The 55,668-nt window shown below is 65.8% G+C and carries 51 protein-coding genes and 1 tRNA gene (1 of these 52 running past the window's edge); 28 read left to right on the top strand and 24 right to left on the bottom strand.

Annotated features, from left to right (window positions below; translation table 11 throughout):
- Positions 1-111: 111 nt before the first annotated feature.
- From metX to tatC, 3 genes are all read right to left on the bottom strand, one after another.
- Complete coding sequence (gene metX / locus HWX69_RS04090; protein ID WP_178915829.1) at positions 112-1,320, bottom strand: homoserine O-acetyltransferase MetX; 1,209 nt, start codon at positions 1,318-1,320, stop codon at positions 112-114.
- On the bottom strand, positions 1,317-2,636 hold the full coding sequence (locus tag HWX69_RS04085) for an O-acetylhomoserine aminocarboxypropyltransferase/cysteine synthase family protein (RefSeq protein ID WP_178915828.1): 1,320 nt from the start codon (positions 2,634-2,636) through the stop codon (positions 1,317-1,319). The genes metX and HWX69_RS04085 overlap by 4 nt, the downstream gene beginning before the upstream one ends.
- A gap of 111 nt (positions 2,637-2,747) precedes the next feature.
- The gene (gene tatC, locus HWX69_RS04080) at positions 2,748-3,521 is read right to left on the bottom strand and encodes a twin-arginine translocase subunit TatC (protein WP_156709560.1); all 774 of its coding nucleotides are present in this window, start codon (positions 3,519-3,521) and stop codon (positions 2,748-2,750) included.
- Between the two features lie 96 nt (positions 3,522-3,617).
- Between tatC and HWX69_RS04075 the strand changes: the two genes are divergently transcribed.
- Genes HWX69_RS04075 through HWX69_RS04060 form a run of 4 tightly spaced genes read left to right on the top strand, consistent with a single transcriptional unit; the run spans position 3,618 to position 7,008 of the window.
- Positions 3,618-5,828 carry a twin-arginine translocase subunit TatC gene (locus HWX69_RS04075; RefSeq protein WP_178915827.1) on the top strand — a complete coding sequence of 737 codons (2,211 nt, stop codon included), beginning with the start codon at positions 3,618-3,620 and terminating at the stop codon, positions 5,826-5,828.
- A gap of 54 nt (positions 5,829-5,882) precedes the next feature.
- Positions 5,883-6,059 carry a CopG family transcriptional regulator gene (locus HWX69_RS04070; RefSeq protein ID WP_178915826.1) on the top strand — a complete coding sequence of 59 codons (177 nt, stop codon included), beginning with the start codon at positions 5,883-5,885 and terminating at the stop codon, positions 6,057-6,059.
- Positions 6,052-6,768, top strand: a complete 717-nt coding sequence (locus HWX69_RS04065; protein WP_178915825.1) for a queuosine precursor transporter — start codon at positions 6,052-6,054, stop codon at positions 6,766-6,768. Before HWX69_RS04070 ends, HWX69_RS04065 begins: the two co-directional genes overlap by 8 nt.
- Before the next feature lie 42 nt (positions 6,769-6,810).
- On the top strand, positions 6,811-7,008 hold the full coding sequence (locus HWX69_RS04060; RefSeq protein ID WP_178915824.1) for a hypothetical protein: 198 nt from the start codon (positions 6,811-6,813) through the stop codon (positions 7,006-7,008).
- On the opposite strand, the gene HWX69_RS04055 is transcribed toward HWX69_RS04060, so the two are convergent.
- Entirely contained in the window at positions 7,005-7,763 is a 759-nt protein-coding gene (locus tag HWX69_RS04055; protein WP_178915823.1) for a 23S rRNA (uridine(2552)-2'-O)-methyltransferase, read from the bottom strand. The genes HWX69_RS04060 and HWX69_RS04055 overlap by 4 nt on opposite strands.
- Positions 7,764-8,075: 312 nt before the next feature.
- Between HWX69_RS04055 and lpdA the strand changes: the two genes are divergently transcribed.
- Positions 8,076-9,500: a dihydrolipoyl dehydrogenase gene (gene lpdA, locus HWX69_RS04050; RefSeq protein WP_178915822.1), complete on the top strand. Its 1,425-nt coding sequence runs from the start codon at positions 8,076-8,078 to the stop codon at positions 9,498-9,500.
- Here lpdA and HWX69_RS04045 read toward each other — a convergent pair.
- Entirely contained in the window at positions 9,497-10,363 is an 867-nt protein-coding gene (locus HWX69_RS04045; RefSeq protein ID WP_178915821.1) for a hypothetical protein, read from the bottom strand. The two genes, lpdA and HWX69_RS04045, sit on opposite strands and share 4 nt — an antisense overlap.
- Positions 10,364-10,441: 78 nt before the next feature.
- Positions 10,442-10,990, bottom strand: coding sequence for a cupin domain-containing protein (locus HWX69_RS04040; RefSeq protein WP_178915820.1), 549 nt, complete (start codon positions 10,988-10,990; stop codon positions 10,442-10,444).
- A 106-nt stretch (positions 10,991-11,096) separates the two neighbouring features.
- On the opposite strand from HWX69_RS04040, the gene pheA reads away from it, so the two are divergent.
- Positions 11,097-11,900, top strand: coding sequence for a prephenate dehydratase (pheA, locus tag HWX69_RS04035; protein ID WP_178915819.1), 804 nt, complete (start codon positions 11,097-11,099; stop codon positions 11,898-11,900).
- A gap of 129 nt (positions 11,901-12,029) precedes the next feature.
- The gene (locus tag HWX69_RS04030) at positions 12,030-12,737 is read left to right on the top strand and encodes a DUF2270 domain-containing protein (RefSeq protein ID WP_178916599.1); all 708 of its coding nucleotides are present in this window, start codon (positions 12,030-12,032) and stop codon (positions 12,735-12,737) included.
- A 203-nt stretch (positions 12,738-12,940) separates the two neighbouring features.
- Here the strand turns inward: HWX69_RS04030 and thsB are convergent, their stop codons facing one another.
- The 6 genes from thsB to HWX69_RS04000 all read right to left on the bottom strand — a co-directional run bounded on the left by thsB (position 12,941) and on the right by HWX69_RS04000 (position 19,557).
- The gene (thsB, locus tag HWX69_RS04025) at positions 12,941-14,617 is read right to left on the bottom strand and encodes a thermosome subunit beta (RefSeq protein ID WP_178915818.1); all 1,677 of its coding nucleotides are present in this window, start codon (positions 14,615-14,617) and stop codon (positions 12,941-12,943) included.
- A gap of 286 nt (positions 14,618-14,903) precedes the next feature.
- Positions 14,904-14,984: transfer RNA gene (locus tag HWX69_RS04020), tRNA-Ser, on the bottom strand.
- A 56-nt stretch (positions 14,985-15,040) separates the two neighbouring features.
- Positions 15,041-15,265 carry a hypothetical protein gene (locus HWX69_RS04015; RefSeq protein WP_178915817.1) on the bottom strand — a complete coding sequence of 75 codons (225 nt, stop codon included), beginning with the start codon at positions 15,263-15,265 and terminating at the stop codon, positions 15,041-15,043.
- Complete coding sequence (locus HWX69_RS04010) at positions 15,262-15,645, bottom strand: Rid family detoxifying hydrolase (RefSeq protein ID WP_178915816.1); 384 nt, start codon at positions 15,643-15,645, stop codon at positions 15,262-15,264. The genes HWX69_RS04015 and HWX69_RS04010 overlap by 4 nt, the downstream gene beginning before the upstream one ends.
- Before the next feature lie 51 nt (positions 15,646-15,696).
- A complete protein-coding gene (locus HWX69_RS04005; protein WP_348642973.1) occupies positions 15,697-18,063 on the bottom strand; it encodes a DEAD/DEAH box helicase in 2,367 nt (788 codons plus the stop codon).
- Positions 18,064-18,111: 48 nt separating this feature from the next.
- Positions 18,112-19,557: an MATE family efflux transporter gene (locus tag HWX69_RS04000; RefSeq protein WP_178915815.1), complete on the bottom strand. Its 1,446-nt coding sequence runs from the start codon at positions 19,555-19,557 to the stop codon at positions 18,112-18,114.
- A gap of 110 nt (positions 19,558-19,667) precedes the next feature.
- Here HWX69_RS04000 and lipA point away from each other — a divergent pair, with 110 nt between their 5' ends.
- The 6 genes from lipA (at position 19,668) to HWX69_RS03970 (ending at position 25,579) form a co-directional block, all read left to right on the top strand.
- The gene (gene lipA / locus HWX69_RS03995; protein WP_178915814.1) at positions 19,668-20,603 is read left to right on the top strand and encodes a lipoyl synthase; all 936 of its coding nucleotides are present in this window, start codon (positions 19,668-19,670) and stop codon (positions 20,601-20,603) included.
- Positions 20,604-20,794: 191 nt separating this feature from the next.
- On the top strand, positions 20,795-21,904 hold the full coding sequence (gene pdhA / locus HWX69_RS03990) for a pyruvate dehydrogenase (acetyl-transferring) E1 component subunit alpha (RefSeq protein WP_178915813.1): 1,110 nt from the start codon (positions 20,795-20,797) through the stop codon (positions 21,902-21,904).
- Positions 21,901-22,887, top strand: a complete 987-nt coding sequence (locus HWX69_RS03985; RefSeq protein WP_178915812.1) for an alpha-ketoacid dehydrogenase subunit beta — start codon at positions 21,901-21,903, stop codon at positions 22,885-22,887. The genes pdhA and HWX69_RS03985 overlap by 4 nt, the downstream gene beginning before the upstream one ends.
- A 1-nt stretch (position 22,888) precedes the next feature.
- Positions 22,889-24,463 carry a 2-oxo acid dehydrogenase subunit E2 gene (locus HWX69_RS03980; protein WP_178915811.1) on the top strand — a complete coding sequence of 525 codons (1,575 nt, stop codon included), beginning with the start codon at positions 22,889-22,891 and terminating at the stop codon, positions 24,461-24,463.
- A 59-nt stretch (positions 24,464-24,522) separates the two neighbouring features.
- Positions 24,523-25,266, top strand: a complete 744-nt coding sequence (locus HWX69_RS03975) for a DNA polymerase sliding clamp (protein WP_178915810.1) — start codon at positions 24,523-24,525, stop codon at positions 25,264-25,266.
- A 76-nt stretch (positions 25,267-25,342) separates the two neighbouring features.
- Positions 25,343-25,579 carry a hypothetical protein gene (locus tag HWX69_RS03970; RefSeq protein WP_178915809.1) on the top strand — a complete coding sequence of 79 codons (237 nt, stop codon included), beginning with the start codon at positions 25,343-25,345 and terminating at the stop codon, positions 25,577-25,579.
- On the opposite strand, the gene HWX69_RS03965 is transcribed toward HWX69_RS03970, so the two are convergent.
- The 4 genes from HWX69_RS03965 to HWX69_RS03950 all read right to left on the bottom strand — a co-directional run bounded on the left by HWX69_RS03965 (position 25,540) and on the right by HWX69_RS03950 (position 28,086).
- Positions 25,540-26,004 (bottom strand): TIGR00725 family protein, encoded by a 465-nt coding sequence (locus HWX69_RS03965; protein ID WP_178915808.1) that lies wholly within the window; start codon positions 26,002-26,004, stop codon positions 25,540-25,542. The two genes, HWX69_RS03970 and HWX69_RS03965, sit on opposite strands and share 40 nt — an antisense overlap.
- 269 nt (positions 26,005-26,273) lie before the next feature.
- On the bottom strand, positions 26,274-27,014 hold the full coding sequence (locus HWX69_RS03960; RefSeq protein ID WP_178915807.1) for a beta-ketoacyl-ACP reductase: 741 nt from the start codon (positions 27,012-27,014) through the stop codon (positions 26,274-26,276).
- Between the two features lie 98 nt (positions 27,015-27,112).
- Positions 27,113-27,274: a DUF6757 family protein gene (locus tag HWX69_RS03955; RefSeq protein WP_178915806.1), complete on the bottom strand. Its 162-nt coding sequence runs from the start codon at positions 27,272-27,274 to the stop codon at positions 27,113-27,115.
- 41 nt (positions 27,275-27,315) lie between these two features.
- Positions 27,316-28,086: a PHP domain-containing protein gene (locus tag HWX69_RS03950; protein ID WP_178915805.1), complete on the bottom strand. Its 771-nt coding sequence runs from the start codon at positions 28,084-28,086 to the stop codon at positions 27,316-27,318.
- 126 nt (positions 28,087-28,212) lie between these two features.
- On the opposite strand from HWX69_RS03950, the gene HWX69_RS03945 reads away from it, so the two are divergent.
- Positions 28,213-28,500: a DUF5789 family protein gene (locus HWX69_RS03945; RefSeq protein WP_178915804.1), complete on the top strand. Its 288-nt coding sequence runs from the start codon at positions 28,213-28,215 to the stop codon at positions 28,498-28,500.
- Here the strand turns inward: HWX69_RS03945 and HWX69_RS03940 are convergent.
- Both HWX69_RS03940 and HWX69_RS03935 read right to left on the bottom strand, forming a co-directional pair.
- On the bottom strand, positions 28,497-29,861 hold the full coding sequence (locus tag HWX69_RS03940) for a DUF4393 domain-containing protein (protein WP_178915803.1): 1,365 nt from the start codon (positions 29,859-29,861) through the stop codon (positions 28,497-28,499). The two genes, HWX69_RS03945 and HWX69_RS03940, sit on opposite strands and share 4 nt — an antisense overlap.
- Positions 29,858-31,162, bottom strand: a complete 1,305-nt coding sequence (locus tag HWX69_RS03935) for a DUF445 domain-containing protein (protein WP_178915802.1) — start codon at positions 31,160-31,162, stop codon at positions 29,858-29,860. Before HWX69_RS03935 ends, HWX69_RS03940 begins: the two co-directional genes overlap by 4 nt.
- Before the next feature lie 420 nt (positions 31,163-31,582).
- On the opposite strand from HWX69_RS03935, the gene HWX69_RS03930 reads away from it, so the two are divergent.
- Positions 31,583-32,254, top strand: a complete 672-nt coding sequence (locus tag HWX69_RS03930; protein ID WP_178915801.1) for an apolipoprotein A1/A4/E family protein — start codon at positions 31,583-31,585, stop codon at positions 32,252-32,254.
- Positions 32,255-32,340: 86 nt separating this feature from the next.
- Here HWX69_RS03930 and alaS read toward each other — a convergent pair whose 3' ends face one another.
- A complete protein-coding gene (gene alaS / locus HWX69_RS03925) occupies positions 32,341-35,142 on the bottom strand; it encodes an alanine--tRNA ligase (RefSeq protein WP_178915800.1) in 2,802 nt (933 codons plus the stop codon).
- Positions 35,143-35,308: 166 nt separating this feature from the next.
- Between alaS and HWX69_RS03920 the strand changes: the two genes are divergently transcribed.
- Complete coding sequence (locus tag HWX69_RS03920) at positions 35,309-36,772, top strand: HPP family protein (RefSeq protein WP_178915799.1); 1,464 nt, start codon at positions 35,309-35,311, stop codon at positions 36,770-36,772.
- 95 nt (positions 36,773-36,867) lie between these two features.
- The gene (locus tag HWX69_RS03915) at positions 36,868-37,077 is read left to right on the top strand and encodes a dodecin (protein ID WP_156709984.1); all 210 of its coding nucleotides are present in this window, start codon (positions 36,868-36,870) and stop codon (positions 37,075-37,077) included.
- A 178-nt stretch (positions 37,078-37,255) separates the two neighbouring features.
- On the opposite strand, the gene HWX69_RS03910 is transcribed toward HWX69_RS03915, so the two are convergent.
- Entirely contained in the window at positions 37,256-40,318 is a 3,063-nt protein-coding gene (locus HWX69_RS03910) for a replication factor C small subunit (RefSeq protein ID WP_178915798.1), read from the bottom strand.
- Between the two features lie 81 nt (positions 40,319-40,399).
- Between HWX69_RS03910 and HWX69_RS03905 the strand changes: the two genes are divergently transcribed.
- Genes HWX69_RS03905 through HWX69_RS03895 form a run of 3 tightly spaced genes read left to right on the top strand, consistent with a single transcriptional unit; the run spans position 40,400 to position 42,013 of the window.
- Positions 40,400-41,431, top strand: a complete 1,032-nt coding sequence (locus HWX69_RS03905) for a bactofilin family protein (protein WP_178915797.1) — start codon at positions 40,400-40,402, stop codon at positions 41,429-41,431.
- 37 nt (positions 41,432-41,468) lie between these two features.
- Positions 41,469-41,669 (top strand): ubiquitin-like small modifier protein SAMP2, encoded by a 201-nt coding sequence (gene samp2 / locus HWX69_RS03900; RefSeq protein WP_178915796.1) that lies wholly within the window; start codon positions 41,469-41,471, stop codon positions 41,667-41,669.
- Entirely contained in the window at positions 41,666-42,013 is a 348-nt protein-coding gene (locus HWX69_RS03895; protein ID WP_178915795.1) for a GNAT family N-acetyltransferase, read from the top strand. The genes samp2 and HWX69_RS03895 overlap by 4 nt, the downstream gene beginning before the upstream one ends.
- On the opposite strand, the gene HWX69_RS03890 is transcribed toward HWX69_RS03895, so the two are convergent.
- On the bottom strand, positions 42,006-43,391 hold the full coding sequence (locus HWX69_RS03890) for a phosphohexomutase domain-containing protein (protein ID WP_178915794.1): 1,386 nt from the start codon (positions 43,389-43,391) through the stop codon (positions 42,006-42,008). The two genes, HWX69_RS03895 and HWX69_RS03890, sit on opposite strands and share 8 nt — an antisense overlap.
- 109 nt (positions 43,392-43,500) lie before the next feature.
- On the opposite strand from HWX69_RS03890, the gene HWX69_RS03885 reads away from it, so the two are divergent.
- The 7 genes from HWX69_RS03885 to HWX69_RS03855 are packed head-to-tail and all read left to right on the top strand — an operon-like array spanning position 43,501 to position 50,897.
- On the top strand, positions 43,501-44,499 hold the full coding sequence (locus HWX69_RS03885; RefSeq protein WP_178915793.1) for an AAA family ATPase: 999 nt from the start codon (positions 43,501-43,503) through the stop codon (positions 44,497-44,499).
- Positions 44,500-44,501: 2 nt separating this feature from the next.
- The gene (locus HWX69_RS03880; protein ID WP_178915792.1) at positions 44,502-44,978 is read left to right on the top strand and encodes a protein-tyrosine phosphatase family protein; all 477 of its coding nucleotides are present in this window, start codon (positions 44,502-44,504) and stop codon (positions 44,976-44,978) included.
- A 52-nt stretch (positions 44,979-45,030) separates the two neighbouring features.
- A complete protein-coding gene (locus HWX69_RS03875) occupies positions 45,031-46,584 on the top strand; it encodes a tryptophan--tRNA ligase (RefSeq protein WP_178915791.1) in 1,554 nt (517 codons plus the stop codon).
- 54 nt (positions 46,585-46,638) lie between these two features.
- Positions 46,639-48,369 (top strand): excinuclease ABC subunit C, encoded by a 1,731-nt coding sequence (locus HWX69_RS03870; protein ID WP_178915790.1) that lies wholly within the window; start codon positions 46,639-46,641, stop codon positions 48,367-48,369.
- Between the two features lie 58 nt (positions 48,370-48,427).
- Complete coding sequence (locus HWX69_RS03865; protein WP_178915789.1) at positions 48,428-49,090, top strand: ABC-2 transporter permease; 663 nt, start codon at positions 48,428-48,430, stop codon at positions 49,088-49,090.
- 45 nt (positions 49,091-49,135) lie between these two features.
- Positions 49,136-50,290, top strand: coding sequence for a geranylgeranyl reductase family protein (locus HWX69_RS03860; RefSeq protein ID WP_178915788.1), 1,155 nt, complete (start codon positions 49,136-49,138; stop codon positions 50,288-50,290).
- A 25-nt stretch (positions 50,291-50,315) separates the two neighbouring features.
- Positions 50,316-50,897: a DUF6663 family protein gene (locus HWX69_RS03855; RefSeq protein ID WP_178915787.1), complete on the top strand. Its 582-nt coding sequence runs from the start codon at positions 50,316-50,318 to the stop codon at positions 50,895-50,897.
- A gap of 4 nt (positions 50,898-50,901) precedes the next feature.
- Here the strand turns inward: HWX69_RS03855 and HWX69_RS03850 are convergent, their stop codons facing one another.
- Together HWX69_RS03850 and HWX69_RS03845 are read right to left on the bottom strand one after the other, a co-directional pair.
- A complete protein-coding gene (locus HWX69_RS03850; RefSeq protein ID WP_178915786.1) occupies positions 50,902-51,597 on the bottom strand; it encodes a DUF1028 domain-containing protein in 696 nt (231 codons plus the stop codon).
- Between the two features lie 54 nt (positions 51,598-51,651).
- Entirely contained in the window at positions 51,652-53,697 is a 2,046-nt protein-coding gene (locus tag HWX69_RS03845) for a S8 family serine peptidase (RefSeq protein ID WP_178915785.1), read from the bottom strand.
- A gap of 101 nt (positions 53,698-53,798) precedes the next feature.
- Here HWX69_RS03845 and HWX69_RS03840 point away from each other — a divergent pair, with 101 nt between their 5' ends.
- Positions 53,799-54,152, top strand: coding sequence for a cell division protein SepF (locus HWX69_RS03840; protein WP_178915784.1), 354 nt, complete (start codon positions 53,799-53,801; stop codon positions 54,150-54,152).
- Here HWX69_RS03840 and HWX69_RS03835 read toward each other — a convergent pair whose 3' ends face one another.
- Positions 54,153-55,668, bottom strand: partial view of a S15 peptidase family protein gene (locus HWX69_RS03835; protein ID WP_178915783.1) — the 3' portion only. 428 nt of this gene lie beyond the right edge of the window; the window shows 1,516 of its 1,944 coding nt (coding positions 429-1,944); its start codon lies off the right edge, out of view — the gene reads right to left on this strand; the stop codon is at positions 54,153-54,155.

Genomic DNA, 55,668 nt, shown 5'->3' with positions numbered 1-55,668 from the left:
CAACGCTCACCGGTGTCTATGACGGGGCGTTATACGGACTATTGTAGTCTTTTACCGGCGAGCGCCGACCCAGCACTGGCGCTCGCTGGCACTCTGTTACAACACTCCGTATCAGTCGGAGAACAGACTCGTGTGGACCGGGGCGAAGTCGTCGCCAGCGTCGCGGTCTTCGACCGTATCGGAGACGGCTTTCCCGTAGACGCCGTCGGCGAGGAAGTCGTCGAGCGGCGGACCGACGCGGTCCGGTTCGACGAGGAAGGCGTCGTGGCCGTGGTCGGAGTCGATGACGTGGTGGGCAGTGGCGGCGTCGGTCGCACGGAACGCCTCGGCGAGTTCCTCGGATTGCTCGACGGTGAAGTGCCAGTCGCCAGTGAACGAAAGCAGGAGTGCCTCACCGTCGAAGGCCGCCAGCGCGTCGGCGTCGGAGTCATAGCCCGAGGCGAGGTCGTAGTTGTCCATCGCCCGCGAGAGGTACAGATACGAGTTGGCGTCGAAGCGCTCGGCGAACTTCTCGCCCTGATAGTCGAGATACGACTCGACCTCGCGATAGGGAAAGAAGCCGGCGGCGGGGTCGGCCGGGAAGGTGTCACGACCCATGTCCATACCGGCCGACCGGCGGCCGAACTTGTCCTGCATCGAGGACTTCGAGAGGTACATTACGTGGCCGATTTGGCGGGCCAGCGCCAACCCCTCGGTCGGTGGGTCTTGGCCGTAGTAGTCGCCGCCGTTCCAGTTGGGGTCGGTCGTGATGGAGCGGCGGGCGATGGCGTCCAAGGCGAGACACTGAGGGTCCAGTCGTGCGGCGGCGGCGACGACGATGACCCGGTCGGCGTGGTCGGGGTGGCGTTTGGCCCAATCGAGGACGTTCATGCCGCCGACGGAACCGCCGACGACGGCGTGGAGGTTCGGCACGCCGAGTTCGTCCAACAGGAGTCGCTGGGCGCGCGTCCAATCGCCGACGGTGACGGCCGGGAAGTCGGTGCCCCACGGTTCGCCCGTCTCGGGGTTCGTCGACGCCGGTCCCGACGAACCATAACACGACCCGGGGACGTTCGCACAGACGACGTAGTACTCGGTGGTGTCGATGGCCTTCCCCGGGCCGACGATGTCGTCCCACCACGCGTGGGCCTGTCCGGCCGTATCCGAACGCCGGCGGCCGCCGGCGACGTGGGCGCTGCCAGTCAGGGCGTGACACACCAACACGGCGTTGTCGCCGGTGAACTCGCCGTAGGTCTCGTAGGCGATTTCGAGGTCGGGAATCGACTCCCCACACTCGAAGGTGAACTCGCCCAACGACTCGACGCCGCGGTCCTCGCTCATAGTACCGCCTCGAGGTCAGCGATGATATCGTCTACGTCTTCGATGCCGACCGACAGCCGAATGAGGTCGGGGGTGACGCCGCTTTCGCGCTGTTCGGCCTCGGTCAACTGCGCGTGCGTCGTCGAGGCGGGGTGGATGACGAGCGTCCGGGCGTCGCCGATGTTGGCGAGGAACTTCGCCACCTCGGTGTCCTCACAGATTCGCTTGCCGGCCTCGTAGCCGCCCTCGGGGCCGAAGGCGACCATACCGCCGTACCCACCCTCCAGATACTTCGAAGCGAGATCGTGGGTCTCGTGGGAGTCGAGGCCGGGGTAGGTGACCCACGACACCTCGGGGTGGTTCTCGAGATATTCGGCGACGGCCAAGGCGTTCTCGCAGTGTCGCTCCATCCGCAACGGGAGGGTTTCGACGCCCTGCAGCGTCGCCCACGCGTCGAAGGGGGACTGCTGGTCGCCGAGACTGCGGGTCGCGCGGTGTCGGGCGGCCATCGTGAAGGCCCGGTCGCCGAAGCGCTCGGCGAAGTTCACGCCGTCGAAGGCCGGGTTCGGACCGCCGATCTCGGGGTACTTCTCGGGGGACTCCGCGAAGGGAAACGAGCCGTCGTCGACGAGGATTCCGCCGAGCGTCGTTCCCGATCCGTGAATCCACTTGGTCGTGGAGTTCCAGACGATGTCGGCACCGTGTTCCAGCGGCCGACACAGCGCCGGGGTGGCGAAGGTGTTGTCCACGAACAGCGGCACGCCGTTGTCGTGAGCCACCTCGGCGATTTCTTCGAGCGGCGGCGTCACGAGCGACGGATTGCCGACGGTTTCGCAGTGGACGAAGGCGGTGTCCTCGTCGATGGCTTCGTCGTAGGCCTGGGGGTCGAGGGTGTCGACGAATCGGGACTCGATGCCACGGCGGGCGGCGGTGTGAGAGAGATACGCATGCGTGCCGCCGTAAATCGAAGAGGCCGAGACGACGTTGTCACCGGCCTCCGCGAGGACGAGCGTCGCGGCGTCGAAGGCGCCCATTCCGGAGGCCGTCGCGAGGGCGTCGGTGCCGCCCTCCAGCGAGGCCAGGCGCTTTTCGAGTGCGCGGACGGTCGGGTTGGCGATGCGGGAGTAGACGTTGCCGTCGTCCTCTAAGGCGTAGCGGGCGGCCGCGGTGTCGGCGTCGGGAAACTCGAAGGAAGTCGTCTGATATATCGGTGGGGCGGCGGCGCCGGTTTCGGCGTCCGGCCCCTGTCCGACGTGGAGACAGCGCGTTCCGAAACCCAGCGCCCGGCCACCGTCGGGCGGGTCGGACGCCGTGTCCCGTCGCTCGTCGTCGTTCATGTGTGTCGTGCATATATCCCAATGCATCTATAACCAAGAGTTACGGCAACCTTTGCCGGGCAGGGGTGGAGCGGTCGCTGCCGGGTGAGGGAGTTCCGAAAGGGGGCGACCTTAGCGGCCGACCCAGCGCAACACGAGCAGCGTCGACTCGAACAGTCCAATCATCGTCCCGGCGACCATGATGGGCGCCATCCCGGTGGGGTCGGGGCTGAACAGGAAGGCGATGCCGAGGAACGCACCCCAGAAGTACAGGCGCTTCTCGGCGAGCCACGCCCGCGTCGTCAGCCCCATCATGATGGCCAGCATCACGAACAGCGGAATTTGGAACACCGCCGCGAACAGCCCCATCATGAGGACGATGAGACCGAACGTATCGGAGAGGCCGAATGCGACGACGGCGGCGCTCCGGGAGTACGTCAGGAAGTACGTGAAGATGGCCGGGAGGATGAGGAAGTACGCGAACAGCACGCCGATGCCCGCGAGGACGAGACTCGCGGGGACGGAAGCGAGGTAGTAGCGACGCTCGTGTTCGTAGAGGCCGGGGCGCATGAACAGGTACGTCTGGTAGACGAAGACGGGAAGGGCGATAATGAACCCGCCCAGCGTGGCGACTTTCAGCCGCGCGAGGATGAGCGCGAGCGGGTGATACACGCGGGGGCGGGCCACGTCGCCGCCGGGTAACACGGAGTACCACAGGAAGTTGATGATGTAGTCGCCGAAGGGGAACACGACGCCGGAGACGATTGCCATGACGACGAGGACGATGCCGAGGCGGTACACCATCTCCTCGATGTGGTCCGCAAGCGGCATCTCCTCGTCGCTTTCGGGGCCCTCACCGACGAAGCCGTCGTCGACCTCGTAGGACCCGTCGGCCGTCTCACCCATGTACGTCGAACGGTACCGGCCGTTTGTAAGCCTTCTCGTCGGCGCCGGCAGGCCGAACGGAAAAGGTTGATAACTGCGAAAGCCGACCTTCCCGTCGTGTCTAGTGCCGCCGATGACGACGTCAAGCGGACGGTTGCAGAGGGGCGCGCACAGCTCGGTGCCCTGCTGTCGACCGCACAGACCCATCTGCAGAAGGTGTTTATCGTCTTCGTCATCGGCCTCATCGGGACCATCTACGTCCTGCGGGCGTTCGTCTGGAGCATCCTGAAAACCGACCTCAACACGAATCCGGACATCGTCGTCGTCGCCATCACCCCCTTCGAGGTCATCCTCCTGCAGGTGAAAATCGGCCTCGTCGTCGGGATTCTGCTGTCGGTGCCGATGCTCATCTACTACTCCCGCGATTCGCTGAAGCAGCGAGGGCGGTGGCCCGACTCGATTCCGTGGTGGAAATCCGCCGGCTTCATCGCGGTCAGTCTCGCGCTGTTCGCCGGCGGCGTCGCCTACGCCTACAACCTCTTCTTCCCGCTCATGTTCGGCTTCCTGGCGTCGAACGCCGTCGGCGCCGGCTTTCAGCCGACCTACTCCATTTCGATGTGGGCGCAGTTCATCTTCCTGCTGTCGCTGTCGTTCGGACTCGCCGCCCAACTGCCGCTTCTGATGAGTACGCTGTCGTACACCGAAATCGTCCCCTACGAGACGTTCCGGGACAAGTGGAAACACGCCGTCGTCGCCATCTTCATCTTCGGCGCGCTGTTCTCGCCGCCGGACCCCTTCACCCAGATTATGTGGGCCGTCCCGCTCGTGACGCTGTACGGCATCTCGCTGTATCTGGCGAAGATCGTCGTCACGGCGAAACGGTCCACCGAGTCGACCGACTTCCGGTCGGTCGCTCGCGCTCACTGGAACGTGCTGGCGGGGCTGTTCCTCGTCGGCGGCGCCCTCGTCTACGCCTTCTACACCTACGGCGGCGTCGGAAGCGTCAACGGCGTTCTCGACTCACTCGGGTCCAGCTATCGGTTCATCCCCGCGGGCGAGGCCTACGGTCTCCCCGAAGCGACGTACGCCGCCGTCGTCAGCGCCCTCTACGGTGCCCTCACCGCAGTCGTCGGATTCGGCTACTTCGTCTACGAGGGTCTCGACGAGAGCGCCGGCCAGTATGCGGTTCCGGGCGGGTCGCCCGCCGACCCCGCCGACATCGACCTCTCGGAGCTGGACGAGGGCGGCATCCGTGCGGCGCCGGCCGCCGCTTTCGCCCGCCTCGAAGAGGACGAGGCCGTCGCCCTGGCCGGACAGGCCATGGAGGAAGACGACCCCGAGCGCGCACGGGCCATCCTCGACCGCTACGACGACATCAACCCGCCGGAGGCCGACGTGTCCCCGAACGACTTCGAGGACGGCGAAGACGGGGCCGCCGCGGCAACCACTGCTCAGGCGGACGACGACGAGGAAGAGGAGGGAGGCATCCTCGCCCGCCGCGGCGCCGGAATGTTGAGCGCCTTCAGCGAGGACGACATCGACGAGGACGACATCGGCGGCTACGCCTACGACGCCGCCTTCGTCCTCAACAGCGTCACCGCGAAATCGTTCCGACTGGTCGGCCTGTTCATGGTCGTGTTGGCCGGGACGTTCTTCGTGCTGTACCAGGGCGGCATCGGCCGACTCAACGACCAGTTCGTCAGCCGGATGCCCTCGGAATACGCCGCCGAACAGGTATCAATCGTCACGCTCCACCCCGTCGAGGCGCTTATCTTCCAAATCAAGGTGGCGACCATCTTCGGGGCCGCGGCCGTGTTGCCGCTGTTGTTGTACTACGCTTGGCCCTCGCTGAAGGAGCGTGGACTGGCCCGCGGTGACCGCCGCGTCCTGCTCGCGTGGGGCGGCAGCCTCATCGTCGGCATGGTCGTCGGAAGCATCCTCGGCTTCGTCTACGTCGCGCCGTCGGTCATCTCGTGGCTCGCCGCCGACGTCCTCGACGCCGGCATGATTATCGCCTACCGCATCAACAACTACGGCTGGCTCATCTTCTTCCTCACCGTCGGCATCGGCATCCTCGCGATGATTCCCGTCTCGATGGTGCTGTTCTACCGCGGCAACATCGTCGCCTACCGGACGATGCGAACCCGCTGGCGAGAGGTCACTATCGGCGTCCTCGCCGCCGGGGCGCTGCTGTCGCCCCGCGGCGTGTTCACGATGTTCCTCCTCGGCATTCCCATCATATTCGCCTACGGAATCGGATTGGGAATCCTGTGGCTGCTCACGTTGGGCGGTCGCCGCGAGCGACGACGGGTCGAACCGGCCGACTGACGCCACTGACCCGCGTTGGGAACGGCTTAAGTATTCTCACAGTCATCCCCGAGTATGCCCAAGATAAGCGTCGAGATACCAGGGGAACTGCTCGACGACCTCGACGACCACGTCGGCGACGACGGCAAGTACGTCAACCGAAGCGACGCCATCCGGGCGTCCATCCGGAAGAACCTCGACATCCTCGACGAGATAGACGCCCGCCACAACCGACTCGAGGACGATGAGTAACGCCGTCGAATCACGCCGAGCGCTTCCGGCCGGCGCCGTCGCGCTGGCGGCGATGTTCGTCACCGCGCTCGTCACCGCACAGGTGACCGCCTCGAAACTCCTGCTGTTCGAATCCCCGGTCGGACTACCGGTGACGGGAACCAGTCTCGTGTTGCCCGGGGCAGCGCTGGCGTACGCGCTCACCTTCCTCGCGACCGACTGCTACACCGAGTTGTACGGCAAGCGAGCCGGCCAGGTGCTCGTCAACGTCGGCTTCCTGATGAACTTCCTGTTGCTCGCACTCGTCTACAGCACCATCGCCGCACCAGCGGTTCCCGGCCAGCCCATCGACCCCGCGAACTTCGCGGCGGTGCTCGGACAGAGCGGTCCCCTCGTCGTCGCCAGCCTCGCCGCCTACCTCGTCAGTCAGAACTACGACGTCGTCGTCTTCCACAAACTGAAGGAACTCACCGACGGCGAGATGCTGTGGCTCCGCAACATCGCCTCGACGGGGACGAGTCAGGCCATCGACACGGTCATCTTCGTCGGGTTGGGCTTCTACGTCCTCCCGCAACTCGGCTTCGGCGCGACCTACGAAATCGGCTTCGTCCTCTCGCTCATCGTCGGCCAGTACGTCCTGAAGCTCCTCATCGCGCTGGTCGATACGCCGTTCGTCTACCTCATCACCGGCGCGATTCGCCGCTCCGAAGACGGCGTCGCGCCCGCCTAACCCGCAGGAACGTTTTTTACGTCGCGTGCGAACGTACCGTCTATGCTGCCCCTCCAATTCGGCATCCCCGGCGGCCCGGAACTGCTCATCATCTTCCTGATACTGTTCCTTTTCGCAGTCCCAGTGCTACTCGTCGTCCTGTTTCTCGTGAGTCGAAGCGGTAGCAGCGACCGCGTCGAGGAACTCGAAGCCAGAGTCGAGGAACTCGAGAGCGAACTCGAAGAGGAGCGCTCGCGTTAGTCGACCCGTTCGGCGAAGCCGAACCGCGGCTTCACGTCGGTCACCCGCACCTCGACGGTCTCGCCCGCTTCGGTCCCGGAGACGAACAGCGTGTACCCCTCGACCTTCGCGATGCCGTCGCCCTCGCTGCCGACGTCCTCGATGTCGACTTCGAGTTGGTCACCCTCTCGAACCGGCGCAGTGAGTCGGCCTTTCGCAACCATGAACAGCTCCGAGGAGGAGTCCCGGGAGGCCTTCGGGTGAATCGTACGGACGTACTCGAACTCCTCCTCGATGTCGGCCCGCAGGTCGTCGGTATCGGGCCCTTCGAACACCTTCGCGACGAAGTCCCCGCCCGGAGCGAGTAACTCGAGGCTCGTCTCGAAGGCCATCCGCGCGAGATACACCGACCGCGCGTGGTCCAGCGAGTACTCCCCGGTCATGTTCGGCGCCATGTCGGAGACGACGACGTCGGCCTCGCCGACGAGTTCGACGACCTCCTCCCGGGTGTCGTCTTCGGTCATGTCGCCGCGGACGGTCTCGACGCCGTCGATTGGCTTGATGCGCTGGAGGTCGACGCCGACGACGGTCCCCGAGTCGCCGGCCAACTCTGAGGCGACCTGCAGCCACCCGCCCGGCGCCGCACCGAGGTCGACGACGGTGTTGCCCTCGCCGATGAGGCCCGCCTCCTCGTTCAGTTGCTTGAGTTTGTACGCCGCCCGGGAGCGATACCCCTCCTGTTTCGCCCGGTTGTAGTAGTCGTCCTTGCGAGTCATGGTTAGTTGGCCGAAATAGCGGGTCGGAACTGATACGCGCTTCGCTCCGAACTTTTTACGCCTCGGGTGCGCCTCCGGCGCACCGCGTGGCGGCTCCGCCGCCACGGCATCCGGTTGCGGGCCAAAGGCCCGCACCCCGCTCGGCGCAAAAATCCGTGCGAATCGCCAGCGGCGATTCGCTGGATGACGAGAGTCGCCGGCGGTGACTCTCGAACCACTTCGATAAAAAAGACAGCGGAGATATCTGCTACCGCCATCGTTCGGCAATTCCTGCCAGTTTTTAACCCCGGCGAGTGAGTACTCCGATAACAGATGGTCGTAGGAGACATCGCAACCGGAACGGAGGTACTGGTCATCGGCGGCGGGCCGGGCGGCTACGTCGCCGCGATTCGCGCCGGCCAGCTCGGATTGGACGTGACGCTCGTCGAGAAGGACGCCTACGGCGGCACCTGCCTCAATACGGGCTGTATCCCCTCGAAGGCACTCGTCCACGCGACCGATGTCGCCCACGAGGCACGTGGCGCCGAACACATGGGCGTCTACGCCGACCCCGCGGTCGACCTCCAGGGGATGGTCGACTGGAAGGACGGCGTCGTCGACCAACTCACGAGCGGCGTCGAGAAACTGTGCAAGGCAAACGGCGTCAATCTCGTCCCCGGCCGTGCGGAGTTCGTCAGCGACGACACAGTCCGCGTCGCCCACGGCGGTGAGGGGCAGGGCAGCGAATCTATCGAGTTCGAACACGCCATCGTCGCCACCGGGAGCCGCCCCATCCAGTTGCCGGGCTTCGAGTTCGACGACGACCGCATCCTCGACTCCAGCGGCCTGCTGTCGCTGACCGAACTCCCGGATTCCCTGCTCGTCGTCGGCGGCGGATACATCGGCATGGAACTGTCGACAGTGTTGGCGAAACTCGGCTGTGACGTGACCGTCGTCGAGATGCTCGACGACATCCTGCCGGGCTACGAGGACGACGTGACCCGCGTCGTCCGGGAACGCGCCGAGGAGTTAGGAATCGAGTTCCACTTCGGCGAGGCCGCCCAGGAGTGGGAGGAGGTCCAATCCGACGCCTTCGTCACGACCGAAGACGAGGACGGCGAAACCCACGAATACACCGCCGAGAAGGTGCTCGTCGCCGTCGGTCGTCAGCCCGTCACCGACACCGTCGGCCTTGACGCCATCGGCCTCGAAACCGCCGAGGACGGCACCATCGAGACGGACGACCAGGCCCGCAGCAGCGTCGAGAATGTCTTCGCCGTCGGCGACGTGGCCGGCGAGCCGATGTTGGCCCACAAGGCGTACAAGGAGGGCCACGTCGCCGCCGAGGTCATCGCCGGCGAACCCGCGGCCCTGGATTATCAGGCCGTCCCGGCAGCCGTCTTCACCGACCCCGAAATCGGTACCGTCGGGATGACCGAAGCCGACGCCGCCGACGCCGGCTTCGACCCCGTCGTCGGCCAGATGCCGCTTCGAGCCTCCGGGCGTGCACTCACTCTCGACGAGAGCGAGGGCTTCGTCCGCATCGTCGCCGACGCCGAAACCGAGTTCGTCCTCGGCGCCCAAATCGTCGCCCCCGAAGCCTCGGAACTCATCGCCGAGGTCGGCCTCGCCATCGAGATGGGCGCCCAACTCGAAGACGTTGCTGCGACCATCCACACGCACCCGACGCTGTCGGAAGCAGTCGCCGAGGCCGCCGCCAACGCCCGCGGCGAAGCGACACACACGTTGAACCGCTAGACACGGTCGCCGAATAGGCCCCCTTCGACCGAAAACCCCCGTCCAGTCTCACCGTCACCGTCCCCACCCTCCGGTTCGTCGTACTCGCCGCGACGGGCGCGAAGCCACCACTCCAAGAGACCGACACCCGCGAGAATCGCCGACAGCGTCGGCCACACGGCGAGTAACAACACGACGACCAGTTCCGCCCCCGCCGCGACGGCCGGCTGGACGAACGCGAGGTCGACGAGCAGGTAGGCCACAAGCCCGACGAGTGGGCTGACGAGCCCGAACCGACGGTTGAGCGCGACCGGAAGCCCGACGAGGACGAGCGCGACGCCGAAGACGTACCACAGCGTGAGCGCGAGGTCGACGGCAGGCGGAAGCGTCGGCGGCGCACCCGTGTCGAGTCGCCACAGCGGCAGCACCGCCCGGAAGGCGAACACGCCGAAATAAACCGTGGCGGCCATCACGCCGACCGAAAGCGCCCGAAGCGTCGCAAGCGAGGGCGGGGCACGGAACCGTTCCAGTCGAAGCCGAACGAGGGATTCGACGAGAGCGGTGACGACCACCAGCGGCCCCGCTATCAGGACGGCGACGAGCACCTGACCGCCGTGCCACTCGAGGGTGGCGGGGAGGGCGGCGAAGACGACGACCGACACGAGCGGTAGGGAGACCCGGTGGCGGACCGCGAGCACAGCCACGGCGGTGCCGAGGACGAACGGAACGACGAGGAGCGTCGCGAAGACGAGCGCCTCCCCGTAGGGGAGTCCCGCGGAGGTGGGAACCCTGACGAGGTCGGTCGTGACACCGTAGGCGAGGGCGATCGCGGCCGCGAGGGCGCCGGTCGTGAGGGCGCCGACGAAGCGCCTGTCGCGGAGCATAGCCGTCATCTCGGGGGGCAGAGACTTAAATGTCGAAACACCAGTCGGTAGTAGTCCCGACCGGACACCGCCCGATAGCTACCGCTCCCGCATCCGCACACCACATGACAGACAGACGCTGACGGGCCGGCCGTCGCCGTCGAGTTCTGCACGGAGTTCGCCACCGCAGTCAGGGCACGCCGCCTCCCGGTCGTGGCCGCAGCCAGGACAGACGAGACGCTCGTCGCCGCCGGTGAAGTCCAGCGCCGCGACTTCGGCGTCGCATTCGGGACAGCCGACGGGAACCCGGAGGTCGGTCTGACCCCGGGGTGCCCCCAGAGCGAGGACCGTCGCCGGGTCGCCGTGGGGGTTCGTGACGGACTGGAACTCGCCGGGCGCGACGCGGACGACTTCGCCCTCGTCGACGACGACGGTGCCGTCCAACGTCTCGAGGGTGACCGCGCCGTCGAGGACGAGGAAGACCTCCTCCTGGTTCTGGTGGGCGTGGAGACCGCTGATTCGGTCGCCGGGAGCGATCACGTAGTGGTTGATCGTCACGGCATCGGCGTCCAGCACGTCGCTGAGGCCGCGGCGTTCGACGCCTCCGACGCGGTTCGGATCGACGGATTCGATTTCGGTACTGCGCACATCCATGCCACTGCATGCGGGGAGTTAACCGTTATCCGAAGGGAACGACACTCGCGGTGATGGGCGTCCAGTGGGCTTTTGCCACCCGGCCTACTACGGATTGGCAATGAAAGCCCTCACGCTCGGCCCCGAAGGGACGTACTCACATCGCGCGACGCAGGCGGTCGCCGACGACATCGACTTCGTGGAATCGGTGACCGGCATCGTCGAGGGCGTCGCCAGCGGCGAGTACGAACGCGGCGTCATCCCCATCGAGAACAGCATCGAGGGGTCGGTCACCGAGTCGCTGGACGCACTCGCCGACCGCAACGTCGCCGTCGTCCGCGAGATCGTCACGCCCATTCAACACGCCCTGTTGGCACAGGCCGGGGAGTTCGACATCGTCGCGAGCCACCCCCAGGCGCTGGCGCAGTGTCGGGAGTACCTCAACGAGGAGTATCCGAGCGCGAAAACCGAGGCCGTCGCATCGACCGCACGGGGTGTCGAACGAGCACGGGAGGACGCCTCCGTCGCCGCCATCGGCCACCCCGCCACCGCCGGCGACGACCTGCAGGTGTTGGCCCGCGACATTCAGGACAGCACCTCCAACGCCACTCGATTCGTCGTCCTCGCCCCGGAGACCGAGCGTAACGACGCCGGCGGCAAGAGCTCCGTCATCGTGTACCCGAACACGAACCACCCGGGGCTCCTCCTGGAGATGCTCGAACCGTTCGCCGACCGCGATATCAACCTCTCGCGCGTCGAGTCCCGCCCCAGCGGCGAGCGCCTCGGCGACTACATGTTCCACTTCGACTTCGCCGCCGGCCTCTACGAGGAGCGGGCACAGGAGGCCATCGAAGAGCTCCGCGACATCGCATCGAACGGCTGGGTTCGCGTGCTCGGCTCCTACGACACCGAACACGTGTTATAAGACCGGTTTCCGAACCCGACCCGTTCGGTTCGGCCGGTCGGCCAGTTTCTCGTGACCGACGAAGGAGGGAGCGCGAGCGTTCAACGATCCGTTGCGCACGTTTACTTGCTCGTTGTCCGTATGTGTAGCATGTCGAATATTCCGGGAGACTTCGATCCAGAATCACCCGAAGAACGCGAGATCGCTGGCGAGGCGGCAACTGACCGGTCCGATTTTCTCTCACTCATGGGCCACGCCTACCGTGGTGAGATGGGCCGGACTACGTCGTGGCGCACACGAATCGACAGGACGACCAATTGGGCGGTCGTATTGACAGCGACGTTACTCACGTGGGCGTTTTCGTCGGAATCACGGCCCCACTACATCCTCCTCATCGGAATCGTCATGCTAACGGTGTTCTTGGGAATCGAGGCCCGTCGCTATCGCGTGTACGACATCTGGCGCTCTCGGATTCGGATGCTGGAAGAGAACGTGTTCGCGAACGCGCTCGACCCGGACGGCGTAGAGCTATCGAACTGGCGCGAACTTCTCAGCGACGATTTCCGAGCGCCGGCGGTGAAAATACCGGTAATCGAGGCCGTTTCGCGCCGCCTCCGACGCGTGTACTTCGCGCTCATCTCGGTTCTGGTCGCCGCCTGGGTCGTCCGGCTGACCGTGTTCGCAACGACGCCGACCGGACTTATCGAGACCGCTACCGTTGGGGTTGTGCCGGGTGAAGTCGTTCTCGGCAGTATTGCAGTGTACTACGTCTGTGGAATAGTACTGACGCTCTGGCCGAACAGACGGAAAGCGAAGGGTGAGTTGCAGTCACGGCCTGCGAACGAAGAGTGGAAATGATGCTCGTTGGCTGACTGGCGAATCGTTCAACAGCTAAACCGACTCTACGTCATCAAGCAAAAAACGAGCATCCGCGAGCGAAGCGAGCGGTTCACCGTGCGCCGCAGGCGCACGGGACCGAGGGCCGACCGGAGGGAGGCCCGATGTATCTTTTTCATGAACGTTTTTGCCGGGTCGGCGTAGCCGACCCGTGCAAAAAGGTTCTACATCATGCCGCCCATGCCGCCGCCCATACCGCCCATGCCGCCGGGGGCGCCGCCCGGGCCGCCTTCTTCCTCTTCACCTTCCGTGGAGAGGTCGCCGGCGGCGATGATGTCGTCGATCTTGAGCACGAGGTTCGCGGCCTCGGTGGCCGACGACAGTGCCTGCTGTTTCGCGTGGGCCGGTTCGACGACGCCGGCGTCGTAGGTGTCGACCACGTCGCCGGTGAACACGTTGAGCCCGGCGGTTTCGTCACCGCTCTCGTGAGCCGAGCGCAGGTCGACGAGCGTGTCGATGGAGTCGAGGCCGGCGTTTTCGGCCAGCACGCGCGGGACGAGTTCGAGCGCGTCGGCGAAGGCCTCGACGGCGAGCTGTTCGCGGCCGGAGACGCTGTCGGCGTACTCGCGGACGCGACGGGCGACTTCGACCTCGACGGCGCCGCCGCCGGCCAGCACGCGGCCGTCGGAGACGGTCTGAGAGACCACGTCGAGGGCGTCGCCGATACCGCGTTCGAGTTCGTCGACGACGTGTTCGGTCGAGCCACGCAGCAACAGCGTCACGCCGTGGCTCTCGTCGCCGGTGCCTTCGACGTAGAACAGTTCGTCGGCCTCGTCGTAGTTGACGGAGGCGGAGCCGAGGTCCTCGGCGGTGAGCGCGTCGAGGTCCGAGACGATGTTGGCCTCGGTCACCTCACGCAGGAAGCCGAGGTCGGTCTTCTTGACTCGGGAGGTCGCGAGGATGCCCTCCTTCGCGAGGAAGTGTTCGGCGAGGTCGTCGATGCCCTTCTGACAGAAGACGACGTCGGCGCCGGAGTCGGCGATTTTGTCGACCTTCTCTCGGAGCTGTTCCTCCTCCTGGTCGAGGAACTGCTGGAGCTGGTCGGGGCTGTCGAGCTGGACGGACGCGTCGGCGTCGGTCTCCTCGACCTCGATGGGTTCGTTGATGAGGAGCACGTCGGCGTCGTCGAACTGCGTCGGCATGTCGGCGTGGGCCGGGTCCTTGTCGATGACGGCGCCGTTGAGCAGTTCGCTCTCGCCGGCCGAGCGGCCGGTCTGGGTCTCGATGTTGACGTACTCGAGGTCGACGATGGTCTCGCCGTCGTCAGCCTCGACGGTGACCGCCTGAACGGCGTCGACGACGAGTTGGGCGAGAACGTCCTTGTTGAGTTCCGCGCCCTTGCCGGTCATGGAGGTCTCGGCGACCTTCTTGATGAGTTCGGTGTCCTCGGGGTCGACCTGACGGGCCACGTTGTCGATTTCGGCGCGGGCCTGCTCGCTGGCGAGGTGGAAGCCCTTGATGATGGCCGTCGGGTGGATGTCCTGCTCGAGCAGGTCCTCGGCGTTCTTCAGGAGTTCGCCGGCAATGGAGACGGCGGTCGTGGTGCCGTCGCCCGCCTCGTCTTCCTGTGTTTCGGCAACTTCGACAATCATCGAGGCCGTCGGGTTGTCGATGTCCATCTCTTCGAGGATGGTGACGCCGTCGTTCGTGACGGTGATGTCACCCATCGAGGAGACGAGCATCTTGTCCATCCCTTTCGGGCCGAGTGTCGAGCGTACGGCCTCTGCGACCGCACGCGCCGCCGAGATGTTGTGGCTCTGGGCGTCGCGGTCCTTCATCCGCTGGGAATCCTCGCCGAGAATGATCATCGGCTGACCTCCCATTCGCTGCTGTTGGCTCATAGTCGTCCGAATGATTGTCCACGGTTCTATATAAATGTATCTGATACGGACCGATACCGATTGGAGACAGCACTCAACGGTAAACGGGAAGAATCGTCGTACTGCGGCGCTGTGTGAACGATTGTCTCGGCCTACATTCCGACGATGCGAGGAATCGATTCGTGTCGCTACTGGCGGGGTTTATTACAGAGGAGTGGTGGGGCTCGGTTCGACCCGAAACGGTGGGGGTCACGCCGAGACGAATCAGCGGAGCCGCTTTGCTTCTCACGTCGGGTCGTCGCAAAAGCGCCGGGACAGGGATTTGAACCCTGGATCCCTGAGGGAACACGCTTTCCAGGCGTGCGCCTTACCACTCGGCCATCCCGGCTCACCCCAATCTACCGGAGTGGTCCGTTTAAAGCCTTCGCGTTCGGTGGGAGCATGTCACTCCCCATCCCTCTCCGAGCGAACCCGGACCATCGTGCCGAATCGTCCCTCCGCGTAGTAGGCCGTCGACGTAGCTGTCCCGAAGACGACGACCGTGACCGCCGCCAGTGGACCGACGCCGACGAACGCCCCGTCGGCGAGGAGATACCCCTGATGGGCGACGAGAAACGCCAGCGCGCCGACGGCACCCCACAAGAGCGCCGACCGCTTTTCGGGCGTCACTCTCGGGTCGCCACCGCCTCGATTTCGACGGCCATCCCCAGCGGCAACGCGCCGGCTTGTACCGCCGACCGCGCCGGCGGCTCGTCGTCGAAGTAACTCGCGTACGTCTCGTTCATCTCCTCGAAATCCTCGATATCGGCGAGGAACACCGTCGTCTTGAGCACGTCATCGAGGCTCGACCCGGCTTCCTCCAGAACTGCTTCGAGGTTGTCCAGCGCCCGTTCGGTCTGGACCGCGACCGGTTCGTCGTCGAGCGCCTCACCCTCGGGCGTCAGCGCTATCTGTCCGGCGGTGAACACGAGGTCGCCGTCGGTCGTCGCCTGGCTGTAGGCCCCTGCCGCGGGCGGTGCGTCGTCGGTGTGAATCGTCTCTTTGCCCATACCCGTCCTGCGTCGCCGTTGGACATAAAATCGGTTGCCGGGCGACGGCGCTTACTCCACCCGAACCGTTCGGCTGTCCGTGACGGGAACGAGCGGCAGTTCCGAGAAGGCGACCTCGACCTCGTAGGTCAGTTCCTCCGCGTCGCCACCGAAGACACCGACGGGAACGGTCGTCTCGCCCAGATACCGCGTCGTCTCCGACATCTCGACGCCGTTGACCGTCACGCGGACGCCGGCGGGCGCGCCGTCGCCGTCGTTTTCGACCATCAGTTCGGCCATCGTGTTCTCACCGGCGGGTATCGAGTCGGGGACGCCGCTCCACTCGAAGGAGAGGTCGGGGAGCGACTCGGCCTGTTCGAGGACGCGCTCTGCCAGCCCCTCCGAGAGACCGGCGTCGACCAGACCGCTGACGCCCGCTTGGCGTACGTCCGCGGGCGTCTCCAGCCCCTCGCGGGCGAGTTTCTGGGCCCGACCCTTGCCGACGCCCTCGATGGCGGTGAGGCCGACGGCTTCGGCGCTGATGCCGTGTTCGAGGCGAGCCTCGATGCGGCAAACGAGGTTGGCGTCCCGCGGCGCGGCGAACCGCTCACAGAACGCCCGCAGCGCCGCGAGCATCCGCGTCGCGTTCTGTCTGATGACCCACGCGTCGCTTTTGAGTTCGCCGGGCGTCGTCCCCGACATCGCCGACCGGAGGATGGCGAGCACCTTCCGGTTGCCCGCATCGAGGTCGTCGCCCTCGCCGTCGAGGACGGCCTTGAACGCCTCTCGCTCGTCACGGCGCGCGGAGACGCTGTCGAACTCCCCGGCGTCGGCGACCGTCCGCAGGACGGCCGACTCGTCGATAGCGGGCGTCTCGTCCGCGGCAGCCCGTTCACACAGTCGGTGGAACCCCTCGGCAGTGTCGAGTCGCAAGTAGAACTGCGAGGTGAGTTTGCCGAGAGCGGTCGGTTCGATATCGAGTCCCGACTGGTCGACGAAGCCGCCCGAGACGAGTCGCTCCAGCGTCGCCGAGACGCGGTCCCGAAGCGACTCGCCCGCGTCGTACTGTTCCGGGGCGCTCTTCGCGCGGGTGTAGTAGAACGTCGTCTCCAGCCACTCCATTACGTCCTCGATGTCGTCGACGACGCCCAGCGCGATTTCGGCGTTGAGATGCGAGTCGAGTTCCCCCGCCAGCCGCGATTCGATGGGCTTGCCCTCGAGGAGCAGTTGGCGGTACTTCTCGGCGTCGCTCCCGTCGCAGACGACGTAGGCGTAGCCGGCGTCGTCGTAGCCCGGCCGCCCGGCCCGTCCGAGCATCTGGAGGATGTCCAGCGGGCTCATGTCGACTTCACCCTCCAGGGGGTCGTGGAGTTTGGTGTCGCGGATGACGACACACCGCGCCGGGAGGTTCACCCCCCACGCCAGCGTCGAGGTCGAAAACAGCAGTTGAATCTTCCCCTCCTTGAACCACGCCTCGACGCGGTCTTTGTCCTCCTTCGAGAGGCCAGCGTGGTGGAAGCCGACGCCGTCGATGACCGACTGTCTGAGCGTGTCGTTGTTCAGTTCCTCGGCGTCGGTGTGGAAATCGTAGTCGCCGCGGGCGCCGATTTCGACGTCGCGTTCGGCGATTACGTCACGGGCCTTCTCGGCGGCCCGAACCGTATCCTGTCTGGAGGCGACGAAGACGAGCGCCTGTCCCCCGTCTTCGATGTGGGGTTGGGCGAGGTCCAGCGCCCGGTACAGTCGGCGGTACTTGTCGGCGAAGGCGTTGTCGCCGTGGGCGTACGTCTCGACGCTTGCCGACAGCGGCACCGGTCGATAGTCGTCGCCGAACTGGAAGGTGCAGTCGTCGGGCGCATCGAGCCAGTCGGCCACGTCCTCGACGTTCTGCATCGTCGCCGACAGCGCGACGATGCGGGGGCCACAGAGCCGACGCAATCGCGAGATCGTCACTTCCAGCACCGCCCCACGGCGGTCCGAATCCAGCAGATGCACCTCGTCGATGACGACACAGTCCACATCGGTGATGAACGAATAGCGAGGCGAGTCGTGTTTCCGCGTCGCCGAATCGGCCTTCTCCGGCGTCATCACGAGGATGTCGGCGCGCTCGGCGCGGCGCGGGTTCAAATCCCGCTCGCCGGTGACGACGTACACCGAATACCCCAGCGCCTCGAAGCGCTCCCACTCGTCTTCCTTCTCGTTGGTCAGCGCACGCAGCGGCGCGAGAAACAGCGCGGTCCCGTCGTTTCGGAGCGTCCGACAGATGGCCAACTCCGCGAGTGCGGTCTTGCCGCTGGCCGTCGGCGCGCTCACGACGACGTTCTCCCCCGAATCGAGGACCGCGGGCAGCGCCTCCCGCTGCATCCGATTGAACGACTCGAAGGGGAACGCCTCGGCGAACTCGGGGACGATATCCGCGACGCCGGCGGAGGTAGACACTACCGAATGGGAGAGCGCCCCAAGTAAAAACGCATCTCTTCGAGAGCGTCAGTCGCTCCCGGCCGCCCCGTCGGCCGCCTCCGAGGCGGCGTTCGTGAACATCGGCTCCCACTTCCAGATGTAGTACCCACCCAGACCGACCGCCGCGAGGACGTTCGAGGCGGTCACCGCCCAGAAGACGGCGTAGATGCCCCAGTCGAGTCCACCAACCGCGAAGCCACCGATGACGACCGAGGCGGCTGGCAGCGCGGCAGCCGCTGCCGGGATGCGGACCCCCCAGTACTTCAGAAGGTCGACGACGAAACTCGTCCGGGTCCGGGAGGCCCCGTTGAACGCCGCCAACAGCACCGCGGAGGCACCCATCGCGGGGTAGCCGTAGGCGAGGATAGCGAGGTAGTCGACGGTACGGTCGAAGCCGGCGGGACTGAGCGTCGGCACGAAGAGCGTCGCGAGAAAGCCGGGGAACAGCCACTGGAGGAGGCCGACGGCGCCGAGTGTTCCGGCGGCGATGGCGACACCGGTTCGGACCGTTCCGTGGGCCCGGTCGGGTCGGTCGTCGCCGACGTTCTGTCCGACCATCGACTGGGTCGCGCCGCCGAACCCCGAGGCGGGAACGAACGCCACCGTCGCCACTCTCGCACCGACCGTGTAGGCGGCCAGTCCCGCGGCACCGCCGACCGTCGCGACGACGCCGACGATAGCGACGCGAGCCGACTGACCGGCGAGTCGTTGGCCGGAAACGGGCGCGCCGATGTCGACCAGTTCCCGGATGTCTGCCACCGAAAAGCGGGCGTCAGCCACGGAAAGCGAGAGACTGTCGCGGCGGCCGGCCACAAGCGCGAGCGCAGCGAGGAGGCCGACCGTATAGCCGATGCCGGTCGCGAGCGCCGCACCCTCGACGCCCAGCGCGGGAATCCATCGGTAGCCGAGAATCAAAAGCGGGTCGAGGACGACGTTCGTCCCGACCATCACGAGATTGATGTACAGCGTCGCCCGGGTGTCACCCCAGCCGACGAAGCCGCGCTCGATAGCGTCGCTGGTGGCCGCCAGCGGGAAGAACGCCGCGAACACGAGGAGGTACGCGACCGACAGCGGCGCGACGACCGGGCCGGCACCGAGCAGACGGACGAGCGACGCTCCGAAGACGAAGACGACGCCGAGCAACGCGCCACCGAGGGCGAACGACAGGACGGCGCCGTTGAATACGAGACGGCGGGCGCCCGTCTCGTCGGCCGACCCGACGCGCTGGGCGACCAGAATCTGCGTCCCGACGGCGGCCGTCGCGGTGACGCCGAACATGGTCGCGATGAGCGGGAAGTTCAACCCGACGGCGGCGACCGCGTTCTCGCCGACGCGCCCCAGCCAGAACGTATCGATCAACTGGTTGAGGACGTGGACGAGGTTCTGTGCCAAAAGCGGCAGCGCCAGCGCGACCAACGTCGGCGCGATAGGCCCACCGGTAATGTCGTCGCTGGAAACGTCCAGTCCCCCCATCGAACGAGGTATCGGCCCCTCTATACATATCGTTTGCGGGCGAAATTTACGGTCGAACGATGGGCGCCAAACAACCGCACGTTTTTGCCACGGGCACCGAATCTAGGGGTATGAGCAGTCGGCGCCGGAAGCCGGAGTGGCTGAAGACGCGTCCGCCGAGCGGCCAGCGGTTCGCCGAAATCAAGGCGACGCTCCGCGAGCGGAACCTCCACACCGTCTGTGAGGAGGCCAACTGTCCGAACCTCGGGGACTGCTGGAGCGGCCGCAACGGTCCCGGGACGGCGACGTTCATGCTGATGGGCGACCGCTGTTCGCGGGGGTGTAACTTCTGTGACGTGGAGACCGGCGGAATGGAACCGCTCGACCCCGAGGAACCCGCAAACGTCGCCGAGGCGGTCGTCGAAATCGGCCTCGACTACGTCGTTCTCACCTCGGTCGACCGCGACGACCTTGACGACGGCGGCGCCGCCCACTTCGCCGAGACGATTCGGGAGATAAAGCGGCGCGACCCGTCGATTCTCGTCGAAACGCTGATTCCGGACTTCGGGGGCGACCCCGAAGATGTCCGGCGAATCATCGATGCTGAACCCGATGTCATTGCCCACAACGTCGAGACGGTCGAACGGCTCCAGTGGCCCGTCCGTGACCGCCGGGCCGGCTACGAGCAGTCGCTTTCGGTGCTCCAGCAGGTGAGCGACGAGTCCGACATCTACACGAAAACGAGCCTCATGCTCGGCGTCGGCGAGTACGACCACGAGGTGTATCGGACGCTCTCGGATTTGCGGGAACGCGACGTGGACATCGTCACCTTCGGCCAGTATCTCCAGCCCTCTCGGTCGCATCTGGAGGTGTTCGATTACGTCCACCCCGACAAGTTCGACGTCTGGAAGACCGTCGCCGAAGGGGAGTTCGGCTTCCTCTACTGTGCGTCGGGCCCGATGGTCCGGTCGTCGTTCAAGGCCGGCGAGTTCTTCGTCGAGGCGCTGCTCCGGGAGGGCAAGAGCGTCGAGGAGGCCCGCCGGACCGCCACCGAGGCGGCCGATTGACCCGAGCGGCGTCGAACTCGGTGGGCGTCCACCGAACACCGATACAGCATCATTTTTCGTAGAAATCGGCTATTTTCTCCGCGCATATCGTTCGTTCGTCCGGGAATTCTCGATTGTGCAGAACGTGGCAAAATTTACGTAAACACTATGCCGTCGGCCATTGACAGTTCGGCTATGCGACGGAGGGAGTTATGAGTACGCTACAACGCGACCCCGACGACCGGGTTCGGGTCCTCGACGAGGACGGCCGGGTCGTCGACGGCGCGGAGGTACCGGACCTCTCCGACGAGGACCTCGTCGAGATGTATCGACAGATGCGGTTGGCACGGCACTTCGACCAGCGGGCGGTCAGCCTCCAGCGACAGGGTCGGATGGGGACGTACCCACCGCTGTCCGGCCAGGAGGCCGCACAGGTCGGCAGCGCCGCCGCGATGGACGACGACGACTGGATGTTCCCCAGTTACCGCGAACACGGCGCCGCCTACGTCCGAGGCGTCGACCTCGCCCAGACCCTCCGGTACTGGATGGGCGACGAGCGCGGCAACGCCCTCGAAGGGCTGAACATCTTCCCAGTGGCAGTGCCCATCGCCACCCAGATTCTGCACGCGACGGGCGCGGCGTGGGCCTCGAATCTGAAGGACGGCGAGGATCGAAACGCCTTCCTCTGTTACTTCGGCGACGGCGCGACCTCCGAGGGCGACTTCCACGAGGGGCTGAACTTCGCCGGCGTCTTCGACGCCCCCGCCGTCTTCTTCTGTAACAACAATCAGTGGGCCATCTCGGTGCCGCGGGAGCGACAGACCGCAAGCGAGACGCTAGCCCAAAAGGCCGACGCCTACGGCTTCGAGGGCGTCCAGGTCGACGGGATGGACCCGCTCGCGGTGTATCAGGTCACCCGCCAGGCTATCGAGAAGGCGAAAGCAGCGGATCCCGACGGACAGCGGCCGACGCTAATCGAGGCGGTGCAGTACCGCTTCGGCGCTCACACGACCGCCGACGACCCCTCGGTGTATCGCGACGAGGAGGAAGTCGAGAAGTGGAAGGCCAAGGACCCGATTCCACGGCTGGAGTCGTACCTGCGGAACAACGGCGTCCTCGACGACGAGGCCGTCGACGCGGTCACCCAGTCGGTCGAAGACGAGGTGGCCGAGGCCATCACCGAAGCCGAAAGCTTCGAGCGGCCCGAGGCGACCGACATGTTCGACTACGTCTTCGAGGAGCGAACCGAACGGCTCGAGGAACAGCGCGCACACCTCCAGCGGTTGCGCGAACGGCACGGCGACGAGGAACTACTCGAATGAGTTCGACACAGAATTTGACACTGGTACAGGCCGTCCGAGACGGCCTGAAAAGCGAGATGCAACGCGACGACGACGTCCTCGTGATGGGCGAGGACGTGGGCAAGAACGGCGGCGTCTTCCGGGCGACGGAAGGGCTGTACGACGAGTTCGGCGGGGACCGCGTCATCGACACGCCGCTTGCGGAGTCCGGCATCGTCGGGACCGCCATCGGCATGGCCGCATACGGCCTCAAACCGGTTCCAGAAATCCAGTTCTCCGGGTTCATGTACCCGGCGTTCGACCAAATCGTCTCTCACGCCGCCCGACTGCGGACGCGCTCGCGTGGCCGGTTCACCTGCCCGATGGTGGTTCGAGCACCGTACGGTGGTGGCATTCGTGCGCCGGAGCACCACTCCGAATCCAAGGAGGCATTTTACGCCCACGAGGCCGGGCTGAAAGTCGTCATCCCTTCGACGCCGTACGACACGAAGGGACTGCTCGCGGCGTCGATTCGAGACCCCGACCCGGTCATCTTCCTCGAACCCAAACTCATCTACCGGGCGTTCCGCGAGGAAGTGCCCGACGACGATTACACAGTCGAGTTAGGCGAGGCCGCGGTCCGCCGCGAAGGCTCCGACATCTCGCTGTTCACCTGGGGTGCGATGACCCGGCCGTCGATTCAGGCCGCCGAATCCGTCGCCGAGGACGGCATCGACGTGGAGGTCATCGACCTGCGGACGCTGAAGCCGATGGACACCGACGCCATCCTCGAATCCTTCGAGAAGACCGGCCGCGCAGTCGTCGTCCACGAAGCGCCGAAGACCGGCGGCCTCGCCGGCGAAATCACGGCGACGATTCAGGAGGAGGCGCTGCTGTACCAGGAGGCGCCGGTCAACCGCGTCACCGGCTTCGACGTTCCCTACCCGCTGTACGCACTGGAGGATTACTACATGCCCGAGGATACCCGCATCGAGGACGCCATCCGAGAGACCTACGAATTCTGATATGGTACGCGAGTTCAAACTACCCGACGTCGGCGAGGGGCTGACCGAGGCGGAAATCGTCAGCTGGCTCGTCGAGGTCGGGGATACGGTACGAGAGGACCAGCCGGTCGCGGAAGTCGAGACGGACAAGGCCGTCGTCGAGGTGCCGTCACCCGTCAACGGCACCGTTCGGGAGATACTGGCCGAGGAAGGCGAGATGGTGCCCGTCGGCGAGGTCATCATCACCTTCGACGTGGAGGGAGAGCCCGTCGAGGAGCCGGCGGAGACGGAGGCCGGAGACGAGGACGGCGCCGAATCGGACGAACCCGAACCGGCGGTCACCCCCGTCGACGAGGACGGAAGCGAGGCCCCGGCCGAGACGGATGCCGAGCCAAGCGCGAAGGGTGGCCGCGTCTTCGCCGCCCCCTCCGCACGTCGGTTGGCCCGGGAACTCGATGTCGACATCGCTGCGGTCGCCGGCAGCGGTCCGGGCGGCCGCGTCACCGAATCAGACGTTCGGACGGCCGCCGAAGGCGGGGCGGAAGCCGAATCCGAGGCCGAACCCGAACCGGCGACAGCGGCGTCCGACGACGGCGTACAGTCGGCGACCCGCCGGGTGAGCGACGACGGGGCGGAAGCCACCGAACCGGCAACGGCGAGCGCCGAGGCGGCCGACCGCGAGCGCACGCTGGCCGCGCCGGCGACGCGAAAACTCGCCGAGGAGAAAGGCGTCGACCTCGACAGCGTGCCGACCGAGGAGACACGGGACGGCGAGGCGTTCGTCTCGCCCGAGGCCGTCGAAGCCTACGCGGAGGCCCAGCAGGCCGCCCAACAGGCCGACGCCGAGGCGGTGTCGGCGGGTGCCGGAGGCGACGGCGAGACCGTCGCCGCACCCTCCGTCGAGGACGAGCGCATCCCCTACCGGGGTATCCGGCGGACCATCGGCAAACAGATGGAGCGCTCGAAGTTCACGGCGCCGCACGTCACCCACCACGACGAGGTGGACGTGACGCGGCTGGTCGAGACTCGCGGCAACCTCAAGGCCGAAGCCGAGGAACGCGGGACGAAACTGTCGTACATGCCGTTCGTGATGAAGGCCGTCGTCGCCGGGCTCAAGCAACACCCGATGTTGAACGCCCAGCTGGACGAGGACAACGAGGAAATCGTCGTCCGCGGCGACTACAACATCGGCGTCGCCACGGCGACCGAAGCCGGCCTGATGGTCCCGGTCGTGAAGGGCGTCGACCGCAAGGGGATGCTCGATATCGCCGCAGAGATGAACGAACTCGTCGGGAAGGCCCGAGAGCGCTCCATCGCCCGCGAAGAGATGCAGGGCGGGACGTTCTCGATTACGAACTTCGGGGCCATCGGCGGGGAGTACGCCACGCCCATCATCAACTACCCCGAGTCGGCCATCCTCGGATTGGGCGCCATCAAGGACAAGCCGCGCGTAATCGATGGCGAGGTCGTTCCCCGAAAGGTGATGACGCTGTCGCTGTCCATCGACCACCGCGTCATCGACGGCGCCGAGGCGGCCCAGTTCGTCAACACGGTCAAGGAGTACCTCGAGACGCCCGAACTGCTGTTGTTAGAGTAACTTTCACGCTCGCGCGCGAGCAGAGTGTTTTTTAGGGGTCGGGAAGAACGTGGGCGTATATGTTCAAGGCTATCGTGAGCGCGGACACGCTCGGGGATGCGCTCGATTCCGTGAGCGTGCTTGTCGACGAGTGCAAAATCCGCCTCGACGAGGAGGGCCTCACGATTCGTGCGGTGGACCCGGCGAACGTCGGAATGGTCGACCTCGAACTCTCGGAGAGGGCGTTCGAATCTTACGAAACCGACGGCGGCGTCATCGGCGTCAACCTCGACCGACTGGAGGACATCGTCGGGATGGCCGACGCCGGCCAGCTCGTCCACCTCGAGTTGGACGAGGAGACCCGGAAACTCCACATCCAGTTGGACGGCCTAGAGTACACGCTGGCGCTCATCGACCCCGACTCCATCCGACAGGAGCCGGACCTGCCGGACCTCGATTTGGCCGCCGAAATCGTCATCGAGGGCAAGGACATCGCCCGTGCGGTGAAGGCCGCCGACATGGTGAGCGACCACATCGCGTTGGGCGTCGACGCCGACGCCGAGGAGTTCTTCGTCGAAGCCGAGGGCGACACCGACGACGTACATCTCGAATTGGGCCGAGAGGACCTCATCGACCTCACCGCCGGGGAAGCCCGCTCGCTGTTCTCGCTTGATTATCTGAAGGACATGAACAAGGCCATCCCGAAGGACGCCGAGGTGACGATGGAACTCGGCGAGGAGTTCCCCGTCAAGATGCACTTCGACTTCGCCGAGGGCGACGGCCACGTCACCTTCATGCTCGCACCGCGCATCCAGAGCGAGTAACCCCGCTGTTTTTGCAGATTCCGGTAACGACCGCCGCGAGGCCGAGACTCGATACGGTCCGACCCCTACATAGGGTATGGACGACCGCACGAAACACCGACTCCTCGCAGTAGGGTCGCTTCTCGGCGCCATCGCACACGTCGTCGCACCGCGAGCGATGTTGGCCGGCGTCGAGTGGTGGTACAACGAAGGGCTGCAAGCCGACTTCGAGTCGAGCGAGGCGACCGTCCGGCGGGTCCGGTGGCTGGCGGTGCCGAACGCCCTCGCCGCACTCTACTTCTGGAAGCGGGCGGCCGACTCTGATTCGACGTAGTCGACGGCCGCTGCGGGGCTCTCGACGGCTTCGAACCCGACGAGGTCGATTTCGTGAGTATCCAGTCCCGCTATCGGGCGGTCGAAAACGAGGGCGTGGCCCAACTCCGAGAGCGTCCCCGCAGCGCCGTCGATGGCGACGACCGCGTCACCGTTCATGACGACCAGCGGGTTCCGGGCGTGGCCCAACCCCGTCGCGATGGGCGTCGTCACCCACTCGTTGGCCGCCTCGCGGTCTTCGACGGGCAAGATGCCGACTGTTTCGGCGTCGTGTTCCCGTGCGCCGCGACAGGCGGCTTCCATCACGCCGCCGAGGCCGCCACAGACGACGGTGTGGCCGCGCTCGCCGAGCAGTCGACCGACCTCCCGCGCTTGCCCGTAGGTTTCGGTGTCGATGCTAGAGCCGCCGATGACGGAGACGCGCATTGGCGGAGACGGACGTGAGGAAGCGACAGAAGGGTTTCGGCAGGTGGCGGTTGACGAGAACAGAGCATCCGCGAGGGAGCGAAGCGAACGAGCGGTTCGCCGGCGGCGAGGCTGAAGGCTGAGTCGCCGGGTCGTTTTTCCCCAAGTTTTTGCGAGTCGAGCGGGACCGGAGGTCCCGCTGACCGTGCGAACGGCGACTTCGTCGCTGTGAGCAGAGAACGGTTCCGCGCCGCAGGCGCGGAACCCGATGGAGTAAAAAGTGGGTGTTGTTACCACTCCATGCCGCCGTTGACGGCGAGAATCTGGCCGGTCATGTAGCCGGCGTCCTCGCTGGCGACGAAGCGGACGATACCCGCTACGTCCTCCGGCGTCGCGAACCGGTCGAGGGGAATCCGCTGGAGAATCTTCTCTTGGACCCGTTCGGGAACCGTCTCTAACATGTCCGTCTTCACGAACCCGGGGGCCACGCAGTTCGCCGTCGACCCCGAGGAGGCCAGTTCAAGTGCGAGCGTCCGGGTGAAGCCGAACAGTCCGGACTTCGTCGTCGCGTAGTTCGCCTGCCCGTAGTTGCCCTGCTGACCGACAACCGACGAGATGTTGATGAGCCGGCCGTCGTCGGCCGACTTGATGTCGTCGAACAGACAGTGGGTGCAGTTGAACACGCCGCCCAGATTCACGTCGAGAACCCGCTGCCAGTCGTCCCGAGTCATGTTTTCGAACTTCTTGTCGACGGTGATACCGGCGTTGTTCACGAGGACATCGACCGAGCCGAAGGCGTCGTGAATCTCCGAACACATCGCGTCGACCTCGTCGTAGTCGGCGACGTTCCCCTGGACGGCGATGGCGGTACCACCTTCGTCTTCGATAGTGTCGACGACGTCCTCGGCTTCGGTCACCGAGGAGCGGTAGTTCACAACGACATCGGCACCGTTCCGTCCGAGTTCTTCGGCGACCGCGCGGCCGATACCTCGGGAGGAACCGGTTACGAGACAGGTCTGGTCGTCGAGCATGGGCTAACGAACGCGCGGCGCGCTAAAAGAGTTGCCGACCGTTCGGGCGGGAGCCGGCGAGGTGAAAGTGTGAGATGGGCAAAAGGATGGAGGAGGGGTTACTCCAGAGCGTCCTCTATTTGCCCCTCGATGTCCTCGAGCGCCTCGGAGTCGGAGAGTTCCTCCATCCGCTCGCGGAGGTGCCGTTCACAGAGGCCGACCTTGATGTGGTCTTTCTCGACGGCGACGGCGGCCTCCTCATCACAGTAGTGACACTGCATACCCGGGGGTACGTGACCGAGCGGTTTGAACCCAGCGCTCGTCACAGCGCCGTACGGAAACGCCGGTAGTCCTCGCGGTCCAGTCCCGCTTTTCCGAGCGTCTCCTCGTGGGCGTCGCTGCCGCCGGTGGCGAGGAGGTCGTAGTTCTCGATGGCCCGGTCCAGCGGACGGGTATCGACCTCGCGGCCGTAGGGGTAGAATCGCTCGACCGCATCGAGTTCCGAACAGCGTTCGAGTGCCGCCTCGGTGTCGTCGTATCGGTAGGGGTGTGCGAGGCCGACGATGCCGCAGGCGTCCTCGAGGACCGACCGCCCCCTCTCGAAGGAGGGGATGTCGCGGGCGACATAACAGGGCCCGTCGTCGCCGATGAGTTCGTCGAACACCTCGGTGTACTCGTAGTCGGTGACCTCGGCGACGGCGCGGGCGATGTGAGGACGGCCGAGTCCCTCCCGCGGTTCCACGGGCAACTCGACGCCGAGGCGCTCCTCGACGGACTCGATGATGCGTCGGCCCCGTTCGATGCGGTTTGTCTGGAGCGATTCGACGAGCGCGTCGAGTTCGTCCGTGCGTACGACGCCGTAGCCGAGCAAATCGATTCGTTCGGTGTCCGTTTCGACCCGCAACTCGATGCCGTGGACGACCGTGATGCCGTCGAGGTGTGCGACGGGCGTCGATAGTTCGGGATGGGTTCGGTCGTGGTCGGTGACGGCGACGACGTCGACATCCGCCCGCTTTGCGGCGTCGGGCAGCGTCGACAGCGTCAGCGTCCCGTCGGAGTTCGTCGTGTGTACGTGAAGGTCCGCGACGACCATACTCAAAGACGGTGCGCGACCGTCAAAGCACCCTCGCTTCTGCCGTCCGGCCTCGCTAGATGACCTTATATCCGGGGAAGGAGATTATAGCCAACATTCATGAAGGTTAGGGAGAGAGGAGTAGATATGCAACTGCTCGCGAACGTCGACGACCGAATCGATGCCCACACGTATCCCGCGACTGCGACTGAGCTCATCGAGGAGTACGGCGAGCTCGAACTGGAGGTTCCCAACGGCGAGGAGACGTTCGGCGAGGCACTGGGTCGTCTTGGCGAGACGACCTTCGAGGACGCCGACGACGCCCGACTGGCGGCCTACTCGGCGGTGTCGAAGAACGCCATCGGCCGGGAGAACTACTCCGACCGCGATGCGCCCTCCATCGGCGAGAACGGTCCCGAACAGGTCTCCTTCTAACTCTCTTCGCGGAAGGTGCGTTCCCGCCGTTCGACGTTCACCGAGACGGGCAGACACGTCTCACAGAAGTCGACACCGAACGGCGACAGCCTGACGCTCCCGTACACCGCTTTCGGTCGGTCTGCAGCCTCGCGTGCGGCTTCGATGTGCGATTGCGCCTCGAGCACCTGATACTGTTTGAGGTCCTCTATCGGTTCATCCGAGAAGTCGATGAGTCCGAGCCGTTCGAGGTTCTTGAGGTACACCGGCGTCCGGTCGGGATACCGACAGCCAGCGTCGCTGCCTATCATCGTCAGGTTCTCCGCGACGAGCGTCGATTTGAACGGGATGATATTCTTGTCTCGGACGTTCATCGTCGCCTGTGTCCCCTCCTCTGCGAGCAGCCGCAGGATGCGCGCCTCGTCGGCGGCCAGTTGTTCGAGGACCGAGGGGAAGGCGGGGTGAATCGTCTCGTCGCGACCGACCTCCGCGGATTTCGAGAGGAGCCGCTCGCCGCGCTCCCGGAGCGTCTCCGCCGTTATCGGTCGGCTGTCGACGAGGTCGTCCTCGTGGGATTCGAGCCAGTCGGCCTGCTCGTCGCCGATGTCGACGCCCGCCCGCTGGAGTTCGTCGAGTGCGATGGCGCGGCTCTCGGTGAGGAGGCGGGCCGGCGACTCGGCGTTGGTCGCCGCATACGCCATCCGCGTGCCGGTTCGGATGCCGGATTCGACGGAATAACCCGTCGCTCGTTGTGTCATCGCGGCGCCGATGCGCGCGATGCGGAACATGTCGTAGGTGTCGTCGGTCTCGGCGATATCCTCGGGTGGGGCCCCGGCCATACCGGGAATGGGGAACAGCCCGCCGATGCCACCCGAGGCAGGGTCGGTGAGGTCGACGATGGCGTCCTCGAGACCGGCCCGAAACCGCTCGACGTCCTCGGGTTCGATGGCCGTCGGGTCGGTGAGTCCCTCGCCGACCACGTCGAACAGTTCTTCGAGGCTCTCGGAGTCGGCCGTCGTCGTGCCAGCGACGGCTTCCTCAAGGACCGACAAGAGCCCGTCGACGTCCACGTCGTCGAGGTCGTCGGGCGCGACGATGGTCTCTTCGAGAAGCGACACCAACTCCGCGAACGTCTCGGGGTTCGTCTCGGAGGGGCTGGCGACGGCGTTTTCCAGTACCGAGAGGAGTCGCCGGAGTTGTCGGCCCTCGAGGGCGTCCTCGGCGGTGGCCTCCTCTAAGAGCGAGAAGACGCGTTCGACCTCGCGGGGAGCCATATCGCCTCCCTCGGTTGCGTCGACATCGACCTCGATGTCCTCTGGCCCGTCGAGCGGCTTCTCGGCGTCTTCAGGCGTGTCCTCGCCGTCGGGGGCATCGTCGCTCATACGGCGGTCACCACCAGCAGTTGGAGCCAGCCAGCGACGAACCCGAGCACCGCACCGAGGACGATGAGCATCCACTCGTCTTCGATGAAGGCCGGCCGGAGCAGTTGGACGAAGTTCGGCGGCGTGAGGGCCCGAATGCGGTCGCGTATCAGCCGTCGAATGGACTCGCTGCGCTCGGCGTTGAACTCGGGGTCCGACAGCGGCGATATCGTCCGGTCGACGCTCTCTTCGGCGAACCGCTCCCGGACGCGCTCGTACTCGTCACTCCCCGTCGTCATGCGGACGAACGGGCCGGCGAGACCGACAGCGCGGTCGACTTCCGGTCGGATGGCGTCTCGAATCATCTTTCGTGTGCGGTCCGATTGGCTTCCGTACATGAGGTTCTCGGCGACGTTGGAAATCGTGACGATTTCGTCGGCGACGATTTCGGCGTATTTTTCGGCGGCTTCCGGTTGGCGTTTGATGAACAGCCCCTGCAGTCGGAACGGGCCGAGCCGGCGCTCCTCGATGGGGAGGAAGATGATTTTCAGGGCAATCCAGTTAGTCATGTAACCGACGGCCACACCGGCCATCGGGAGCACCCACCACCGGTCGATGTAGAGGAACAGCGGGATGGTGAACACGCCGAGGAACGTGCCGAGGAGGAACCCGGAGTTGACGATGAACTTCAGTTCGCGGTCGCCGACTTCGAGGAACAGCCGATTGAGCAACTCGGGGTTCTCGTCGAGGTGGTTCGTTATCATGAGGTTGATGTCGAGCAGTTCGTCGATGTTCTCGCCGATTCGTTCGGTAATCTCGTCGGCGATACGGGGCAGTTGCGCCTGGACGCGTGCGTGTACCAGTTCCCGAACCGGCTGAGGGGTGTCGTTCCACAGCGCCGGATGCTCCTCGCGGAGCGTCTCGTCGGTGAGTCGGCGGATTTCGTCCTCGGAGTTGGTGACGATGTGGGTCGCGATTTCCTCGGGGTCGAACTCCTCGTAGAACTCCCGCTCGGTCGCGATTCGGGCGATTCCCTTCTCGGCGGCGATGGTGCCCATCCGGGCGGACCGGGAGGGGATGATGCCCTGCCAGCCGACCAGTCCCTCCATCACGCCGGGTATCTGCTGGAGTTTCCGCGGTAGACTCGGGGCGACGCTCTTCAGTCCCGGGAGTCGAAAGCCCGCGAACTCGACGGGGTGAAACAGCATCCGGATAGCGACCCAGTTGGTCCCGTAGCCGATAACTCCGGTGATGAAGGGGATGAGTACCAGTCGCCACTGGAGGCCGTACGGAAGGCCCGGGAGGAAATCGACGAGGGACATCACGCTTGGGTCTCCGTGGTGAAACTGACGGCGAGACCGTCCACACCCCGGCACCGTACCGTGCGTCGTCGAACCGACGCGTGCGGGCGAGTGACGGCGTTTCGGGACGGTTCGCTTCCTGTCACGTTTCTGTATTTTGGTAATGGGACTTTAATTTACACGTCTCGGGTCGTCGCCGACCGGCGGTCCGACGCCGCGAAATTTAGGTTCTCGATACCATTCTATGGTAACAGATGTATTCTAGTGCCAAGTTTTAAGTTATTCGTTCGCCAATAGGAAAACGGGTGGTGCAACGAACGGACGGTTCGCCGGCGGCGAACCCGGTCTCCGACCGGACCGTCGTTCCCCTCGGCGGCCGGTCTCGTCCCATCGGCCGGCCCCGCTCGGCGCCGTCCGCTCGTCCCATACCGGAATCCAACTATGACTGACGACGACAACTCACCGATTGCCACGCTGTTCCAACTGCAACGCGACACGATTAGACAGACCGAAGACGTCATCGAGGACGTCATGACCCTGCCACGGGAGATGAGCGACACCGTCTACGGCGGCGTCGACACCCAACGCGACATCCAACGGCAGGCGCTCCGGCTCTCCCGGCAGTCGGTGCACACGTCGCTGGACGCCGCCGAGTCCGTCTCGGGCGGCTCCTCGACGCTCGAAGACCTCCGTGACTCCGTCGACGAGACGTTCGACACCCTCGAAGAGCAGTCCGACGAGGCCTACGACACCCTCGACGAGGAGTACGACTCCGTCGGCGAGAGCTACGACGAGTTCAGCGAGGACGCCCTCGAAAACCTCAGCACGCAGCTGGAGTTCCTCATCGACCTCAACGAGGACGTCGAAGGCCAACTCGTCGACGCCGTCGAGGAGTTCACCGAACAGCTCGAGGAACTGCAGGACCAACTCGACGAGCAGGCCGAGGACGCCCAGGGGCGTGTCTCCGAGCAGGCCGACGACCTCGCCGACCGCTTCGAGGACCAACTCCAACAGCTCTCCGAGCAGTTCGAAGAGCAGGCCGACCGCTTCAACGAACTCGAGGACCGCCTCGAAGACGTCACCGTCGGCGGCGACGACGAAGACGACGAGTAACGCAACGACGCGACCGCTCCTCGTCCACGTTCCCCATTTTCCCCTCTTTCGGCCGAACCAGCGACCGCGCCGAAAACGAACCGTCCTCAGGCCTCCCGCAGTTGCCGTAACACGTCGGGCGCCTCGGCCAAGGCGTCGTCGAGCGCCTCGACGTCGGGACCGCCGCCCTGTGCGAAGTCCGGCGGGCCGCCGCCGCCGCCACCGACCTTCGCGGCGAGTTCACCGACGACCGACCCGGCGTTGAGGTCGACGCCGTCGGGCACCGCGACGACGAACGTCGCACCGTCGAGGCCGCTGCCGAGGACGGCGACCTTGCCCTCGTCGGCGAGGGCATTGGCCGTCGCCCGGAGTTCGTCCATGTCGGCGTCGACCCGCTGGACGACCGCCGTCGCCTCGCCGAGGTCGACCTCGGTGGCGTCGTCGCCGCCGCCCTGTGCGCGGACCTCGGCGAGTTGCTCTTTGAGGTCCTCGATTTGCTTGCCGCGCTCCTTCCACTCCGAGAAGAACCGCGTGGCGGTGTCGGGGACCTCCTGTGGCGAGACGTCGAAGGTGTCCGCCGCCTCGTAGAGGGCGTCTTCGGTGCGCTGGGTGGCCTCGATTGCGGCGTCGCCCGCCGCGAACGTCAGCCGCTCGACGCCGTCCTGAACCCGCTCCGTCGAGAGGATTTTGATGGTGCCAATGTCGCCGGTCCGCGTGACGTGGGTGCCCGCACAGGCCTGTACGTCCTCTGCGACCCGGATGAGCCGGAGGTTCTGTCCCGGCGGGATACCACCCTGATACAGGTCGAAGCCGTGTTCCTCCTCGGCTTCGTGGCGGTCGGGCCACTCCTGTTTCACCGCGACGTTGTCGGTGACGAGGTCGTTTGCGACTCGCTCGATGCGTTTGACCTCCTCGCGACTGATGCGCTCGTAGTGGCGGATGTCGAACCGCGATGACTCCGTTCCCTTCTGGGCGCCCGCCTGCCGGACGTGCTCGCCGAGGACCTCCCGGGCCGCATAGCCGACGATGTGGGTCGCGGTGTGGTGTTGCATCAGCCGCTTGCGCCGAGTTGCGTCGATTTGTCCGCGGACGAACTCGCCTTTCCCCGGGCTCTCGTCGGTGCGATGGAGGACGACGCCGTCGACCTCCTGTACGTCAGTGACCTCGACGGTCACCTCGTCGGTGGCGAGCGTCCCCGTGTCCGCGGGCTGGCCGCCACCTTCGGGGTAGAACATCGTCTGGTCGAGCGCCACGTCGTAGCGGGTTTCGTCGTCGACCTCTCGCTCGATGACATCGAGGACGACCGCCTCGAAGTCGGTCCGTTCGGGGTCCTCGTAGTACAGTTTCTCCGTGTCGGGGAGGTCGGCGATCCGGTCGTCATCGGTTTCGGCGCCCTCTTCCTCTTCGAAGGCCTCCTCGCCGCCGTGGCGGGCCGCGACCAGCGAGTAGAAGTCGTCGGGAATCTCCACGTCGGCGCCGTGGTCGGCGGCGATGTCCTCGACCATGTCCGGCTGGATGCCGTGGGAGTCGTACAGCTCGAGGACTTCTTCCAGCGGAATCGGGTCGCCTTTCGCCGCGTAGTCGCTGGCGAGGCGTTCGACCTGTCGGCCGCCGCGTTCGAGCGTTTCGCGGTACTTCTCGACCTCCGTGCGGACGATGTCGCGGACGGTGTCGCGGTTCTCGTAGCCGAGGCGGTCGGCCTGCATGTCGACGAGTTCGTCCAGCGGCGCGTCGACGCCGGCGGTGTCACACAGCCGCTTGGTCCGACGGAGGACCATCCGGGCGAGATACCCCGTGCCGACGTTCGAGGGGACGATACCGTCGCCGAACATGTACGCGAGCGTCCGGCAGTGGTCGGCAATGGCGTAGATGTCCTCCAGCGGTTCGACGAGTTCACGAAGGCGGCTCGTCGACACGTCGAGTTTGTCGGCGATGTTGTCGCGGGCGGCCTCCACGTCGTCGACATCGTCGATGTCGAGTTGTCCCGACAGTCGGGCCGCGCGGTTGACGAGTGCCTCCTCGTCGTCGGTGTACTCGATGCCGGCGTTGTCCTTCAGGAACGAAATCATCTCGGGGTAGACGGCCTCGTACACCGTCGGGGTCCCCTGGGACATCCAGGTCCACCGCTCTAACCCGTAGCCGGTGTCGACGATGTAGGTGTCCATATAAGAGTAGGTGTTCCCGTCTTTGAGTTCGTACTCCCCGTCGGGGTCCTGCTCCATGCACATGAAGACGAGGGTGGCCAACTCCAGGCCGCGGTAGATGACCTCGATTGCGGGTCCGGCGTTGCCGCCGCCGACCCACGGGTCCTCGATGTAGGTGACGTCCTCGATGTCGGCGCCCATCGAGTCGAGCAACTCGTCACAGTAGGCGACGGTCTCGCTCTTCCAGTACACCTCGCCCTCGTAGGCGTACTGGCCGGGGTCCTCGAGGTCTTCGCGGGCGTTGAACGCGTGGTGGGCCATCATCTCGAAGGCCATCGTGTGTCGGCCCGTCTTGCCGACGTTGTCGATGTCCTGCATCCGGATACAGGGCTGGCTCACGGTCAGCGGGTTCGCCGGCGGCGGCGTCTGCCCAGAGGTGACAAGCGGCTGGAAGTCGTAAATCGAAGCCTGGGTCAACAGCACGTCGTCGCGCCAGCGGTTCGCCGCGACCGGGTAGGGGTCGATGCGTTCGTGGCCGTGCTCCTCGAAAAACGAGAGGAACGCCTCGCGCATCTCCTCTAAACTGTACTCGTCCTCGAAGCCCGGTTCGTCGATGAACTCGTAGTCGGCACACGGCGGCTCCCCACACAGTTCTCGCTCCTCGTCGCGGGTCCAGAAGTGTGCTCCACACGACGGGCACTCCTTCCGTACGAACCCCTCGTCGTGGAAATACTCGAGCTGATACTCCTCGTCGAGGTCACTCATTACTCCTGTTTGGCCCGTCGTCGGCTAAAGGGTTTTCGAGGCGCTCGGACCGCCCGAATCGGGTGCGAGCCGAATCGATACCTCCGTCTTTACGGATTCGCTTCCCGCGACGTCAAGCGCTCCATGGTCGAAACGGCCAAGCCGTCGGAGACGCTCGACCACAGGTATGCGCGATTGGCTCGGTATCGGAACCCGACTGTCGCTCGGGAGTGTCCGTCGGCGGTTCCGCATCGTCCGCCGGCGCCTCGAAGAGACCTCGACGCTCATCCACGTCTCGATACTCCTCTTCGTCCCCGCCCTCATCGCGCTGATGACGCATCTCTCGAACCGCTCGAGTTACGTCTCCTTCTTCGTCCTGCCGCCGCTGGCGGCGGGCACGTACGCGCTGTTTGCCAACCCCGAAAGCGAGTACGCCTCGCCGGTCCGGTTCGTCGCCGGCCTCTCGGTCGGTGCCATCTGTTCGTGGGTCGCCATGGAGGTCGCCATCCGGTTCGTCTACCCCGAGTTGCCACCGAGTGCAATCGAAGTCGACGCCGCAGGCGCCGCCTTCGCGGTGTTTCTCGCGGGACTCCTCACGTGGGGACTCGACATCGAAGAGGCCGCGGCGTTCTCGATGGCGCTTCTCGGACTGCTTGTCGACCCCACGCGTCGGCTGTCGTTCGTCGTGAGCGTCTTCGTCTCCTCGGGCATCGTCGCCGTCGGCTTCGCCGTCTGGCGGGATCTGTTCTACGAGCAGCGGGCGCGCTATCTGTACGAATCCATCGAGGGCGACGACCACGTCCTCGTCCCGATTCGGGGCGAGTTCGCCGAGGCGACGGCCATGCTGGGCGCGCGCCTCGCCGCCGCCCACGACGCCGGGAAGGTCGTGCTGCTCGACGTCGTCGAAGAGGACCTGGAGACCGCACGGGACGGCGGCCGACCCACCGGAGTCGTCGCCGACGGCGGCGACGGGTTGAGGGGTCAACCGGACCCCGACACCGAGGGCGACGACGGGATGGACCCGACGACTGCGGCGGCGGTGTCCGAACTCGAGTCGCTCGCATCGCGAATCGAGACGAACCTCGGGGTGCCCTGTCAAATCGTCGTCGCGGCAGCGGGCCCCTCTCGGGCCGAAACCGTCCGACAGGTCGCCAGCGAAGCCAACTGCGACCTCATCGTCGCCCCGTACGAAACCGACGGCAGCGAGGTGACGCCGTTCATCAAGCGACTCCTCGAAGCGAACCGAGACGTGTTGATACACCGCTCCTGTGACGGCAGACAGCGCTGGCGACGCATCATGGTCCCGGTGCGGCAGGCGGGAGACACCGCCCACAACATGATAGATTTCGCACTCAGGCTGGCGGGACCGATAGGGCACGTCAGCATCGCCCACTGCATCGACTCCGAAAAGCGGCGCCGGAACGCCACCCAGATGCTCGCCAACCTCGCGGAGACCATCGACGGAACCGTCGAGACTCGCGTCCCGAACGCCTCGATTCACGACTTCCTCCTGCGCTCGGCACCGGAAAACGACCTCATCGTCATCGGCTCCAGCGGCGACCGAAGCGTCGCTTCCCGACTCGTGTCACCGCCGACGTTCAAACAGATAGACGACCTCGAAACCGACATCGCCATCGTCGACCGCCACTGACGCCGGCGACGGACACTCGAAGCAACGGCTCGGTTCCCACCCCGTGAGAAGTACCCTCTCGATTGTTCACCCAGCGGCGCCCACAGTCGAATGAAATGGTGTTCAAGAAAGTCAGGCTCATCGGACGGAGCAACGAGAGTTTCGAAGGTGCGGTCGACGACGCCGTCTCCCGCGCCGAGGAGACCCTGGAGAACCTCATGTGGGTGTCCGTCGAGAACCAAGCCGTCGAGTTAGACCAGGCCGAACGGGAGTACCAAGCGGAAGTCGAAGTCGCGTTCGAACTGGCGGAGGGAATCGGCGAGTAGTCGGGCGGCTTCGGCGCCGGCGCTACTCTTCGTTCAGCGACAACGACCCCCGACCTTTTTCCGCGTCGGGTGCGCGCGCTTCGCTCGCCCACCACTCCTCGAAAAACGTCGATGAAAAAGACCGGACGCTCACTCCGTTCACGTCCGGAGAACGGCGCTCTCTTCGCTCGCGCCGACGCTACTCCTCCAACGACAACGACGCCAACAGCGCCTCCAACTGTACTTGCTCGTTTGCGCCCGCGGTGATGCGGTAGTCGGCCTCGCCGACCCGCTCCATCAGTCGAACCGCCTGCCGCTCTTCGAGGTCGAACTCCCACACCGACCGGTGCATCTGGTCGATGATGTCGCCGCCGGCGATGCCGGCCTCGGTGAGCAGCGAATCGAGGTCGGCCCGGGCGGCCGTGAAGTCGCCGTCGAGTGCCTTCGTCACCATCGCGCGGATTTCCTCGGGCCGGGCCGTCGAGGTGATGGCGTAGACCGCCTCCTCGTCGACGGTTTCGCCCATCACGGCGGCGGCCTGCAGGCCGTTGATGGCCTTCCGCATGTCGCCGTCGGCCGAGTACACCAGCGCGTCCACGCCGTCGTCGGTCAACTCGATGCCCTCGGCGTCGGCGATGATTCGGATTTGCTCTTCGACCGCCTCGTCGCCGAGCGGCGAGAACCGGAAGACAGCACAGCGGGACTGGATGGGGTCGATGATTTGACTGGAGTAGTTACACGAGAGGATAAAGCGGGTGTTGTCGGAGAACTGCTCCATCGTCCGGCGGAGCGCCGACTGGGCGTCCGAAGTGAGTGCGTCGGCCTCATCGAGGAAGATGATTCGGTGGTCGTAGCCGCCGAAGGAGGCACGGGCGAAGGACTTGATTCGGTCTCGAACCACGTCGATACCCCGCTGGTCGGAGGCGTTCAACTCGAGGAAGTTCTCCCGCCAGTCGTCGCCGTAGATTTCCTTGGCGATGGCGACGGCCGAGGTGGTGTTGTGCATCACGCTCGGAACGGCCCCGGCGATGTAGTTTCGCGTCTCCGGGACCGTCAAGTCGTACACTCGCTGTGGCTCTTCGACGGTTTCGATTGAGTCGACCTCGTCGAAGTAAAGGTCACCGCGGGCGAGCGTATCGAGCGTTCGAAGCGCTTCGAGGACTTCCTCGGAGAGCATCTCCGCCGCGGTTTCCCGGATTCGTTCTGCGACCGTCCGGAACCGGGGGGTCGTCGACAGCGCATGGTCGTCGTTCTCCAAGAGATTGATTACGTCAGTTCCGCGGAGTTCCGTCCCCTCGGCGATGTGGTTGTAGGGAACGCCGAGTCCTTCGATAGCCGCCTGTAGGGCTGTTTGAACGGCAGACGTATCGGGCGTTACTTCGACTTCGCCGGTTGGTTCGAGAAGCACTGTCGTACGCTGTCGTTCCGGTGTTCGTCGACCGTCGGAATACTCCAACAACCGGTCGGACCTGACGCCGGTTTCGGCACTGAGTTCCCGACGGGTTTCGATAGGCTCCAATCGGTCCCGTGAGGCGACCCACGTCGCCGGTAGTGCCTCGATTCGTTCGATGTCTGCTTCGAGACTCTGAACGCTTTCGAGGGCTTCCTGTGCCGTTTCGAGTCGTTCAGCAGCTGCATCGAGTACGCGCTCAATGTCTTCGAGGTGATTTTCCCGTCCGGGCGAATTCGGGTTTAGCGTCCCCGTCACCAGTTCGTCTTTCGGCAGATACAACGCCGAACAAAGGTCGTCAACCGCGGATTGAGCAGGTATCGTATCGTGGTTCGGATTTGGCTCTCGGTTGGCATTCGTCGACAGTCGCCCGGATTTCGTCGACATCGAGAAGCCGATACGGTCCTCGAATCGAGACAGTGCCGATGCGCTCGAAACGTAGAGGGTATGATACGCTCGCTTCTCTCCAGAACCGTTCGTCGCCGCCTTTCGCTCGGTCTTCCGCCGGGTCGGAACCCCTTCACCACTCAGCAGATACGACAGTAAGGTGATGATATCCCCGTCCTTCTGTGTGAGTTCCACCATCCCCTTCTCGGTCACGTGGCCTTCTGCGTCGAACATCGCCTGGAGGAATGCTCGTCTGCTGTCGGCCGGGGCGCGGACGAGTCGGGAGCCGACTGTCTCGCTATCGTCGAAAACCGAGAAGCACTGTCTCAAGTAGTGAACGACCGTTTTGTTATCGACACTTCGATAAGAGACTCCTTTTTGTTCGCCCGTCTTCGGGTCGATACCGAACGACAACCGGGACGCTTCAGTGAATGCATCAAGAAGACCGGCGTCGTCGTTGTAGAACTTGATTCGGGAACCGTCGATACGGGCTTCCGCCAGTGCTAGCCCGACGAAACGAGCCAGTTTAGTGGTCAGTTCCCACGGCGGTTTGACCGGCTCGGAGCGTCGGTTGTTCGGAGAGACGTACTGAATCGCCTCGATGTGGTTCCGAAGCGTCGACCGGGAAACATCGAGCGAACGAAGATGAGAGAGTGAACACACCGTCGACAGTGACTCGAAGTCAATATCGGCCGCCTGCCGACGATATGCTTGGACGGTTTTTTTCGGTGTATTCACCGTTGCTGCGATTTCGTCGTCCGTCAACCCGGAACGGATTCCCTCGAACACCTCTCGTTTGAGTCCGACGTGGTCTTCGACCACCGAGATACCGTGTTCGGAGGCGAACGACTCGGACACGTGGACGAAAATCCGGTCACCGTCGAGTTCGTCAATCCAGTCGATGTCTCCCTCGCCGTGGGGGAGTGGCGTCGTTTCGGGGCGTGCGATGCGGTCGCCCGATTCCAATTGTTCCGCTCGTGTCCACGAGAGGCCATCGGGGCCGACAGTCAGGAGACGATGTTCCGGCGTCACGGTCACCTCATTGCCATCTCGCGTGGCGACTCGAACGAGGTCGTCAGCCTCCTTGCCGAAGACGTGAGACGGGGAGACGAACTCGAAGCCGCGGCTCTCGTCGTACGTCGCCACTTCGAGGTCCTCGGACGGTGCTTCGAATCCATCTTCGTCCCCGACCACCGCTCCCATCTGCTCGACGCCTCGATTCGTCAAAACGGGTGTCTCGCCGGTGACGCACTTCCCGGTTCCCGCTGGGCCGGCGAACAACAGATGCGGCAGTTCCTCCTGTGCGATGTACTGCTTCAGCCGTTGTGTGATGCCCTCGTGACCGACGACCTCCTCCAGTGTCTGGGGGCGGTACTTTTCAATCCAAATCTCCCGCCCGCGGTCCTCGGCGGCAGCCTCGCTCATGTCCGATGGGAGACTCCGGCCGAGTATAAACCCCCCGAGACGGGCGGAAAGCGTTTAGGTGAATCCGTTGATTGGTCGCCCATGCGCCGCTCGTTCGCCCTCCTGTTCGCGCTCGTCCTCGCGGTCGCCCTGCTCCCCGGAATCGCCGCCGCCGACACTCGCGTCGGCGGGTCGGTCGTCGTCGACGGCAACCAGACCGGCGACGTGTCGGCGGCGGGCGGAACGGTCGTCGTCACCGGCACCGTCGACGGCGACCTCCGTGTCTACGGCGGCGATGTTCGTATCGCCGAGGGCGCGGAAGTGACGGGCATCGTCCGGGCCTACGGCGGCGACGTGTACCTCAACGGCACCGTCGGCGGCAACGCCCTCGCCTACGCCGGCAGCGTCACGCTCGGCGAGTCGGGAAGCGTCGACCGCTCGTTCGGCGCCGTCGCCGGCGACGTGACCATCGCGGGCACCGTCGGCGGCGACGCCAACGTCTTCGCGGGTCGAACCACGCTCGCCGAAACCGCCGTCGTCGAGGGGGGCCTGACGTACGGGGGCGAACTCGTCGACGAGGGCGGAACCGTCGAGGGAATCACACAAGGGACGAGCGACCTCGCCCTCGTACCACCGCTGGACCCGTTGTTGACGATTTTCGGCGTGTTCATGTTCGTCGGCGATTTGCTGTTGGGGGTCCTTCTCGTGTACGCCGCACCGAAGTTCGCCGACGCCGCCGCACGGACCGTGTGGAGCGAACCGTTCCGGACGGCGGGAACGGGACTGCTGGCGGTCGTAGGGACCGCACTCGCCGTCGTCGTACTTGCGGTGACGCTGGTCGGCCTGCCGCTGGCCGTCGCGTTGCTCGCGTTGGCGCTCGTCTGTGCGTGGGTGGCCGCCGTCTACGGACAGTACGCCGTCGGCGCGTGGGCGCTGTCCTACACCGACTACGACAACCGCTATCTCGCCGTCGTAATCGGCGTCGTCGCCGTCACCGTTCTGGGCTTCCTGCCGTACGTCGGCCCGTTGCTCCAGGCGGTCGTCTTCCTGCTCGGGGCGGGCGTCGTCGCCCTCGGTGCGCGCCGAATCTACGAACTCGTCTCGCGGAACCGGGGCGGCCTCGCGGAGATATAGCGGCACCCTGAAACCGCCTCGGCGCGTCCGTTGGCCCATGCGCGTGACCTGTGAGGTCGTCGGCGGAGAGAGCCACGACCTCGACCTGCCGGCCGATGCCACCTACGGCGACGTGCTCGAATCGGTCGGCCTCTCGACGCACGAGGCGTCGGCGCTGGTCGACGGCAACCCGGTTCCCGAAGACCGGACGGTCGATTCCGACCACGTTCGCGTCCTGCGGCTCATCAAGGGCGGATGAGGGTCGAGGAAGCGACTTCGGAGGAAGTGACCGCGGCCCGAGCCATCTGTAACGCCGCGATGCTTGAACTCGACGAGGCGGTGCTGGCGGAGGGAACGGTACTCGTCGCCCGCGAAGACGCCCGCGTACTCGGCGCACTCGTCCTCGATGGAAACGAAATCGATGCGGTCGCGGTCCGTCCCGGCCGGCGCGGACAGGGCGTCGGGTCGGCACTCGTCGAAGCGGCGGCCGACCGGCGGCCGGAACTGACCGCCGAGTTCGACCCCAGTGTTCGCCCGTTCTACGAACCGCTTGGCTTCGACATCGACTGCGACGGCGAGCGGTGTCGCGGGTATCTCAGATGAGCGGCCGGACCAGTTCCGCGCCCGATTCGAGCAGTTCCTCGACGCGCCCCCTGTCGCCGGCCTCGGCGTAGACGCGGAGTTTCGGCTCCGTCCCGCTGGGGCGGACGAGCAGCCACGACCCGTCTTCGAGCACCAGTTTGAAGCCGTCGGCGGTGCCGACCGACTCGACGGCCGTCCCCGCCACGCTGTCGGGAATCGACCCGTCTAACTCGTCGAGGACGGCGGTCTTGCGCTCGTCGGGGCAGTCGACGCTGATGCGGTCCTGAACGATGTCGCCGTGTTCGGCGCGGAGGCGGTCGAGGCGGTCGTCGAGGGACTCCTCGGCGTGGGCGGCCGCCACCAACAGGGCGACGAGAACGCCGTCCTTGTTTCGGAGATGGCCGCGGACGCCGAAGCCGCCCGACTCCTCGCCGCCGACCAACGCGTCGTACTCGCCCATCGCCTCGGCGACCCATTTGAACCCGACCGGCGTCTCCTGGACCGACTGACCGTGTGCCTCGGCGACTCGGTCGACGAGGAACGTCGTCGAGACCGTTCGGACGGCGTCGCCGTCGTCGGTTTCGAGCAGATAGTCGTACAGCGCGACGAACAGCCAGTTGGGGTCGACGTAGCCGCGTTCGGGCGTGACGACGCCGATGCGGTCGGAGTCGCCGTCGTTGGCGACCCCGAGGTCGGCATCGCCCTCGGTGACTCGGGTTTCGAGGTCGCGGAGGCGGGCCGCGGAGGGTTCCGGCGGCGACCCGCCGAACTCGGGGTCGGCGTCGTTTCGGAGTCGAAGCACCTCCGCGCCGGCCCGCGCCAGCAGTTCGTCGGTGACGCCTCGGCCGCTGCCGTGCATGGCGTCGTGGGCGACGGTGACGCCCGAGCAGTCGGCGGAGCGGCCCGCTTCCCCCGCGAACGCCAGCGCGTGGTCGAGGTACGGTTCGACGAAGTCGGATTCCCGAACGCGTCCCCACTCGGATTCGGGGAGCGGGTCGGGCGACCGGAGGTTCTCGGCCAGCCAGTCGGTCACCCCCGGCATGGCCGGCGCGCCGTCCTCGGGGACGAACTTGATGCCGTTGTACTCGGGTGGATTGTGGCTGGCGGTGACCTGCAACGCGCCGTCCAACTCGCGGTCGAGGACCGTCCAGGCGACGACCGGCGTCGGCGTGTCGCGGTCGGGGATGTGGGCGTCGACGCCGTTGACACAGAGGACGCGACACAACTCCTCGGCGGCGTCCCGGGAGCCTTCTCGTGGGTCGTAGCCGACGGCGACGGCGGGGTCGGCCGACCCCTCCTGTACGTAGTCGGCGACGGCCTGCCCGACGGCGCGGATGCGGGGCGTCGTGAACTCCTCGACGGTCGTCCGCCAGCCGTCGGTTCCGAACTCGATGTCCATGTCGTCGCGTCGACGCCCGAACGCAAAAACCCCGGCGTCGGCGGGGCGACAGCGAAACGGCCGCATCGAGAGAGGAGGGCTTTTGCCGAGGCGGGTCCGAACGAGGGGTATGGACGCGCCGCTGTGGACCGACGAACACGCGCCCACCGTCGACGAGCTACCGCAGGCCGAGGTGCGGGACCACCTCGAACGCGTGACCGAGGAGCCGATGAACCTCGTCGTCAACGGTCCACGCGGCGCCGGCAAGACCGCCGCCGTTCGCGCACTCGCCGAGGAAACCCACGAAGACCCCGACAACGACTTCGTCGAAATCAACGTCGCGGACTTCTTCGGCCGGACGAAGAAGGAAATCAAGAACGACCCCCGGTTCGGTCACTTCCTCGACGGCCGCTCTCGGCTGTCGAAACGCGACATGATAAGCCGCGTGCTGAAAGAACAGGCCGCCTACCAGCCGGTTTCGGGTGACTTCCGAACCATCCTTCTGGACAACGCCGAGGCGATACGCGAGGACTTCCAGCAGTCGCTGCGGCGGATAATGGAACAGCACTACGAGGCGACGCAGTTCGTCATCGCCACCCGCCAACCGTCGAAACTCATCCCGCCAATCGAGTCGCGGTGTTTCCCGATTCCAATGCGGGCGCCGACCCACGACGAGACGGTCGAGGTGCTGGAGCGCATCGTCGACCGCGAGGGCGTCGACTACGACGCCGACGGCATCGAGTACGTCGCGGGCTACGGCGACGGCGACCTCCGAAAGGCCATCCTCGGCGCCCAGACGACGTACGAGGCGGAAGACGAGGTGACGATGCAGGCCGCCTACGACGCGCTGGGCGACGTGGGGATGCGCGAGGAGTTGACGGACATCCTCGCCGACGCCGATGCCGGGGAGTTCGAGGACGCTCGCAAGGGGTTGGACGAACTGCTGTACGACGAGGGGTTCGACGGCGAGGAGGTCCTCAGGGAGTTCCTCGCCGCCGCCCGGAGTCGCTACGAGGGCCGACAGTTGGCCCGCGTCCACGAACTCGCCGGTGAAGTCGACCTCGAGATGTCCGAAGGGAACTCCGATCGGGTCCACCTCGGGCGATTGCTCGCCGAGTTGGGCCGGTAACGATGTGCAATTTCGCGCCCGTCGCACCCGAAGCGTCGGTGTACGGCGTCTGCCGACCGGGCCATCTCGGCGGCGGCTTAGAGGAGTGGACGGCAACGGTAGCCGGTGCTGGCGTCGACCGCGTGGTCTGCCTGCTCTCCTCGACGGAGGCGACGCGTTGGGGCCTTCCCGACGCCTACGCCGACCGCTTCGAGACGGCCCACGTCCCGATTCGCGACCGACACCTCCCGAAGGAGGTGGCGCTCCGGGCGGCGCTGGGGGCGCTTCGAGACGCCGACGACGGCGAGTCGGTCGCGCTGCACTGCAACGCCGGCCTCGGGCGCACCGGCGTCGTCGCCGCGGCGTGGCTGACTCGGGACCGCGGCTACGACCCCCGCGAAGCCATCGAAGCCGTCGCCGAGGCCGGTCGTGCGCCGCGGGAAGCGGTTCGCTGTGGCAACGCGACCGAGGCGGAACTGCTCGAATTGCTCACCCCGTAAGCGCTCACACCCAAGCGAACGGTTTTTGGGCGAACCAACCCGACGCTACTGCATGACAGACGACGACGCCCACGAGGGAGCGACGCCCCCGAGGACGGACGGCGGGGCGACAGGTGCCGACGAGACGGCCCTCGACCCGTGGGGGTCCTCGACCGTCGACGACTACCGGAAACTCTTCGAGGAGTTCGGCATCGAGGAGTTCGACGACGTCCTCCCCGAGGTGCCGAACCCCCACTACCTGATGCGTCGGGGCGTCATCTTCGGCCACCGCGACTACCGACCGGTCGCCGAGGCGATGGTCAACGACGAACCCTTCGCCGCACTGTCGGGCTTTATGCCGACCGGCGACCCCCACATCGGCCACAAACTCGTCTTCGACGAGATAATCTGGCACCAACAGCAGGGCGGCGACGCCTATGGCCTCATCGCCGACCTCGAAGCCCACTCTGCTCGCGGGATTCCGTGGGACGAAATCGACGAACACGCCGAGAGCTACCTACTGTCGTTGCTCGCGTTGGGCTTCGACCCCGAGGAAGGCGAACTGTACCGCCAATCGGAGAACGAGGAACTGCGTAACCTCGCCTTCGAACTCGGCTCGAAGGCCCGGTTCGCGGAGTTCGAAGGCATCTACGGCTTCGACGGCGAGACCTCGGTGTCCCACATGCAGTCGGTCGTCACCCAGATGGCCGACATCCTCTATCCACAACTGGAAGAGCCGAAACCCACCGTCATCCCCGTCGGCCCCGACCAGGACCCCCACGTCCGACTGGCCCGGGATTTGGCGACCCGGATGCGCTTCTTCAAGGTCAGCGAGGCCTACGCGAGTTTCGAGTTGGAGGACGAGGAACGCGCGCTCGTCGCGAAGGCCTACGAGGCGCTGGCCGAGGACGACGCCGAATCGGACGTTCGCTGTGTCGAGGCCGCCGAGTGGCTCGAAGCCGAAGCCCCCGATTCGACGGCGCTGTGGGACACCGTCGAGACGCTGAAGGCCGGCGGGAAAGAACCGCTTCGACCCCGGGTTCGGTTCTTCGACCGCAACGCGACCGACGAAGCGTTCGAGGCGCTCATCGAGGCCATCGACGGCGAAAAGCGCGTTTACGAGGGCCACATCGACAGTTTCGAGCTCACTCGCGAGGAGGCCGAGGAACTCGCCCGCCAAGTCGAAGTCGACAACGGTGGCTACGGCTTCGTCCCACCGTCGTCCATCTATCACCGCTTCATGACCGGACTCACCGGTGGGAAGATGTCCTCGTCGGACCCCGCCTCACACATCAGCCTGCTCGACGACCCCGAAGACGGCTACGATAAGGTGATGGCGGCGACGACCGGCGGACGGGAAACCGCCGAAAAGCAGCGCGAGTTGGGCGGGAAGGCCGACGAGTGCCCCGTCTACGAGCTGTACGCCTACCTGCTCGCCAACGACGACGACGACTTCGCCGCCGAGGTGTACGAGGAGTGCGTCGGCGGCGAACGCCTCTGTGGCGGCTGTAAGGAGCAGGCCGCCGAACTGATGGAGGCGTTCCTCGAAGACCACCAGGAGAAGCGCGAGGAGGCGAAGGAACTGCTGGCGGACCTCGACATCGAGTTGGAGAGCAGCAGGAAGTAGTCGAGAGGAGTCCCCTAACGTCATTCTGATACCGCTCGGCGTCCAACCCCGGGTATGGACGCGGCTGCGGTGCGTGAGCGCGCCGGCGAATTGCCCGGAGAGCCGGGCGTGTATCTCTTCGAGGCCGGCGAGTCGGTGCTGTACGTCGGCAAGGCCGTCGATTTGCGGAGTCGAGTTCGTTCCTACGCCGACCCCCGCGGCGAGCGTATCCGACGGATGGTCGGCGCCGCCGAAGGGGTCGACTTCGCGGTCACCGACACCGAGACGCAGGCGCTGCTGTTGGAGGCGAACCTCATCAAACGCCACCAGCCGCGGTACAACGTCCGCCTGAAGGACGACAAGTCCTACCCGCTGGTGCAGTTGACCGACCACGCGTTCCCCCGCATCGAGGTGACGAGAGACCCCGACGACGGTGCGACGGTCTTCGGCCCGTTCACGAACAAGGGACGGGTCGAGACGGTGCTGAAGGCCCTCCGAGAGACCTACGGCCTGCGGGGCTGTTCGGACCACAAGTACGCCGGCCGCGAGCGGCCCTGTCTCGACTACGAGATGGGGCTGTGTACGGCGCCCTGTACCGACGAGATATCGGCGGAAGACTACGCCGAAGACGTCGAATCGGTCGTCCGGTTCCTCGAAGGCGAGACGGGCGTCCTCGCCGAACCGCTGCGTCGTGAGATGGAGGCCGCCGCCGAAGCCGAGGCCTTCGAGCGGGCCGCCGCGCTCCGGGACAAACTCGACGCTGTCGAGGCGTTCCACGAGGGCGGCGGCGATGCGGTGGTGAATCGCGACGAGCGCGTCGTCGACGTCCTCGGCGTGGCAATCGAGGGCGAGCGGGCGACCGTTGCCCGCCTCCACAGCGAGGACGGCAAGCTAGTCGACCGAACGCGCCACCGCGTCGACGCCCCGGAGGGCGAAGACCGCATCGCAGCGGTGCTATCGGCGTTCATCCCGCAGTTCTACGCCGACCGGCCCCTGCCTGACGTGCTGTTGTTACCCGAACGACACGGCGATACCGAACTCGAACGCTGGCTGGACGCGGAGGGCGTCTCGGTTCGGGTTCCGGGGGCGGGTCGGGAGGCGACGCTCGTCGAGTTGGCGCTGAAGAACGCCCGCCGGAAGGCAGGTGAAGTCGACGCCGCGAGCGCACTCGCTCGCCGACTCGGCATCGACCGCCCCGAGCGCATCGAGGGGTTCGACGTGAGCCACGCCCACGGGAAGGCCGTCGTCGGCAGCGACGTGACCTTCGTCGATGGCTCTCCCGCGAAGGCAGATTACCGCCGGAAGAAACTCGAAGAGACCAACGACGACTACGCGAACATGCGCGAACTGGTGCGGTGGCGGGCCGAGCGGGCCGTCGAGGGCCGCGACGACCGCCCGGACCCCGAGTTGCTCCTCATCGACGGCGGCGATGGGCAACTCGGTGCGGCACGGGACGCCCTCGCGGAGACGGGCTGGGACGTTCCCGCCGTCGCCCTCGCCAAGGAGGAGGAACTCGTGGTGACGGCGGACGGCGTCGAAAACTGGGACGACGACGACCCCGCCCTCCACTTACTCCAGCGCGTCCGCGACGAGGCCCACCGATTCGCGGTGCAGTACCACCAGACCGTCCGCGACGAGGTGTCGACGCCGCTGGACGAGGTGCCCGGCGTCGGCCCCGAGTTGCGGAAGCGACTGCTCCGACGCTTCGGGAGCGTCGGTGGCATCCGAGCGGCTTCCCGAACCGAACTGGCGAACGTCGATGGCGTCGGCGAGGCGACCGCGGCGGCTATCGACCGCGCGCTGTGACGGCGAAACGAGTCCGAACGGCTCCAAAGCTTATTCCCTTGCGTTCTGAACGGCCCGCATGGCACTGGTAGACATCGGTCTGTTGCTCGTCGGTCTCGTGTTGGTGTTCTTCGGCGCGGCGCTTTCGGTGTACGCCGTCTCGTTGCTCGGCTTCCTCATCGGCGCCGGCGGCGGCTACGTCCTCGCCCCCACCGTCCTCGGCGCCTTCGGCGCACAGGGACTCGTCGGCTTTGCGGTGGCCGTCATCGTCGGCGGATTGCTCGGTGCGGCGCTGTCCTACGTCGCGCTGTCGTTTGCGACGGCCATCCCGTCGTTCGTCGTCGGCGCCTACATCGGCCTGTACGTCATCACGCCGGTGTTCACCGAGGGCGGACTGATTCGCTATCTCGTCGCCGTCGTCGCCGGCATCGCCGGCGCCGTCCTCGGGTTCACGCTGACGAAGTTCGCGCTCGTGTTCATCACCTCCTTCGTCGGCGCGGCGCTGTCCTCCGGGGCGGTGACCGTGGCGAACCTGACGGCGGCCCGCGATGCGTTCTCGCCGGAGCCGATTCTCTTCGACCCGCTGGCGCGGACGCCGATTCTCGGCTTCGAGGTGCCGCTGTTCGGCGTACTGTTCGTCCTCGGGATTCTCTCGCAGGTGGGGCTGTTCCAACTCGGGTGGGTGGCCAAGATAGCGACCGTCCTCCCGGGCGTGGGGAGCGTCGTCGGCGACGACGAGTAGCACCGTCCCGGAGCATATTTCCTCGCGGAACCCCCTCTGGAAGACATGTACGATTTCGTCGTCGTCGGTGCCGGCCCCGCGGGGTCGCGGTTCGCCCGCTCGGCCGCCGAGGCTGACCGCGACGTGTTGGTGCTCGAATCCGGCGAAATCGGGCGGCCCCTGGCCTGTTCGGGCCACGTCAGCCTCGATATCTGGGACTTTCTCCCCGGCGAGGACAACCGACGGGAGTCCTCGGAATCGCGAGCGGTAAACGACGAGCGAAGCGAGTCGAGCGCCGCGAGCGCCCACGAGGACCTCTTCCAGAACGACATCTACGGGGCGCGGTTCCACCTCGGCGGCGCCGACAGCGAAGCTCACACCTTCTACAAGGACGAACCGGTGTCGAACGCCATCGACCGGGTGGGCCTCGACAAGACCCTCGCGGCGTGTGCCGAGGACGCCGGCGCCGAGGTCCGTGACGGCCACACCGTCACCGAAGTCGACGAGAAACCGGGGCGTGTCGAGGTGACCGCGAAGGGTCCAGACGGCGTCGAATCCTTCGAGTGTCGCATCGTCGCCGGCGCCGACGGCCCCCGCTCGCGAGTCCGTCAGGAGGTTGGCCTCCCGGAACCCGAGGAACTGCTCCACGGGGTGTTGGGCTTCGATTTCGAACCCGACGGGCAGGACTACGTCGACGTCCACCTCACCGTCCCGCGGTTCTTCGCGTGGCGCATCCCTCGTGGGGACGCCGGCGTCGAGTACGGACTCGCCGTCGCGCCGGGCGACGACGCCCCCGGGCGCTTCGAGGAACTGCTCGACGACTACGGCGTCGAGTTAGACGAACGCTGTTCGGGCGCCATCCCCATCGGTCCGCCGGACCGAACGGTCGGCAAACGGAGCTTTCTGGTCGGCGACGCCGCCGCCCAGACGAAGCCGTTCACCGGCGGCGGCATCATCTACGGAATGCGCGCCGCCGACATCGCCGCCCGCGAAATCGACCCCGAACAGCCGGCAACGCTGGAGAACTACGAGACAGCGTGGCGTAAGGAGTTGGCCGGCGACCAACGCCTCGGGAAACTGATTCGAGCCGGCTACTCGATGCCGAAGCCGGTCCAGAAAGCCGGGATGAAGGCGTTCTCCGGCGAAATCGGCGTCCACATGGACCGGCCGACCTCGCTGTTCTCGAAGGCGCAACTCCGCGCGCTGTTTTCGTGGAACTAATCCCCGCCGACGACCTACGGCGGCTATGACATCGCCCGACTCCACCCCGCGGACCGAGGGGCCCTTCCGCCTGCTGTCGGGGCGCACCGACGACGAGTGGCTGTTGCTCGACGCCGAGTCGGCGGACCCGACGTACGTCCCACGCGAGGCGCTGCCCGACGACGCCGTCGTCGGCAACCGCATCGACGCCGACATCTCCTGGGACGGCGACGAGCCGGTCGTCGACGCCGCGAGTATCGAGACTGCCACGACCGTCGAGTTCGTCCGCACGGAGGCGGTCATCTTCGAGGCCGCCCAGAACTGTTTCGAGGCGGCCCGCGCCGAGGGCGAGGCGATGAACTCGCGAGTCACCTACAACACGGACAACGAGGCCAACGGCGTCCTCTACACCTTCGCCGAGCAGGCCGGCAGTCGCGACCTCTTCGAGGAGTTCCGCGACGGCCTGAAGCCCTTAGAGCCGCTCATCGCCCGCGCGGCCCAACCGGAGGCAGTCGACCCGCCGTTTTCGGTGTTCGTCATCGACCCCGAGGAGCCGTTCGTCGTCGTCTACATCGTCCTCGACCCAGAGGGCCTGCTAGACGAGACGGTGCGGGATACGTACCTGTAGGCGTCTACAGATCATCGTCCTCGTAGGCTTCCTGGTAGCGTTCAATCGCGTCTTCGTGGCCCCGGACGGCCGTCTCGTAGGTCGCTTTCAGGTCCTCGAGTGGCGTCTCCGTCGCGTCGACACGGAGGTTCTCGTAGGCCGGTTCGATGGCCCGTTCTTCGGTGGTTTCGACGAGCAGCGCGGCGCTCTGAACCGGCAGGTCCTCGCGTTTGTCGCCACCCTCGGCGTGACCCGCTTCGAGGGCGTCGATGAGTCGCTTGGCGAGCGGTTCCCCCCGGTCACTGTTGTCGTAGCTGTCGGCGACCGCATCGATGACTGCCTCGCCGGTCAGGAGGTTCCCGGCGACGGTGTACTCACCTCCATCGTGATGTCCGAACCACGGCTTGCACTCCTCGCCGGAGAAGACGAACGACCCCTCGCTGTCGACGCCGTGGAGTTGGCGGTTCTCGGCACCGTCGTCGGCGTTGAGAAGCGACTGCAGGGCATCCTCGACGGCCAGTCCGTCGTCGATGTACTCGATGCCCTTCTCGCCCAACTCGACGTTGACGAGGCTCTGGGTGGCGACGGCGCCGTTCTCGCTGGCAAAGGGACACAGCGTGCCGACGCCGGCGAGTCGGGTCGTCACGGCCACGCCGAAGCGGTGCTGTTCGGTGCCGTCGTCGTCTTCGTAGGCCTCGTGGACGCAGATGCTGAAGGTCATACTCTGGGGTGTGTCGTGATGAGCCAAAAAGGTCGGTATCGCGGCGATGAAGCGCTATCGGAGTGTGACTGTCTTCGCCGAATCCGTGCTGTTGCCCGCCGCGTCGGTGACGGTGAGCACCACCTCGATCTCGCCGTGGCCACCGCGCTCGCGGAGTTCGTGCGTCCCCGAGGCCGACGAACCGCCGACATCGGTCGTCGTACTGTTCCAATCGGTCACCTCGGTCGTCACCGCCCCGAGGTCGCCGTCGGCGTCGGAGACCGCCCAGTCGACCTCGACACGTGCCCACTGGGGGTTGCTGGTGTCGGTGAGGTCGAAGTTGTCGATGACGGGGGCACTGTCGGTATCCTCGGTTTCGGTCGCCGACGTGGTGTCGGAGGCCGTGTTGCCGTTGCCATCGGAGACGACGAGTTCGACGGTGTAGCTGTTTCCGGAGCCGTCGTCGCCCGAAGCGACCAGTCGGGTCGCCCCGCTTGCGGAGTCGCCGCTGACGCTGACCGAGGCAGTATCTTCGGTTTCGCCATCGGTGTCGTCGGTCAACGTCAACTCGACCGAATCGAGGTCGCCGTCCGAATCGCTGACCGACCAGTCGACGTCGAACTCCGCGTCGGAGTCGCTGGTCTCCACTTCGCTGGCCGAGAGGCTGTCGACCGTCGGAGCGCTCTCGGTGGTGTCGGTAGTGACGGTAATCGAGGAACTGCTGGTGTTGCCCACCGAATCGGTCGTGTTGGCCTCGAGCGTGTGCTCGCCATCCGAGACGGCCGTCGTGTCCCACGAGTCCTCGTAGTAGCCGGATGTAGAATCGTACGTAGTCGACCGCGAGGAACCGCCGTCGACGGCGTAGCTCACGTCCAGCGAATCGTCGCCGTCCTCGCTGTCGGAAGCGTCTATCTGGACGGTAACGGTCCCGGAGACGGTGTCACCGTCGCTCGGAGCCGCCCACGAGACGCTCGGTTCGGAGTCGGTGTCGCCGTCGAGGACGGCCGCTTCGGCGTTAAGTAGGCCGGCCCCCTGTTCGCTGCCGCCGAGGCCGATGTCCTCGGCGGTCGAGGTCAGTTGGTCGCGCGCCTCCGTGTTCGTGTAGCCGCTGGCCATCAACTGGCCGGCGGCGCCGGAGACGTGCGGGCAGGCCATCGACGTTCCCGAAAACGTGTCGTACCCGCCGACGACCGTCGAGTAGATACCACCGCCGGGTGCGGCGAGTTCGACCTCCGGCCCGGTCGAAGAGAAGTTCGACAGCGAGTCGTCCTCGTCGGTCGAACTGACCGCGATAACGGTGTCGTAGGCGGCTGGAAAGCCGACACAATCTGTACAGGGACCATCGTTGCCCGCCGCCGCCACCAGCAGGACGCCCTTCTCGTAGGCGTACTGGCAGGCGTCCTTTACGGTCTGTGACCCCGAAGACGCCCCCAGCGAGAGGCTCGCAACGTCCCACCCTTGGTCGGCAGTGTACTCGATACCAGCCGCTACGTTGGAGAACGACCCCGACCCGTTCTTGTCGAGCACCTTCACCGCGTGCAGCGTCGCGTCCGTCGCGACGCCGACGACGCCCTCGGAGTTGTCCACGGCGTCGGCGATGCCGGCACAGTGGGTGCCGTGGTCGTTGTCGTCGGACCACGCGAAGTTGCAGTTCGACCCCTTGCAGTCCTCGTAGGCTTTGCCCGCGCCGACGTTGGCCTGCAGGTCCGGATGGTCGTCGTCGATGCCGGTGTCGATGATGGCGATATCGGCACCGTCGCCGGTCGCGCCGTCGTCGTGGAGAACGTCGGCATCAACGCGGTCGACACCCCACGGGAGGGTCTGGATCGCCTCCATCGTACCGTCCGCTTCGACGTATCGGACGTCGTCGCGCTCGCGCAGTCGTCGAACGGCCTCGTCGGAGAACCGACCCGCAACCGCCTGTCCGAGGTCGCCGAACCTGAGTGTTCGATTGACCGACTCGGCCTCCCGCCGAGCACGACGGGAACCCCCCTTCCCCGTCGTCCCGACGATACGCTTCGGTGGCCGCCCCTTGGCGTTCGCACCACCGACGAGCACGCCCGTCGACGCCCCAGCGGCCACCATCCTGAGCGCCGCCCTACGCGAGATATTGTTTACCATACCAACTGCTTCGATATATGTGTGAATTAATATTCCGGTCAGCGCAGCGAATGATAGCGTCGGACGTAAAGCCTATGGCGTCAGCAACCACTGTCGGTCGTATGGGCATCATGAGCAAGATTCTCGGCGGGAACTCCCACAACGCCGAGGACTACGTCGAACTCGACATCGACGACTTCGACGCCGACGCGGGCGACGCGACGGTGAAAGTACATTTCGCTGAAATCAGCGACAAGAACGACGTCATCGACATCAAGGACGCCGTCTACGACGGCGACATCGTCATCGCCGACATCATCCGGCACACGACGACCGACCGGACGATGGAGCACATCTCCGACGAGCTGAAGCAGGTCGCCCACGAGGTGGGCGGCGACATCGTCCAGAAGGAGGACGACCAGATCGTCATCACGCCGGGCGGCGTCGGCATCTCGCGGGCGAAACTCGGCCGGTAGTCAGGCGTCGGAGCCGACGAGCAACACCTGTTTTTCCGTTCCCGAGACGGTTCGCCACTCCTCGCCGTCTTCGCTGACTTCGACCGGGCCGAACGTGTAGACGTTCGTTTGGTCGACGCCCGACGGCGCGCGAGCGATGTAACCGCGGTCGTCGTCGGTCACCGCGCCGCGGAACTCGATGTAGTTCTCGCGCGTCTCGGGTGGAGTAGTCTGCGTGTGGGGGTGGTCGGCCTCCGCGACGATCCAGCCGTCGGGGACGCGGTCACGGACGAACGTCGGTCCACCCTCGACGGTCAGTTCGTGGCGGTCGTGTGACCCGCCAGCGAAGACCGACCCGCCGTTGGCACGGGTGACGGCCACGTCGCTCTCGCCACCGTCGTCCCCATCGTCACCGTCCTCACCGTCGCTTCCGCGAACCGGGAGCGTCAGCGTCGATGCGGCGTGGTCGACGACGACGCCGGTTCCCGCGCGGGCAGAGGTGAACCCGGCGTCCGTCGAAGCGAGGGTGAGTCGGAGCGTGTCGCCCGACTCGAGGTAACGTTGTGTGCCGACGAGTTCGAACTCGACGGTCTGGGACTCGCCGGGCGTGCCCTCGATTGCGACCGGTGCAACCTGATTGTTGAGCAGCGTCGCCTCCCCGTCGGAGACGTGATACAGTTTTCCGAACAGGAACGCCCGCGCGCCGACGAGCGTCACCGAAAGCGACAGTTCGGGCGTGCCGAGCAGTTCGATGTCGTCGCCGACTGCGAGGTCGAACTCGGCGACAGAGACGGGTGCGGCGTCGGTGTTCTCGGGGCTGAAGTGGCTGGTCGACGTGGGTGCGACGCTGTTGATGACCGGACTCTGGCCCTCGCCGGCGATGTCCGCAAGCGACGCCTCGAGTTCGTCGGCGTCGCTCGGTGGGAAGCCGTCGGCCTCCCGGAACTCGCCGTTCTGGATGTCCCAGTACGTCAGCGGCGCGATACCGGAGTCGCCGCCGTCACGGAGATGTTGATCGAACCACGACAGCGCCATCGACTCGATCTCCTCGACCTGTTCAGCCGGTTCGACCGTCTCCGTCCCGGTGTGGCCGCCGTTGAACAGGACGAACCGCGAATCGACGCCGTCCTCGCGAAGCGCCTCGACGATTCGGTGGCCCTCGTTCGGCGTAAAGAGGGTGTCGGGAAGCCCCTGAACGACGAGGGCGGGCGTGTCGATGCGGTCGGCTTTCGAGACGGTCGAGCGCACCTTGAGGAACGATTCTCCCTCCGGCGGCAGGCGGTTCTGCGACATCGACTTCGCGTATATCTCGTGGAGTCGCGGTGAGACGCCGCGCTGGAGGTTCTCCTGGTCCGGGTTCTGGACGCCACGAGCGGCGGCGATGCCGGCGCCGTACAAAAGCGTCGTCCACCCGAGTTTCGGGACGCCGTTGGGCACCAGCGAAAACGAGAGGTCGTGCCACGGGACGACGGGGACGAGCGCGTCGATGCGGTCGTCGACCGCCGCGGCGTTGAGTTGGATGCCGCCGGCGTAGGAG

The sequence above is a fragment of the Natronomonas gomsonensis genome (genome assembly GCF_013391635.1).
GTDB classification, from domain to species: domain Archaea; phylum Halobacteriota; class Halobacteria; order Halobacteriales; family Haloarculaceae; genus Natronomonas; species Natronomonas gomsonensis_A.
This window is presented reverse-complemented; position numbering and strand designations above follow the sequence as displayed.

What these genes read in the sequence shown, in the direction of transcription:
- pheA (WP_178915819.1), top strand. Translation starts at nt 11,097, where the DNA reads ATGAAAGCCCTCACGCTCGGCCCCGAAGGGACGTACTCACATCGCGCG.
- HWX69_RS03935 (WP_178915802.1), bottom strand. Translation starts at nt 31,162, where the DNA reads ATGTCCCTCGTCGATTTCCTCCCGGGCCTTCCGTACGGCCTCCAGTGG.
- HWX69_RS04030 (WP_178916599.1), top strand. Translation starts at nt 12,030, where the DNA reads ATGTCGAATATTCCGGGAGACTTCGATCCAGAATCACCCGAAGAACGC.
- HWX69_RS03960 (WP_178915807.1), bottom strand. Translation starts at nt 27,014, where the DNA reads ATGCTCGACGACCAGACCTGTCTCGTAACCGGTTCCTCCCGAGGTATC.
- HWX69_RS03980 (WP_178915811.1), top strand. Translation starts at nt 22,889, where the DNA reads ATGGTACGCGAGTTCAAACTACCCGACGTCGGCGAGGGGCTGACCGAG.
- alaS (WP_178915800.1), bottom strand. Translation starts at nt 35,142, where the DNA reads ATGAGTGACCTCGACGAGGAGTATCAGCTCGAGTATTTCCACGACGAG.
- HWX69_RS03845 (WP_178915785.1), bottom strand. Translation starts at nt 53,697, where the DNA reads ATGGTAAACAATATCTCGCGTAGGGCGGCGCTCAGGATGGTGGCCGCT.
- HWX69_RS04010 (WP_178915816.1), bottom strand. Translation starts at nt 15,645, where the DNA reads ATGGGCAAAGAGACGATTCACACCGACGACGCACCGCCCGCGGCAGGG.
- HWX69_RS03865 (WP_178915789.1), top strand. Translation starts at nt 48,428, where the DNA reads ATGGCACTGGTAGACATCGGTCTGTTGCTCGTCGGTCTCGTGTTGGTG.
- HWX69_RS03975 (WP_178915810.1), top strand. Translation starts at nt 24,523, where the DNA reads ATGTTCAAGGCTATCGTGAGCGCGGACACGCTCGGGGATGCGCTCGAT.
- HWX69_RS03985 (WP_178915812.1), top strand. Translation starts at nt 21,901, where the DNA reads ATGAGTTCGACACAGAATTTGACACTGGTACAGGCCGTCCGAGACGGC.
- HWX69_RS03875 (WP_178915791.1), top strand. Translation starts at nt 45,031, where the DNA reads ATGACAGACGACGACGCCCACGAGGGAGCGACGCCCCCGAGGACGGAC.
- lipA (WP_178915814.1), top strand. Translation starts at nt 19,668, where the DNA reads ATGAGCAGTCGGCGCCGGAAGCCGGAGTGGCTGAAGACGCGTCCGCCG.
- HWX69_RS03950 (WP_178915805.1), bottom strand. Translation starts at nt 28,086, where the DNA reads ATGGTCGTCGCGGACCTTCACGTACACACGACGAACTCCGACGGGACG.
- HWX69_RS03860 (WP_178915788.1), top strand. Translation starts at nt 49,136, where the DNA reads ATGTACGATTTCGTCGTCGTCGGTGCCGGCCCCGCGGGGTCGCGGTTC.
- HWX69_RS03890 (WP_178915794.1), bottom strand. Translation starts at nt 43,391, where the DNA reads ATGGACATCGAGTTCGGAACCGACGGCTGGCGGACGACCGTCGAGGAG.
- HWX69_RS03885 (WP_178915793.1), top strand. Translation starts at nt 43,501, where the DNA reads ATGGACGCGCCGCTGTGGACCGACGAACACGCGCCCACCGTCGACGAG.
- HWX69_RS03855 (WP_178915787.1), top strand. Translation starts at nt 50,316, where the DNA reads ATGACATCGCCCGACTCCACCCCGCGGACCGAGGGGCCCTTCCGCCTG.
- HWX69_RS04085 (WP_178915828.1), bottom strand. Translation starts at nt 2,636, where the DNA reads ATGAACGACGACGAGCGACGGGACACGGCGTCCGACCCGCCCGACGGT.
- HWX69_RS04060 (WP_178915824.1), top strand. Translation starts at nt 6,811, where the DNA reads ATGCTGCCCCTCCAATTCGGCATCCCCGGCGGCCCGGAACTGCTCATC.
- samp2 (WP_178915796.1), top strand. Translation starts at nt 41,469, where the DNA reads ATGCGCGTGACCTGTGAGGTCGTCGGCGGAGAGAGCCACGACCTCGAC.
- HWX69_RS03920 (WP_178915799.1), top strand. Translation starts at nt 35,309, where the DNA reads ATGCGCGATTGGCTCGGTATCGGAACCCGACTGTCGCTCGGGAGTGTC.
- HWX69_RS04065 (WP_178915825.1), top strand. Translation starts at nt 6,052, where the DNA reads ATGAGTAACGCCGTCGAATCACGCCGAGCGCTTCCGGCCGGCGCCGTC.
- HWX69_RS04070 (WP_178915826.1), top strand. Translation starts at nt 5,883, where the DNA reads ATGCCCAAGATAAGCGTCGAGATACCAGGGGAACTGCTCGACGACCTC.
- HWX69_RS03955 (WP_178915806.1), bottom strand. Translation starts at nt 27,274, where the DNA reads ATGCAGTGTCACTACTGTGATGAGGAGGCCGCCGTCGCCGTCGAGAAA.
- thsB (WP_178915818.1), bottom strand. Translation starts at nt 14,617, where the DNA reads ATGAGCCAACAGCAGCGAATGGGAGGTCAGCCGATGATCATTCTCGGC.
- HWX69_RS03910 (WP_178915798.1), bottom strand. Translation starts at nt 40,318, where the DNA reads ATGAGCGAGGCTGCCGCCGAGGACCGCGGGCGGGAGATTTGGATTGAA.
- HWX69_RS03850 (WP_178915786.1), bottom strand. Translation starts at nt 51,597, where the DNA reads ATGACCTTCAGCATCTGCGTCCACGAGGCCTACGAAGACGACGACGGC.
- pdhA (WP_178915813.1), top strand. Translation starts at nt 20,795, where the DNA reads ATGAGTACGCTACAACGCGACCCCGACGACCGGGTTCGGGTCCTCGAC.
- HWX69_RS04045 (WP_178915821.1), bottom strand. Translation starts at nt 10,363, where the DNA reads ATGCTCCGCGACAGGCGCTTCGTCGGCGCCCTCACGACCGGCGCCCTC.
- HWX69_RS03840 (WP_178915784.1), top strand. Translation starts at nt 53,799, where the DNA reads ATGGGCATCATGAGCAAGATTCTCGGCGGGAACTCCCACAACGCCGAG.
- HWX69_RS03880 (WP_178915792.1), top strand. Translation starts at nt 44,502, where the DNA reads ATGTGCAATTTCGCGCCCGTCGCACCCGAAGCGTCGGTGTACGGCGTC.
- HWX69_RS03870 (WP_178915790.1), top strand. Translation starts at nt 46,639, where the DNA reads ATGGACGCGGCTGCGGTGCGTGAGCGCGCCGGCGAATTGCCCGGAGAG.
- HWX69_RS03930 (WP_178915801.1), top strand. Translation starts at nt 31,583, where the DNA reads ATGACTGACGACGACAACTCACCGATTGCCACGCTGTTCCAACTGCAA.
- HWX69_RS03905 (WP_178915797.1), top strand. Translation starts at nt 40,400, where the DNA reads ATGCGCCGCTCGTTCGCCCTCCTGTTCGCGCTCGTCCTCGCGGTCGCC.
- HWX69_RS03940 (WP_178915803.1), bottom strand. Translation starts at nt 29,861, where the DNA reads ATGAGCGACGATGCCCCCGACGGCGAGGACACGCCTGAAGACGCCGAG.
- HWX69_RS03945 (WP_178915804.1), top strand. Translation starts at nt 28,213, where the DNA reads ATGCAACTGCTCGCGAACGTCGACGACCGAATCGATGCCCACACGTAT.
- tatC (WP_156709560.1), bottom strand. Translation starts at nt 3,521, where the DNA reads ATGGGTGAGACGGCCGACGGGTCCTACGAGGTCGACGACGGCTTCGTC.
- HWX69_RS04000 (WP_178915815.1), bottom strand. Translation starts at nt 19,557, where the DNA reads ATGGGGGGACTGGACGTTTCCAGCGACGACATTACCGGTGGGCCTATC.
- HWX69_RS03915 (WP_156709984.1), top strand. Translation starts at nt 36,868, where the DNA reads ATGGTGTTCAAGAAAGTCAGGCTCATCGGACGGAGCAACGAGAGTTTC.
- HWX69_RS03895 (WP_178915795.1), top strand. Translation starts at nt 41,666, where the DNA reads ATGAGGGTCGAGGAAGCGACTTCGGAGGAAGTGACCGCGGCCCGAGCC.
- metX (WP_178915829.1), bottom strand. Translation starts at nt 1,320, where the DNA reads ATGAGCGAGGACCGCGGCGTCGAGTCGTTGGGCGAGTTCACCTTCGAG.
- HWX69_RS04055 (WP_178915823.1), bottom strand. Translation starts at nt 7,763, where the DNA reads ATGACTCGCAAGGACGACTACTACAACCGGGCGAAACAGGAGGGGTAT.
- lpdA (WP_178915822.1), top strand. Translation starts at nt 8,076, where the DNA reads ATGGTCGTAGGAGACATCGCAACCGGAACGGAGGTACTGGTCATCGGC.
- HWX69_RS03970 (WP_178915809.1), top strand. Translation starts at nt 25,343, where the DNA reads ATGGACGACCGCACGAAACACCGACTCCTCGCAGTAGGGTCGCTTCTC.
- HWX69_RS03965 (WP_178915808.1), bottom strand. Translation starts at nt 26,004, where the DNA reads ATGCGCGTCTCCGTCATCGGCGGCTCTAGCATCGACACCGAAACCTAC.